44 protein-coding genes and 10 pseudogenes (2 of these 54 only partly in view) are annotated in these 57,671 nt (G+C 38.3%); 9 read left to right on the plus strand and 45 right to left on the minus strand.

Annotation, left to right across the window (positions count from 1 at the left end; all coding sequences use genetic code 11):
• A protein-coding gene (locus ABZ559_RS09485) for a flavodoxin (protein ID WP_277291318.1) crosses the window boundary here: on the minus strand, window positions 1-145 show its 5' portion. 332 nt of this gene lie to the left of the window's left edge; only the first 145 of its 477 coding nucleotides appear in the window; its start codon is at window positions 143-145; its stop codon lies off the left edge, out of view.
• Between the two features lie 1,043 nt (window positions 146-1,188).
• A complete protein-coding gene (uvrA, locus tag ABZ559_RS09490; RefSeq protein ID WP_367006146.1) occupies window positions 1,189-4,014 on the minus strand; it encodes an excinuclease ABC subunit UvrA in 2,826 nt (941 codons plus the stop codon).
• Window positions 4,015-4,488: 474 nt separating this feature from the next.
• Here uvrA and ABZ559_RS09495 point away from each other — a divergent pair, with 474 nt between their 5' ends.
• Both ABZ559_RS09495 and ABZ559_RS09500 read left to right on the plus strand, forming a co-directional pair.
• Window positions 4,489-5,433, plus strand: a complete 945-nt coding sequence (locus ABZ559_RS09495) for a magnesium transporter CorA family protein (protein WP_367006148.1) — start codon at window positions 4,489-4,491, stop codon at window positions 5,431-5,433.
• A 226-nt stretch (window positions 5,434-5,659) separates the two neighbouring features.
• A complete protein-coding gene (locus ABZ559_RS09500; RefSeq protein WP_367006150.1) occupies window positions 5,660-6,322 on the plus strand; it encodes a DUF1129 family protein in 663 nt (220 codons plus the stop codon).
• A 259-nt stretch (window positions 6,323-6,581) separates the two neighbouring features.
• On the opposite strand, the gene ABZ559_RS09505 is transcribed toward ABZ559_RS09500, so the two are convergent.
• Together ABZ559_RS09505 and ABZ559_RS09510 are read right to left on the minus strand one after the other, a co-directional pair.
• Window positions 6,582-6,890: a hypothetical protein gene (locus ABZ559_RS09505; RefSeq protein ID WP_367006151.1), complete on the minus strand. Its 309-nt coding sequence runs from the start codon at window positions 6,888-6,890 to the stop codon at window positions 6,582-6,584.
• A gap of 221 nt (window positions 6,891-7,111) precedes the next feature.
• Window positions 7,112-8,419 (minus strand): annotated as a pseudogene (locus tag ABZ559_RS09510) (glycoside hydrolase family 1 protein); the annotation flags it as partial.
• A gap of 39 nt (window positions 8,420-8,458) precedes the next feature.
• On the opposite strand from ABZ559_RS09510, the pseudogene ABZ559_RS09515 reads away from it, so the two are divergent.
• Window positions 8,459-9,515: pseudogene (locus ABZ559_RS09515) on the plus strand (IS630 family transposase).
• Between the two features lie 93 nt (window positions 9,516-9,608).
• On the opposite strand, the gene ABZ559_RS09520 reads toward ABZ559_RS09515, so the two are convergent.
• The 16 genes and pseudogenes from ABZ559_RS09520 to ABZ559_RS09595 form a co-directional block, all read right to left on the minus strand.
• Window positions 9,609-10,568: an acetylxylan esterase gene (locus tag ABZ559_RS09520; protein ID WP_367006152.1), complete on the minus strand. Its 960-nt coding sequence runs from the start codon at window positions 10,566-10,568 to the stop codon at window positions 9,609-9,611.
• Between the two features lie 2 nt (window positions 10,569-10,570).
• A complete protein-coding gene (locus ABZ559_RS09525; RefSeq protein WP_273403232.1) occupies window positions 10,571-11,230 on the minus strand; it encodes an SGNH/GDSL hydrolase family protein in 660 nt (219 codons plus the stop codon).
• Window positions 11,231-11,612: 382 nt separating this feature from the next.
• Window positions 11,613-12,326, minus strand: coding sequence for a GntR family transcriptional regulator (locus ABZ559_RS09530; protein WP_273403235.1), 714 nt, complete (start codon window positions 12,324-12,326; stop codon window positions 11,613-11,615).
• Window positions 12,327-12,370: 44 nt separating this feature from the next.
• Window positions 12,371-12,622 (minus strand): annotated as a pseudogene (locus tag ABZ559_RS09535) (GH36 C-terminal domain-containing protein); the annotation flags it as partial.
• A gap of 12 nt (window positions 12,623-12,634) precedes the next feature.
• On the minus strand, window positions 12,635-13,165 hold the full coding sequence (locus tag ABZ559_RS09540; RefSeq protein ID WP_367006154.1) for an alpha-galactosidase: 531 nt from the start codon (window positions 13,163-13,165) through the stop codon (window positions 12,635-12,637).
• 126 nt (window positions 13,166-13,291) lie between these two features.
• A pseudogene (locus ABZ559_RS09545) lies at window positions 13,292-14,348 on the minus strand (IS630 family transposase).
• 37 nt (window positions 14,349-14,385) lie between these two features.
• Window positions 14,386-14,499: pseudogene (locus ABZ559_RS09550) on the minus strand (transposase); the annotation flags it as partial.
• Between the two features lie 919 nt (window positions 14,500-15,418).
• Complete coding sequence (locus tag ABZ559_RS09555) at window positions 15,419-17,098, minus strand: recombinase family protein (protein ID WP_367006156.1); 1,680 nt, start codon at window positions 17,096-17,098, stop codon at window positions 15,419-15,421.
• 503 nt (window positions 17,099-17,601) lie between these two features.
• The gene (locus ABZ559_RS09560; RefSeq protein WP_044680342.1) at window positions 17,602-18,006 is read right to left on the minus strand and encodes a hypothetical protein; all 405 of its coding nucleotides are present in this window, start codon (window positions 18,004-18,006) and stop codon (window positions 17,602-17,604) included.
• Between the two features lie 252 nt (window positions 18,007-18,258).
• A complete protein-coding gene (locus tag ABZ559_RS09565) occupies window positions 18,259-20,397 on the minus strand; it encodes a heavy metal translocating P-type ATPase (RefSeq protein WP_029177191.1) in 2,139 nt (712 codons plus the stop codon).
• Between the two features lie 19 nt (window positions 20,398-20,416).
• Window positions 20,417-21,063, minus strand: a pseudogene (locus tag ABZ559_RS09570) (multicopper oxidase domain-containing protein).
• Window positions 21,064-21,087: 24 nt separating this feature from the next.
• Window positions 21,088-22,005 (minus strand): annotated as a pseudogene (locus ABZ559_RS09575) (multicopper oxidase domain-containing protein); the annotation flags it as partial.
• Window positions 22,006-22,022: 17 nt separating this feature from the next.
• Window positions 22,023-22,472 (minus strand): CopY/TcrY family copper transport repressor, encoded by a 450-nt coding sequence (locus tag ABZ559_RS09580; protein WP_024378136.1) that lies wholly within the window; start codon window positions 22,470-22,472, stop codon window positions 22,023-22,025.
• A gap of 181 nt (window positions 22,473-22,653) precedes the next feature.
• A complete protein-coding gene (locus ABZ559_RS09585; protein ID WP_024418029.1) occupies window positions 22,654-22,875 on the minus strand; it encodes a hypothetical protein in 222 nt (73 codons plus the stop codon).
• A gap of 43 nt (window positions 22,876-22,918) precedes the next feature.
• Window positions 22,919-23,257 carry a Cd(II)/Zn(II)-sensing metalloregulatory transcriptional regulator CadX gene (gene cadX, locus ABZ559_RS09590; protein WP_000711078.1) on the minus strand — a complete coding sequence of 113 codons (339 nt, stop codon included), beginning with the start codon at window positions 23,255-23,257 and terminating at the stop codon, window positions 22,919-22,921.
• Between the two features lie 11 nt (window positions 23,258-23,268).
• Entirely contained in the window at window positions 23,269-23,883 is a 615-nt protein-coding gene (locus tag ABZ559_RS09595) for a CadD family cadmium resistance transporter (protein ID WP_024418028.1), read from the minus strand.
• A gap of 119 nt (window positions 23,884-24,002) precedes the next feature.
• Between ABZ559_RS09595 and ABZ559_RS09600 the strand changes: the two are divergent.
• Window positions 24,003-24,107 (plus strand): annotated as a pseudogene (locus ABZ559_RS09600) (IS3 family transposase); the annotation flags it as partial.
• Window positions 24,108-25,347: 1,240 nt separating this feature from the next.
• Entirely contained in the window at window positions 25,348-26,820 is a 1,473-nt protein-coding gene (locus ABZ559_RS09605; protein WP_024378623.1) for a plasmid recombination protein, read from the plus strand.
• A 320-nt stretch (window positions 26,821-27,140) separates the two neighbouring features.
• Here ABZ559_RS09605 and rlmD read toward each other — a convergent pair.
• Together rlmD and ABZ559_RS09615 are read right to left on the minus strand one after the other, a co-directional pair.
• Window positions 27,141-28,490 (minus strand): annotated as a pseudogene (gene rlmD, locus ABZ559_RS09610) (23S rRNA (uracil(1939)-C(5))-methyltransferase RlmD); the annotation flags it as partial.
• Window positions 28,487-29,422, minus strand: coding sequence for a helix-hairpin-helix domain-containing protein (locus ABZ559_RS09615; protein WP_367006159.1), 936 nt, complete (start codon window positions 29,420-29,422; stop codon window positions 28,487-28,489). The pseudogene rlmD and the gene ABZ559_RS09615, both read right to left, overlap by 4 nt.
• A 69-nt stretch (window positions 29,423-29,491) precedes the next feature.
• On the opposite strand from ABZ559_RS09615, the gene ABZ559_RS09620 reads away from it, so the two are divergent.
• From ABZ559_RS09620 to ABZ559_RS09635, 4 genes are all read left to right on the plus strand, one after another.
• A complete protein-coding gene (locus ABZ559_RS09620; protein ID WP_367006160.1) occupies window positions 29,492-30,268 on the plus strand; it encodes an aminoglycoside 3'-phosphotransferase in 777 nt (258 codons plus the stop codon).
• Between the two features lie 11 nt (window positions 30,269-30,279).
• Window positions 30,280-31,056: a recombination regulator RecX gene (recX, locus tag ABZ559_RS09625; protein ID WP_367006161.1), complete on the plus strand. Its 777-nt coding sequence runs from the start codon at window positions 30,280-30,282 to the stop codon at window positions 31,054-31,056.
• 86 nt (window positions 31,057-31,142) lie between these two features.
• Complete coding sequence (locus ABZ559_RS09630; protein WP_018376763.1) at window positions 31,143-31,676, plus strand: DUF402 domain-containing protein; 534 nt, start codon at window positions 31,143-31,145, stop codon at window positions 31,674-31,676.
• 218 nt (window positions 31,677-31,894) lie between these two features.
• Window positions 31,895-32,206 (plus strand): DUF960 domain-containing protein, encoded by a 312-nt coding sequence (locus tag ABZ559_RS09635; RefSeq protein ID WP_018376764.1) that lies wholly within the window; start codon window positions 31,895-31,897, stop codon window positions 32,204-32,206.
• Between the two features lie 317 nt (window positions 32,207-32,523).
• Here ABZ559_RS09635 and recR read toward each other — a convergent pair whose 3' ends face one another.
• The 23 genes and pseudogenes from recR to gltB all read right to left on the minus strand — a co-directional run.
• A complete protein-coding gene (recR, locus tag ABZ559_RS09640) occupies window positions 32,524-33,120 on the minus strand; it encodes a recombination mediator RecR (protein ID WP_018376881.1) in 597 nt (198 codons plus the stop codon).
• 227 nt (window positions 33,121-33,347) lie between these two features.
• Window positions 33,348-35,429 carry a penicillin-binding protein PBP2B gene (pbp2b, locus tag ABZ559_RS09645; protein ID WP_367006163.1) on the minus strand — a complete coding sequence of 694 codons (2,082 nt, stop codon included), beginning with the start codon at window positions 35,427-35,429 and terminating at the stop codon, window positions 33,348-33,350.
• Between the two features lie 122 nt (window positions 35,430-35,551).
• Complete coding sequence (locus tag ABZ559_RS09650) at window positions 35,552-36,316, minus strand: formate/nitrite transporter family protein (protein WP_018376883.1); 765 nt, start codon at window positions 36,314-36,316, stop codon at window positions 35,552-35,554.
• Between the two features lie 135 nt (window positions 36,317-36,451).
• Entirely contained in the window at window positions 36,452-39,550 is a 3,099-nt protein-coding gene (locus ABZ559_RS09655) for a DEAD/DEAH box helicase (protein ID WP_367006164.1), read from the minus strand.
• A 422-nt stretch (window positions 39,551-39,972) separates the two neighbouring features.
• Window positions 39,973-41,142, minus strand: a complete 1,170-nt coding sequence (locus ABZ559_RS09660; RefSeq protein ID WP_367006166.1) for a permease — start codon at window positions 41,140-41,142, stop codon at window positions 39,973-39,975.
• Between the two features lie 214 nt (window positions 41,143-41,356).
• Window positions 41,357-41,965: a response regulator transcription factor gene (locus tag ABZ559_RS09665; RefSeq protein ID WP_018376886.1), complete on the minus strand. Its 609-nt coding sequence runs from the start codon at window positions 41,963-41,965 to the stop codon at window positions 41,357-41,359.
• Window positions 41,962-43,053 (minus strand): sensor histidine kinase, encoded by a 1,092-nt coding sequence (locus ABZ559_RS09670; RefSeq protein ID WP_317334792.1) that lies wholly within the window; start codon window positions 43,051-43,053, stop codon window positions 41,962-41,964. Before ABZ559_RS09670 ends, ABZ559_RS09665 begins: the two co-directional genes overlap by 4 nt.
• The gene (locus ABZ559_RS09675; RefSeq protein ID WP_317334779.1) at window positions 43,053-43,799 is read right to left on the minus strand and encodes an ABC transporter permease; all 747 of its coding nucleotides are present in this window, start codon (window positions 43,797-43,799) and stop codon (window positions 43,053-43,055) included. Before ABZ559_RS09675 ends, ABZ559_RS09670 begins: the two co-directional genes overlap by 1 nt.
• A complete protein-coding gene (locus ABZ559_RS09680) occupies window positions 43,786-44,682 on the minus strand; it encodes an ABC transporter ATP-binding protein (RefSeq protein ID WP_367006167.1) in 897 nt (298 codons plus the stop codon). Before ABZ559_RS09680 ends, ABZ559_RS09675 begins: the two co-directional genes overlap by 14 nt.
• On the minus strand, window positions 44,679-44,864 hold the full coding sequence (locus ABZ559_RS09685; RefSeq protein WP_367006168.1) for a hypothetical protein: 186 nt from the start codon (window positions 44,862-44,864) through the stop codon (window positions 44,679-44,681). Before ABZ559_RS09685 ends, ABZ559_RS09680 begins: the two co-directional genes overlap by 4 nt.
• A gap of 9 nt (window positions 44,865-44,873) precedes the next feature.
• Window positions 44,874-45,070 (minus strand): annotated as a pseudogene (locus tag ABZ559_RS09690) (hypothetical protein).
• A 307-nt stretch (window positions 45,071-45,377) separates the two neighbouring features.
• Complete coding sequence (locus tag ABZ559_RS09695; protein WP_367006170.1) at window positions 45,378-47,123, minus strand: ABC transporter ATP-binding protein; 1,746 nt, start codon at window positions 47,121-47,123, stop codon at window positions 45,378-45,380.
• Window positions 47,113-48,855 carry an ABC transporter transmembrane domain-containing protein gene (locus ABZ559_RS09700; protein ID WP_367006172.1) on the minus strand — a complete coding sequence of 581 codons (1,743 nt, stop codon included), beginning with the start codon at window positions 48,853-48,855 and terminating at the stop codon, window positions 47,113-47,115. Before ABZ559_RS09700 ends, ABZ559_RS09695 begins: the two co-directional genes overlap by 11 nt.
• Before the next feature lie 320 nt (window positions 48,856-49,175).
• Window positions 49,176-49,691, minus strand: coding sequence for a VanZ family protein (locus ABZ559_RS09705; protein ID WP_367006173.1), 516 nt, complete (start codon window positions 49,689-49,691; stop codon window positions 49,176-49,178).
• The gene (gene rlmN, locus ABZ559_RS09710; protein WP_321058682.1) at window positions 49,691-50,839 is read right to left on the minus strand and encodes a 23S rRNA (adenine(2503)-C(2))-methyltransferase RlmN; all 1,149 of its coding nucleotides are present in this window, start codon (window positions 50,837-50,839) and stop codon (window positions 49,691-49,693) included. The genes ABZ559_RS09705 and rlmN overlap by 1 nt, the downstream gene beginning before the upstream one ends.
• 9 nt (window positions 50,840-50,848) lie before the next feature.
• Entirely contained in the window at window positions 50,849-51,433 is a 585-nt protein-coding gene (locus tag ABZ559_RS09715; RefSeq protein WP_273414617.1) for a YutD family protein, read from the minus strand.
• A 486-nt stretch (window positions 51,434-51,919) separates the two neighbouring features.
• Window positions 51,920-52,159 carry a DUF3923 family protein gene (locus ABZ559_RS09720; RefSeq protein ID WP_367006175.1) on the minus strand — a complete coding sequence of 80 codons (240 nt, stop codon included), beginning with the start codon at window positions 52,157-52,159 and terminating at the stop codon, window positions 51,920-51,922.
• Window positions 52,160-52,275: 116 nt separating this feature from the next.
• A complete protein-coding gene (locus ABZ559_RS09725; RefSeq protein ID WP_367006176.1) occupies window positions 52,276-53,361 on the minus strand; it encodes a SepM family pheromone-processing serine protease in 1,086 nt (361 codons plus the stop codon).
• Entirely contained in the window at window positions 53,342-53,833 is a 492-nt protein-coding gene (gene coaD / locus ABZ559_RS09730) for a pantetheine-phosphate adenylyltransferase (protein ID WP_018376904.1), read from the minus strand. Before coaD ends, ABZ559_RS09725 begins: the two co-directional genes overlap by 20 nt.
• The gene (locus ABZ559_RS09735; RefSeq protein WP_367006178.1) at window positions 53,830-54,120 is read right to left on the minus strand and encodes a hypothetical protein; all 291 of its coding nucleotides are present in this window, start codon (window positions 54,118-54,120) and stop codon (window positions 53,830-53,832) included. Before ABZ559_RS09735 ends, coaD begins: the two co-directional genes overlap by 4 nt.
• Window positions 54,110-54,649, minus strand: a complete 540-nt coding sequence (rsmD, locus tag ABZ559_RS09740) for a 16S rRNA (guanine(966)-N(2))-methyltransferase RsmD (RefSeq protein ID WP_273414627.1) — start codon at window positions 54,647-54,649, stop codon at window positions 54,110-54,112. The genes ABZ559_RS09735 and rsmD overlap by 11 nt, the downstream gene beginning before the upstream one ends.
• Window positions 54,650-55,138: 489 nt before the next feature.
• Window positions 55,139-56,578, minus strand: coding sequence for a glutamate synthase subunit beta (locus ABZ559_RS09745; protein WP_367006180.1), 1,440 nt, complete (start codon window positions 56,576-56,578; stop codon window positions 55,139-55,141).
• A 1-nt stretch (window position 56,579) separates the two neighbouring features.
• A protein-coding gene (gltB, locus tag ABZ559_RS09750; RefSeq protein WP_367006182.1) for a glutamate synthase large subunit crosses the window boundary here: on the minus strand, window positions 56,580-57,671 show its end. Its footprint extends 3,426 nt past the window's final position; only the last 1,092 of its 4,518 coding nucleotides appear in the window; the start codon falls outside the window, past its right edge; the stop codon is at window positions 56,580-56,582.

Raw genomic sequence — 57,671 nt, forward strand, 5'->3', positions numbered from 1 at the left:
CTATTGTCCAATCCAAATCTGCCCTCGTATAGGGGTGCTCAGCTTCTATTTGATAAATATCTGCATTGATTAAATCTGAAATTGACTGAGCGACATTACGAGTTGTTCCAGTCATCGAAAAATAAATCATGAGTACTTTTTTCAAACCTGTTTCCTCCTTAAGTTATTCTATGTCTAGTATAAACCTTGGAGTTAACTTTAAGTCAAGCGTTTCATTTTCGAAGAGTATAAATAAAGTCTGAAGTTGAGCTAACCTTTCGTTATTTTCAATATCTGAAAACTCCATTTCCCCTATCAGCCCTAGACAATTAGCAATAAAGCAATAAAATGATGAGTTATTTTATTGCTGAACTTAAAATCTTGTGCTCTGATTCTAAGCGAGTAGAACAAGAAAAGCTTCTGGATAAAGATTCCAAAAGCTTTTTTCTATACTATATGGCCAATAAATCTATTGTTAGCATCCCGAAAACAAGGGCAGCCTTACAGCTGAGATTATAGGCAATGATTTTAATTGTATTTTTCATCAGTCTGTACCGTCCTTTCATTTTGATTAGGCTTAGAACCTGTATTCACAGTTCAGCACTTCTATCTAAGGCTAATTTTTCAGCTACTCATCCTTAGTTTTTTCAAAATACAGTCAGTATTCTCTCAAAAAACTGCCTTGATTAGCGAAAAACTATCTCTTATAGTCTTTTAGTTTGCTTTTAGTACAAGGCAACGAGCTGCAGGTTGCTAGAACAGCCTTTAGGCTGTTCTAGGTTGGAAATAAGACATGCAAAGCAAGTGACTTTCGTAAAGTACGGCAAAGCGAGTTCAAACAATCCAGTGGAGTGTTTGAAGTTGGAAATAAGGAAACAGAGTTTCCTCTTACGTCGAAGTAATCAAAGATAAACTAAATGACTATATCTATAAGCGCTTCGTTTGTGAATACAGGTTTTTAGTTTACCACAAAAAACTAAAACTTTCCTCAATAAAGCTCAATGTCAAGTTTGGCGGTGCTATTAACTAAAACAAATCAAGTTAATAATGTCTGAACTTGATTTTCAAAGAGTAATAAATAAATTTCAACAGTCGTAAAATAAGCGCTGTAAATCTAGCTAGATAAAGTAAAACCCAAAAATCAAATGGTTAGAAAATTAGTAATTCTCCCTCTCCTCTAGATTGTTTTTTACTGATTTCCTTACTAGTTTATTGCAACTTAGCTTTCAAATATTGACCTGTATAGGATTCCTTGACTTGGACGACTTCCTCAGGGCTTCCTGTAGCTACAAGAGTACCTCCACCGACACCACCTTCTGGTCCCAAATCAATGATATGGTCTGCTGTCTTAATCACATCTAAATTGTGCTCGATGACAAGCACAGTGTTGCCTTCATCCACAAAACGATTCAGAACTTGCAACAAACGAGCGATGTCATCGGTATGGAGGCCAGTTGTTGGTTCATCAAGAATATATAAACTCTTACCAGTTGAGCGCTTGTGGAGCTCACTGGCTAATTTCATACGCTGTGCTTCACCGCCAGACAAGGTCGTGGCTGGTTGTCCTAGTGTGACGTAACCCAAACCAACATCCTTGATAGTCTGCAATTTACGGGCAATTTTAGGAATCGCTGCAAAGAAATCAACCGCATCATTAACCGTCATGTCAAGAATTTCAGCAATATTTTTTTCCTTGTAATGCACCTCAAGTGTCTCCGAATTATAGCGAGTTCCGTGACAAACCTCACAAGGCACATAGACATCAGGTAGAAAGTGCATTTCAATCTTGATAATACCATCACCTGAGCAAGCTTCACAACGGCCACCCTTAACGTTGAAGGAGAATCGGCCTTTTTTGTAGCCACGAATCTTGGCTTCGTTTGTTTTGGCAAAGAGATCACGAATATCGTCAAAAACGCCAGTATAGGTGGCAGGGTTAGAACGTGGTGTTCGTCCAATAGGACTTTGGTCAATATCGATTAGGCGATCCACATACTCAATCCCCTCAATGCTCCGATATTTCCCAGGTTTGGCGGAATTGCGGTTAAGTTTTTGCGCTACTGCTTTTTTCAAAATACTGTTAATTAAAGTTGACTTACCAGAGCCAGACACACCAGTTACAGCAATAAATTTTCCTAGTGGGAATTTGACATCCAGATTTTGTAAATTATTTTCAGCAGCTCCTTTGATTTCTAAGAAATGGCCGTTACCCTGACGACGCTCACTTGGCACAGGAATGTATTTTTTCCCTGACAAATATTGACCAGTAATAGATTTTCTATTTTTTGCCACTTGTTTTGGCGTTCCTGAGGCAATGATTTCACCACCAAACTGACCCGCTCCTGGTCCCACATCAATGAGCCAGTCTGCCTGCATCATGGTATCTTCATCATGCTCAACAACAATCAAGGTATTGCCTAAATCCCGCATTTTTTTCAGGCTGTCAATCAAACGATCGTTGTCACGCTGATGCAAACCAATGGAGGGTTCGTCCAAGATATAAAGAACACCAGATAAGTTTGATCCAATCTGAGTAGCCAAACGAATCCGCTGACTTTCCCCACCAGAGAGTGTCCCAGCTGAACGTGACAAAGTTAAGTAATTTAGACCCACATTATTGAGAAAGGTCAAGCGATCCCTGATTTCTTTGATAATTGGTGTTGCAATGGTTTTCTCATTTTCGGACAGATGAATCTGACTAAGAAGTTCCAAATGATCGGCAATAGACAAGTCAGAGAGTTCCCCAATATTGAGTCCCTTTTCTCCTCCAACACGGACACAAAGCGCCTGATCGTTGAGGCGGTAGCCGTGACAGGTAGCACATGGCAACTCATTCATGTATCCACGCATGACATTTCGCGTAAAATCGCTATTGGTTTCATGATAGCGGCGGCTAATATTGGTCACAAGTCCTTCAAAGGGCAGATCAATATTGCGTTCACCACCAAAATCATTGACGTAGTGAAAATGAAACTCACGGTCACCTGACCCATAAAGAATCAAGTTTTGTTCCTCTTCGGTCAGGTTTTCAAAAGGTGTATCCATATCAATGTTGAATGCAGTCATGGCCTGCTCTAGCATGGCAGGGTAATAGTTAGACGAAATGGGATTCCAAGGAACTAAAGCTCCTTCACGTAGGGATTTGGTTCGGTCAGGGATTACCAAATCTAAGTCAACTTCCAATTTCACCCCTAAACCATCGCAAGTTGAACAAGAGCCAAAAGGCGCATTAAAAGAAAAAAGACGAGGTTCCAACTCAGGCACAGTGAAGCCACAGACAGGACAGGAATAATGCTCAGAAAAAAGCAGCTCTTTACCATCCATTGTATCAATAATGACGTAGCCATCCCCTAGTCGCAGAGCAGCTTCAACAGAGTCAAAAAGACGTGAGCGAATGCCTTCTTTATTAACGAGACGATCCACCACTATTTCGATATTATGCATCTTTGTCTTGGAGAGTTCGGGCACTTCCGCCACATCAAAAATATCACCATCCACACGCACACGAACATAGCCATCTTTTTGGATTTTATCGATGATGGTCTTGTGCTGCCCTTTTTTACGGCGAATAACTGGTGCCAAAATTTGCATCCGAGTGCGCTCTGGCAACTCCAAGACCTGATCTACAATTTGCTCAACAGAAGAGGCTGTAATTGCCCCGTGACCATTGATACAATACGGTGTTCCTACGCGAGCATATAACAGACGCAAATAATCATTAATTTCTGTCGTTGTCCCTACGGTTGAACGAGGATTTTTACTGGTGGTCTTTTGGTCAATGGAAATAGCTGGGCTGAGGCCATCAATGGAATCCACGTCTGGCTTTTCCATATTTCCCAAAAACATACGGGCATAAGCCGACAAACTTTCAACGTAACGACGTTGACCTTCTGCGTAAATAGTATCAAAAGCCAGTGAAGACTTGCCTGAACCAGACAAGCCCGTTACCACAACCAATTTATCACGTGGAATTTCCACATCAATATTTTTTAAATTATGGGCTCTCGCTCCATGAATAATTAACTTATCTTGCATAATATCAGATACTAAGGCGTAACATTCGATAGAAAGATAGGAACTATTCCGAAAATCTTGATTTTCAAGACCAGTTATCTTTTTTTCTGAGGGTTTAGCCCGAGTTCAATTCCTTTCTAAGGATACAAAGTCCATCAAAAACAATTTAATTTTAGAAAAGCAGAACTGCATGCATTCACACAGACTGATTTATCTAGATCCCAAGTTTTTAGGGCGTGTTCTAATCCGCTCTATGATACGAAGGGCGTTAAACAGGAAGTTAGCATTCCATTCAAATACAGTTTCCTACTCTACATTATTGATAGTCATAGAGTCATTCATATTTCTTATTATAACAAAATTTCTTCCATTCGTTGTCCCAAAAAACTGAGAAATGTAGTATAATAAAACAGTATGCAAAATTGTCCATGAAAGCGACTGTAAACAGACCGCTCTGCCATTTTGTAAAAAAGTTTTCCAGAAGGAGGGACGCTCATGAAACAAATGTTTCTATCAACAGCACTAGAATTCAAAGAAATCGAAACCTTCGAGCCCGGCGCTTGGATTAATCTGGTCAACCCCTCCCAGGAAGAATCAATCATCATTTCAGAACAGTTTAATATTGACATCACTGACTTACGCGCGCCTTTGGACGTTGAAGAAACCTCTCGTATTACGGTTGAAGATGACTATACCCTTATCATTGTAGATGTCCCAACCTACGAAGAAAGAAATAACAAAAGTTATTATGTCACTATTCCTTTAGGAATTATCGTCACAGAGAATGCGGTCATCACAACTTGTTTGCAAGAATTAACGCTCTTTGATAATTTCTACAAACGCCGTGTAAGGAATTTTTATACCTTTATGAAAACACGCTTTGTTTTTCAATTGCTCTACCGCAATGCTGAACTCTTCTTGACAGCTCTTCGGACTATTGACAGACAGAGTGATAAGATTGAAGCTCAACTTGAAAATGCTACAAAAAATGAGCAACTGATTGACATGATGGAGTTGGAAAAATCTATCGTCTATTTGAAAGCTTCTTTGAAGCTCAACGAACGCATTGTCAAAAAATTGTCTTCTAGCACCAGCTCACTCAAGAAATATATTGAAGATGAGGACTTACTGGAAGATACTCTCATTGAAACGCAACAGGCCATCGAAATGGCTGGTATTTATGAAAATGTCCTTAATGCCATGACTGAAACATCAGCTGCTATCATTGGCAATAACCAGAATACCATTATGAAAACCTTGGCACTTATGACTATGGCTTTAGATATTCCGACCGTTATTTTTTCTGCCTACGGTATGAACTTCAAAGATAACACTATGCCTTTCAATGGTTTGCCAAATGCTTTTTGGCTCATTGTTCTCATTGCAACTTTGGGTTCCTCTTTCGTTGTTATTTACTTCATTAGAAAGAAATGGTTCTAACGTATCAGTACATTCTTTTAAATTGCTTTGAGTACAGACAGCCAGTTGTGGACCGTACGGGAGTTTAGCAATTGAACTGTCCAAGTATAAAAGATAAACCAATGGGTTACAGGACATCCCTACAGAGTTTTTATTAGAACCGCCTAAATACCTTAAGTGTTTTAAACTAGATAATTATTAGTGTCAATGTCACTATCTTCAATAATATAAAACAGGAGAAATCGTTATGGATTTACAAAATCTTACCAAAAAAAATCAGGAATTTATCCACATTGCTACCCATCAATTGATACAAGATGGTAAATCAGATGCTGAAATCAAGATAATCTTGGAAGAAGCTCTTCCTAATATTTTAGAAGCACAGAAAAAAGGAATTCCAGCACGGACATTACTTGGAGCACCAACTGTTTGGGCAGCTTCCTTCACTCCAAAAGAAGGGGAGGCTGTTGATACTACCAATTCGTCAAAAAATACCAACCCTTGGTTGATGTGGCTTGATACTTCACTTCTATTTTTTGGCGTAGTTACTTTACTCAATGCTGTTTTGATTTTCTTTAACTCAAAAACGGTCACAACTGGTATCACTTCTATTTTTGCTCTTAGTTTTGCTGGTGGGGGTGCCATGTATGCCACTTACCATATGGTTTATCGTCACATGGGCAAGGATAAGAGCGAACGCCCTCGCTGGTATAAAGTATTTGGTGTCTTGTTACTAGCTATGTTATCTTGGATTTTAATCTACGTTGCCGCTAGCCTGCTCCCTGCTACTCTCAACCCTCAATTACCAGCTCTGGTTCTCCTCATTATTGGAGCAGCTGCCTTTGGACTACGTTATTACCTACAAAAACGCTATAATATTCTCAGCACTATGGCTCCTCAACCACGTTAACTAACACTCAAAAAAATCAAACTAGGTGAGACCGAGCACATGTTATCCCGAATTACGGCAAGGTAAAGACAGCGACGTATCACTTTGATTTTTCGATACCAAAAAGCACCTTTAAGGTCAATGTCATTAAGTTAAGGCCCCTACTCCAATTTTTATTGGATAGGGGCTTTTTCAATAAAGTGATAGTCTAAAATCAAAAAGGAGTTTTCCCATGGTTCAGTCTATTCAAACAATCTTAGAGTCTTTCATCTCACAACTCTCATCCGACAGTTCTTCTTATGTCGTCCAACCAGATAAAGACTTTACTCGTTCTAGAAAATGTTCCTTCCAATTCAGAAAAAGTGTCTAAACTTTCTTGTTCCGTTATCACCGTCTGTGGTGTGGTATCTGATGCCATTTCTGTTGCTGGTATTGTCGTGAGATTGCTGACTCCCACTTCAGTTGTTGATTGATTAACTGCAATAGTATTAGTAGTTGTTTCCTCTGCATAAACTTTTTGTACTCCGAGAATGCAACCTGCTACTAAAACACTTGCTAGAACACTTGTTTTTGTCAATTTTTTTGCCATAGTTTCCTCGTTATATACATTTTTGAGTAGTAATTATTATGTTATTGTATTAGTATAAATTAAATGAATCTTTTGCTGAAAAATAACGTGGTAGCGTATAAAAATCATTTATCAGCTTCCTTTAGCAGAAGTGTACTTGAAAACAGGAGGTGAAACTCTAGTGGGTTTTATATCAATTTAATTTTCGTAGCGTCTAAAATGCCAACTCTTGAACTCAGTCCCTACGAAAGACCATTTTGTGTTGTAACAGTTTTAAACCATTGTCCTGATTTTTTAATTGTTTTGATTTGTGTGTGGATATCAGTTGAGATGAAGCCGTAACGATTTCGATAAGCATTAGTTCATGACCAGCAATCAATCGGTGTCCAAAGATGATAGCCAAAACAATTTGATCCTTCTTCGATACCTTTGTGTAACCACTCCAGATGCTCTTTAATAAAATCAATGCGGTAATCATCTTGAATTTGCCCCGACTCATCTAAGAAGCGTTCTTCCCTTGAGACACCCATCCCATTTTCAGAAATGTACCATGGAATATTCTTATAATTGTCTCGAATATTGATGGCGATGTCATATACTGCTTTCGGGTAAATCTCCCACCCTTTATCAATATTCATGCGGCGCCCTGGCGTCTGGTAATCATCAAAATACCTGGTCGGCAACCAATCACCTACCGAATTTGGTGCAATATCCGGAGCTTTTACGCGATTTGGGTGGTAAAAATTGACACCAAGAAAATCAACTGTATTGCGTTTGAAAATCTCCTTATCCTCTTCTGCCGTCTGCCAAATGACCTTATCTCTCCTTAGAACATCTTCCAATTCCGCAGGGAAGTGACCATGAATTGCTGGCTCAAGAAACATTTTATTATTCCAAAGTTCCGCAAATCGCGCAGCTTCTTGATCAGCTGCTGATTCAGAAGCTGCATAGGTTGGTGTCAAATTTAAAACGATACCAATTCGACCGCCATCTTTGTCTAAACCAAGTGCACGATATTTGGCAATGGCTTTTGCTGATGCAAGATTGAGGTTGTAGGCGACCTGAACTGCTTTTTTACCATCCACAAGATTTGGATAATGAAACTGGTAGAGATACTCGCCATCAACCACCACCATTGGTTCATTGTGAGTCGTCCAATCCTTAACACGGTTACCAAAAAGTCTAAATGCCTGCTCAGCAAAGCCAACAAATAAATCAACCACATGGCGAGATTCCCAACCACCATACTTGTGATAAAGTTCCACTGGTAAGTCAAAATGGTGTAAGGTAATGATAGGTCGAATACCATTTTCAATAAAACAGTCAATTACTTGATTGTAAAAATCAACAGCTGCTGGATTTACCGTATTGGCCTCCAAATCATCAATCAAACGCGACCATTGAATAGAAGTCCGCAAACTATTGAGACCGACTTTTTTCATAAGTGCGATGTCTTCTCTAAAACTATTATAAAAGTTTGAAGCCGTGTCTGGCCCTACCTGATTATAGAAAGCTTCTGGTTCTATTTCATACCAATAGTCAAACATATTATACTTAACAAAAATCAAAAATAGCGTTATAATAGTATTATGACAAAAGAACTTACCCAAACACAAGTCGAAGAATTAAAGCAAGCCCTTAAAGATAAAAATAATGCTCCGCATCATAGAAAAATTCAAGCCCTTATTCTCTACTCTGAATGCCATAATTTAACATCTGTAGCTAAATCAGTAGGCTTTGTCCATCAGACAGTCCGCAACTTATTAAATCGCTATCTAAGTGGTGGCTTAGAAGCTCTCTTAAAGGAGAATCGTGGTGGTCGCCGCCGCTCCTATATGACGCATGAGGAGGAAGAAGATTTCCTTAAAGAGCAACTCTCTTCCTCTTTGAATGGAGAATTCGTTACCGTTAACACCCTCTTTAAAGCTTATCAAGAGAGAGTTGGGCACAAGACAACCCGAGAAGGTTTCTATGCTCTCCTGAAACGTCATGGTTGGCGTAAAGTTAGCCCACGTCCCCAACATCCGAAAAAAGCAGACGCCGAAACCATTTTAGCGTCTAAAAATAAAATCTTTATTCGAGGAGAGAATGAGTAAGCGCTTTATTGATGGAAAAGAATATCAAAAAATCCGCCTTATGTATCAAGATGAGGCGGGTTTTGGGCGTATCAGTAAACTTGGTTCGTGTTGGTCTCCAAAAGGTTATCGTCCTCACGTAGCAAGTCATCACATTCGTGAATACCGCTATTGTTATGGAGCTGTGGATGCCCATACAGGCGACTCGTTTTTCATCATAGCAGGCGGATGTAATAGTGATTGGATGAATGAATTTTTACGCCAACTATCGGCAGCTTATCCAGAAGATTATATTATTTTAGTCATGGATAATGCCATCTGGCATAAATCTCAGACCTTAAATATTCCTAAGAATATTGAATTTACCTTCATTCCACCCTACACACCTGAAATGAATCCTATTGAGCAAGTCTGGGCTGAGATTCGTAAACTTGGTTTCAAGAATAAAGTATTTAGGACCTTAAATGAGGTAATCGATAAACTTCAAGAGGTTATTCAAACCTTAACCGCTTATCAACTCAAATCAATTGTAGATAGAGACTGGACTTCCGCTATTTTTGATTTTAACTGAGTATTAGCATGCTTTTTGGCGAAACGACCTTCACTTTGGGGACCAGATGTAGCGGCTCCTCACCAAAAATTAGTTGGGAATTTTTTCATTAGATTAAATCCTCTCTCCTTTTAAAATTCTAAAAACGAGGTCATTGTATTTGGGAAGGTACTCATGCCCATACTCTGGATAAAACAGCAACTGTTTTGGGGATTGAATGTTATTATAAACAGCGAATTGTGTCTTTGGATGGCAAATATGATCCTCTAATCCCATTCCCCAAAGTACGTCTGCTTTAATAGCTGGTGCAAAATGCTGAATATCAATGTATTCCAGATTATCAAACGCTTCTTCCTCTTTTTCATGCAAGGGATCTCTAAAATGGAACCAATAAGCCAATTCTTCATAGGCTGACTGAGTTACATCAAGGTTGTAAGCTTCTCTAAAATCACTCAAAAAAGGATACTGCACAAATGCTTTTTTGATGTTAGGACAAAGACTGGCACAAACCAAAGCTAAAGCACCTCCTTGAGAAACACCACTTACATATAAATTTTCATGCTCAACATCCGACATGCTTTGAACAATCTTAATCAACTGATAGATGTCTTGGTAAACTTTACGGTAGAAAAGATTTTCTTTCCCACCTTCAATACCACGAATCAGATGACCTTTCAAGGTCCCACCTGATGTTTGCAAGGTATCTTGAGACTGTCCGCCTTGGCCTCTAACATCCATAGCAACAATTCCAAACCCCTCACCAACAAAAGGTAACTTATCAACTAAGTCTCCAGAATTACAATGGTAACCATGAAATTGAAAAATCAAGGGAAATTTCTCAAGCCGTTTTGGTTTCACAAATTGGCAAACAATTTTTGCGTCATCAACTCCCCTAAAGGTCAACTCATAAGCCTCTCCAATTTGTGAGGGAAAATCAATCAATTGCAGGCAGTAATCTGTTCCTAAAGCCTCCACTTCTGCCTTGGCCTCTTCCCAGTAAACATCAAAATCAGTTGGTTTGACCCCTGATCCTTGATAAGTTCCCCACTCTTGAATCGCTAATTCTTTTTTCACTGTCAGACCTCCTTGCTTAATGGAACATCAGAAATAGTCAGTCGCTTCACCACTTCATTTGCAATGAAGGCTGCGCCTGCTAAAGTTGGATGAACGCCATCATCGCCTGTATAATATTGTGCTGAATGAAGAACAGCCTGTTCATTCATAAGTCCATCAAGGGGGACTATTTCTAAACCAAATTCCATAACTAGACGACGAATAATTTGAATCTTAGCATCCAAATCTACTCGCCAATCTTGCCTATCTAATGGATATGGCAGAACAAAGGGTTCCATAACCAAGATTCGTAGTATCCCTGCTGCTTGCAAGTTCGTTAAAAGTTTGCGGTATTCTGCTTCAAAACGTTTCTGCTCAGTCTGACTTCCAAAGGATTCTCGTCCAATATTATGCCAAACATCGTTAATACCAACCATCAGAATGACCATGTCTGGCTTTAAATTCAAGCACTCCTGTATTCGTTCGTTGAGGTTGGCGACTTTGTCACCACCGATACCTCTATTGCTAAAGGTAAAGGCATATTGTGGGTAGTGGTAGGCCAAGTGTCCTGCTACAAAATTAGCATAGCCATGACCTAAACTCGTTGGGTCGGCCTTATCACGTCCCCATTCTGTAATACTATCTCCAAAGAAAACAATATGATCTTCTCTTATTAATTGCATAACTAATCACCATATTTTTCTTAGAACCTGTATTCACAAGCGAAGTGTTTATAGATAAGAGATCGTTTTTCGCTAATCAAGGCAGTTTTTTGAGAGAATACTGACTGTATTTTGAAAAAAACTAACGATGAGTAGCTCAAAAACTAGCCTTAGATAGAAGTGCTGAACTGTGAATACAGGTTCTTCATGTCAAAGACGGGTTCTAAATACGTGAATTCACAGGCTATCAGAATGACTAATCATAAGCTAAATGAGTGTTTCCATAAGTCTAATCCTATTTTGTAAGTCAGAAAACAATTCATTGAGAGAGTTAGCGACTTGCGTACTGACTACATAAGCGGTCTGGCCTTTTTTAGGACAGGGTATTCGCTTTTCTGAAGGATCAATTGTGAGTCAAAACGACTTCTAAATTGAAAGAATCCTGAGTATGCACAGTAATAGAATATTCAAAGGCTACGCCTGTGGATAAATAACCTATCTGTTCTGTAATTGCAACAGGATCTCCCGAAGGAATGTTCAAATAATTTTCTTCTTCTGATGTTGCTTTGCGTACCGAAATTTTACGATGTGCATTGTGAATTTTGAGTCCCAAATCACCAATAATATAGGCGTAAATTGATTCCTCTACATGTTCCAATCTTAAACCAGGAATCACATCCACCGGCATATAGGTACGTTCAATAACCTTTGGAACCCCGTCTATCTGACGAACCCGATAAATGTTATAGATAAAGGTATCTTGACTAATATTTAACTTTTCTGCGATTGACTGACTAGCTGGCTGAATACTAAACTCCAAAACTTGGCTAGTCACTTTTTTGTCAGGATAATAAGCGGTTGTTCCTATCATCTGACTGCTGATTAAGAGGCTCTTCATATCCTCAACAGATAAATCTTTAACAAATGTTCCAGCTCCACGACGTTTGATAATCAACCCCTCGGAGACTAGAATATCTAGCGCCTTCTTAACAGTCATCTTACTGGTATCATAATGAGTACAAAGGTCTTTTTCAAAGGGAAGTTGGTCGTTTGCTTTATAGACGCCTTCTAAAATTTTCTTACGCATGTCATTGGCAATAATCGTATATTTTTGCATCATAAATTCCTCCGATTCTCCCTTCTACTCTACCATATTTTCAGCTAAATTTGCTGCAAATAATAAAGTTTTGATGAAAAATCGCCTGGCATTTCCCGTGACCAATAATCTTGCTCATGTCCAAGAAAATTTTGACCTAGCAACAAACCAATAGACTGCAAATCCTTGCCATATCGACATGAGATTTGCTTCCCATTAGAGACTTGATACATACTGGATTCATTAAGGCCAGTCAATTTGATGCGTTCATAGATAGGATTTGCCTCTGCCAATATTTTGTAATACCCAACCAAAGCCTCACTTCTATCCTAACTAACCACCATCCAAACCACATGATTATCATCTAATATATCTAGGCGATAAAAATCACCGAAAAGAATCAAGTTTTGGTAAGATTTGTATTCTTTTATCTGCTGACGAATAAGAGTCTTTTCTTCTTCACTTAAAGTGAGAGGGTTTAATTCATAACCAAAAACTCCGAAAGTAGCAACATTTTTACGCATGTCTAGTGATGTCACACGCGCTACTTGATGATTAGGGACAGCCGAGACATGACTTCCCATCGTAGACAACGGATAGATTAGTGAGGTCCCTGATTGAATCGTTAACCGTTCTACTGCATCAGTATCATCGCTGGTCCAAATCTGCGGACTGTAGTAGAGCATACCCGCATCAAAGCGCGCTCCGCCGCCTGCACAAGATTCAATGAGAATTTCAGGATAGGCTCTTGTCAGCATATCGTAAAGGCGATAAACTCCTAGAATATAGCGGTGAGCAACCTCTCCTTGTTGCTTAGCCGTTAAAATCGTAGAATAGGCCTCTGAAATATAGCGGTTCATATCTAGTTTAAGATAATCAATTGGTACGGTTTGTATAGTTAATTGAAACAGGAGCAGGACAAAAGTGCCTCAAGAAAAGTATCGTAATTTGGCAATACTTTTCTGAGGTGTTTTTTGATTTGATACTCAGTTAAAATCAAAAATAGCGGAAGTCCAGTCTCTATCTACAATTGATTTGAGTTGATAAGCGGTTAAGGTTTGAATAACCTCTTGAAGTTTATCGATTACCTCATTTAAGGTCCTAAATACTTTATTCTTGAAACCAAGTTTACGAATCTCAGCCCAGACTTGCTCAATAGGATTCATTTCAGGTGTGTAGGGTGGAATGAAGGTAAATTCAATATTCTTAGGAATATTTAAGGTCTGAGATTTATGCCAGATGGCATTATCCATGACTAAAATAATATAATCTTCTGGATAAGCTGCCGATAGTTGGCGTAAAAATTCATTCATCCAATCACTATTACATCCGCCTGCTATGATGAAAAACGAGTCGCCTGTATGGGCATCCACAGCTCCATAACAATAGCGGTATTCACGAATGTGATGACTTGCTACGTGAGGACGATAACCTTTTGGAGACCAACACGAACCAAGTTTACTGATACGCCCAAAACCCGCCTCATCTTGATACATAAGGCGGATTTTTTGATATTCTTTTCCATCAATAAAGCGCTTACTCATTCTCTCCTCGAATAAAGATTTTATTTTTAGACGCTAAAATGGTTTCGGCGTCTGCTTTTTTCGGATGTTGGGGACGTGGGCTAACTTTACGCCAACCATGACGTTTCAGGAGAGCATAGAAACCTTCTCGGGTTGTCTTGTGCCCAACTCTCTCTTGATAAGCTTTAAAGAGGGTGTTAACGGTAACGAATTCTCCATTCAAAGAGGAAGAGAGTTGCTCTTTAAGGAAATCTTCTTCCTCCTCATGCGTCATATAGGAGCGGCGGCGACCACCACGATTCTCCTTTAAGAGAGCTTCTAAGCCACCACTTAGATAGCGATTTAATAAGTTGCGGACTGTCTGATGGACAAAGCCTACTGATTTAGCTACAGATGTTAAATTATGGCATTCAGAGTAGAGAATAAGGGCTTGAATTTTTCTATGATGCGGAGCATTATTTTTATCTTTAAGGGCTTGCTTTAATTCTTCGACTTGTGTTTGGGTAAGTTCTTTTGTCATAATACTATTATAACGCTATTTTTGATTTTTGTTAAGTATGAGCCCATGTTTTCTCAATGGGATTATACTCAGGTGAGTACGGAGGAAGTGGTAAAAGTCTATGCCCCTGCTCCTTGCATAACTCTTTTAGCTTACTCATCCTATGAAACCTTTTATATAAAATATATACTTTTCTTTAAAAGTTCTAAAATGAAGTTAGCCACTTGAAAGTATAAAAAACATCTCAGAGAGATGATATCGTCACCGCAAGAAACATTAGAAGGATTCTAAGACGAAAAACTGGAAAGACAACGCTTTTTCTGTACAGATTTTATAGTCTTTAGTTTGCTTTTAGTACAAGGCAACGAGTTGCAGGTTGCTAGAACAGCCTAAAGGATGTTCTAGGTTGGAAATAAGACATGCGAAGCAAGTCACTTTCGTAAAGTACGGCAGGAGAGTTCAAATACTCCAGTGGAGTGTTTGAAGTTGGAAATAAGGAAACGGAGTTTCCCCTTACGTCGAAGTAGTCAAAGACAAACTAATTGACTATATAAAGTGTTTATTCGTTTTGTCATTGGTATTGGATAGTGATTAACAGTTATCCATTTCATGATTGTCCCTCCAACACTAAAAGTCCAACATTTCCAAATTCACCAAATCGGATTAGTCCTACCTCTTCCATTTCAGCAACTAGCTGATACTCAATGAAAATCAAAAGTAGCCTAGGAAACGAAGCCGACGATAGAACTTGGGTTCATCAAGGTAAGTTGACAACGGATAATTTTGATTTTCGAAGAGTATGAGTTGCTTCCTCAATATCAATTCCCATGATAGCCCTAAGATGACACATCACCATTTGACGCGATTATTTTTCTTCTTTTTGCATGATTTCCTCCTGAAAATAAAAAAAGCGAGAACACTTATTAAAATGTTCTCATATACTTTGATATATCTAACTTTTGTGCCTTCCACAAACAGGCAAGATAAGGACGTTGACTTCAATCTCTTTTTTTGGGGACTTTTTAAAGTCCTCCCAGATCATCTGGAACAAATGCAAAATGTTTGAAAAAACTGTATAAAATCAAGGTTTTTCAGCATTCCTTCTTTTGTAATTTCACAACCGCCTCAACCGGTGTACTATTGTCCAAACTAATTTCTAAGTCTTCCTCAATGATTGGAAGCTTGAAATGAATGGCTTTCACCCAACATCCTGCTTTATTTTTGTCATCATAAATTTCGACTTTTTCAATCAACATCTGACACAATCGCTTCTTGTCGATATCTTCCATGACATCCATAAATGATGCAAAGTTGACCAATATTTTATAAATATTATCTGCGGTCATTTTATCTTTTAGGATTACCTCTCGTTTAGATTCACTTGTCTCAATTAGCATTTCTACATCTGCTAATTTATCATAAATAGTATTTAATCTTATATCTAAATCAATTGACTTTTGCTGAAAATGAGGATCTTCAAAATTTAAGGAGTCAATTTGTTGGATTAAATTCAATTTGGTTGCATTGAGCTGGCGAAAGAGACTCTTATATTGTTCAATTTCACTGTCTATCCTACTTGTATCAACCTGAATATTTATTTTCTCTTGCAGTTTTCGTGCAAAATCAGGTCTTGAAACTAACTTACTAATGATTGATAATACTTCATGGTCTAAATTTCCTGTTTTAAGCTGTTTATTAAATGTGCACTTATGACCATCTACATGTTTTCTATGTTTACAAGCATAGTAGTAATAGTTTTTATAGTATTCATCTTTCTTATTTTTATTTCGCTTGATACTTTTATTTCCATAAAGCCCAGCATTGCATAATGGACATTTTATCAACCCTGAAAGTACATAAATAGAATCGTTCTTACTTGGGTTCTCACGTTTATACTTATGGGCATTAGCTTCTCGTTTTTTCCTCACTTTTTTCCAAGTCTCATCGTCAATAATTGCTTCATGTATTCCGTCTGTTAGTATATAATTTTCAGACTGTGTGACTTTCGTTTCACCAGAAATTTTATCTCGAGTGCTTTCACGCCGTCCAAAAGCAATTTTTCCATTGTAAACTGGATTATCTAAGATTCTTGCAATGCCACTGGATGAAAAATATGGAAGGGTACTATTGTGTCGAATTGGTTTCTTTATATCTAGGTTGGCTAAATGCTTGGCAATAGCTATAGTGCCCATATCACTGTTGGCAAATAAATCAAAAATCATCTTTACGGATTCAGCTTCTTCATGATTTACTTGTAATTGACCATTAACAAGGGAATATCCTACAGGCGCAAATCCACCATTCCATTGACCAGCTCTCGCTTTTTGTCTGCGACCTTCCATAGCTTGAGAAATAATATTTTCTCTTTCCATTTCAGCAACTGCCGACAAGATAGTAATAACTAACTTTCCTGAATCCTTTGAACTATCCAGTCCATCATCAACACAAATCAGATTTACACCATGAGATTCCATAATAGCTAGAGATTTTAAAGTATCCGCAGCATTCCGACCAAAACGTGATAATTTGAATACAAGTACATAGTCCACCTTATCTTTCTCTGCTTCGATATCTGATATCATGGCCATAAATTCCGTTCTACCTAGCATGGTTTTACCAGATTTTCCAGCGTCTTGATAGGTTTTCACAATCTCAATATCAAAAGCATTGGCATATTGATGAATTCTTGTTTCTTGAGCGTCTAATGAAAATCCTTCAACTTGCATATTTGTAGATACCCTTGTATAGATATAGGCTTTCTTTCGCTTCATTTAATTTCTCCTTGAAAAGTTTGACCAAAAAATACCCTTATAATCTTAAGGGTATTTTAACTCTTTTTAGAAAAGAATACAAGCAACTACTCATCAGTGTACAGGTTTTCTTCCTTGATCGTCAAAGTAGAGAAATCAATATTATCTCCATATTTCAGGAGCATTTCTTCCAAAAATCTCACTAGTTCATCCATAGATGACCACCAAGTGAAATTATTTGACTCTGATTCCTCATTACAAAAGGCAGAAGTAGTTGCTTGTAGAAATGTAAATCATGTAAGTTCATGATAAACTCCTTCTATAACTCAACTATATTCTGCCATTTTTTGGAAATTATAAAAAAACCGTTAATGAATTTGATATTAGTTTTAATTCCATGCAAAAATCTTCTTACAGAAGGTAAGAAGATTTTAGTTTTAAAACATTGTTAGATGTGTACTAGAAGTATATATACAGTACGATTAAACACAACTCTTGTCAACATTTTAAAAATTATTATCCACTTAAAAAATTGCCTCATTCATCAACTTCATTTCATAAGGAATTAGCTTTGAACTTATTTGCGAAATATTATCCTTTAGATATTGGATAATATTAGGATAACCAGTTAACTCCTCTGGTAATTTTACTTTCTTGACTGCTGAACAAGGTACCCCATAATCAATTAAGAATTGTAATCTTTCATCAACTTGTTCATTTTCTAATAAAGAAGCAAACACGCTATAGTCCCCGCACTTCATTTTTGATTGGCTAAAAACATATTTTTGAATAGAATCAACAACAGCAAGAAGCTTGGGAATCTCAAAATTTGCATCAGTTCTCTGAAATTTCAGCATATAATCGATAGCCCGATCCAAAGGATCTTTCTTATTTTTTTTAACATAGTAATCGTATTGTTCATAAATCAATTCTTTGAATGATAGATTTATATATTTCAAGGCTGTTACTGCTTTATTTTGACTATAGCCATACTCATCTCTATGCTTCAGGTACTTATATCCTAAAAATAATCAGTTCTATAATAAATTAAAAATCGTGTTGGTAGAAAAATCGTCTACTTCTACCAACACGATTTTACAAAGAGCCAGTACTTACATCTCTTTTTCTCCTGTAAAACTATTGTATCTTGATACTTTAAGGAGTTTCAATCATTCGATCTGTTAACCGTTATTTTTTGGATCTAAACTTAATAACATAGCATTAATGGCGACGATGACTGTTGACACAGACATTAGGATTCCTCCTAATGCAGGGCTTAATGTGATACCAATAGGAGCCAAAATTCCTGCAGCTAGAGGGATAGCTATAAAGTTATAACCAGCTCCCCAAAATAGGTTTTGTTTCATTTTACGAGTTGTTTTGTGTGCTAATTCAATGAATGATTCAATATCTCCTGGATCGGATTGAGTCAATATGACATCAGCTGAATCCAATGCAACTTGAGTTCCAGCACCTACAGCTATACCAACATCTGCTAAGGCAAGAGAAGGAGCATCATTTACACCATCACCTACCATGATAACTTTCTTTCCTTCATCTTTAAGTGTTTTAACTAACTCATATTTGTCTTGTGGAGATTGATTTGATCTATACTCAATCCCTAAAACTTCTGCCGCGCCTTGAGCCGCTTTTTCATTATCACCTGTTGCCATAATTGGTTGAATATTGTTCTTTTTAAGAGCTTTAATTAACTCTTTACTCGTTGGTTTTAATTCGTCCCCTAAAGCTACAGCACCAATGGCATCATCGTTTTCTACTAAGACACTAAGAGTTGCTCCTTTTGGAATATCCATATCAAGATTACGTCCATAGGCTTTTTGACTGATTAATTGGTAACGGTGCCCACCTGCTTTACCCTCTACTCCAGAACCGGAAATCACATCAATCGAATCAAAAGATGCTGGACGTATATCTTGCTGCTCGGCGAACCTTATAATTGATTGAGCAATTGGGTGGCTAGATCCTCCTTCAATACCTGCCAATAAGGCAATGATTTCCTCTTTTGTATATTTGTCATTAAGAAGTTTTACATCTAATACTTTAAATTCACCAGTTGTTAAAGTACCCGTTTTATCTAAAATTATCACATCTGCATCTTGAGCTATTTCTAAGGCTTGGCGGTCTTTTACTAGTAAGCCACGGCTAGCCCCTAAGCTTGTGCTTCGGGCGGTTACCAATGGAATAGCCAGACCCAATGCGTGCGGACAAGCAATAACTAATGTAGTAATAGTAAATATAACTGCCGTTGGGATATCTCCAATAATCATCCACACTACAAAAGCAATTAGCGCGACAATAACAGCAATATAGAAGAGCCACCCTGCAACCTTTTGCGCAATATTTTCTGCCCTGGAAGGCTGACTTTGAGCTTGGCTAATTAAAGTCTGTACTTGAGAGATAAAGGATTGATCACCTGTCTCATTCACTTTAATATAAAGAACCCCTTCTCCATTTGTTGAGCCTCCGATTACTTCATCGCCAGGACCTTTTTTAACTGCTTTTGATTCTCCAGTCAAAAGAGCTTCATTTACACGTGATTCGCCACGCTCGATAGTTCCGTCTGCTGGCACATTTTCTCCGGCTTGAACACGAATTAAATCGCCTACCTGTAAGTCAGCAACTGGACGTATTTCAATTGAATCATCTTCTAACACAACGTGAGCATCTTTTGGTACCAACTTAGCCAATGCTGCTTGTGCGTCTCCTGCTTCTCCAATAGCTTTCATCTCAATCCAGTGACCTAATAACATGATTAATAATAATGAAGCAAATTCAAAGAAAAAGTCCATCACGTGTCCACCCGTTACGTAGGTAATGATAACAGCATAAATACTGTATAAATATGAAACACTTATACCTAAAGAAACTAGAGCCATCATTCCAGGTTCTTTTTGTTTAAATTCGTCAACTGCGCCTTGATAGAATGGACGTCCACCATAAATAATTAATATAGTAGATAAAATAGCTACTACAATATCAGAATATGGAAAAGTAAACTGGAATGGTAGGTCAAACCCAGCCATAGGGGATAAGAGCATAATAATGATTCCTAGTGGCAATGATTTTAAGAAAAGTTCCTTAAAGTTACCGTGATGATGGTGTTCATGCCCTCCGTGATGCCCACTGTGGTCATGCCCACTGTGCCCGCTGTGCCCGCTGTGATCATGCTCAGCATGATGTTCTTGATGTTGATTCTTATGGTCTCCATGTTCTTCCGTGCTTACGTGCTCATGTTTTGAATGATCCATGTCGCCATGATTATGGTGACAGTGGGATAAATGTTTGTTGTTATTGTTCATTTTAAATTCCTCCTTATTCTTAATGATGATGTAAATGACACTCGCATTGTCTTTCTGGACAATTGCAATCCACTTCTTCTACTGCGAAAGATTTTTTTATCTCTAATATTTTTTCTAGTCGATCTATATCATCGAAGCTTAAGACATGATCTTCAATATTATTTATTATTCTACTTTAATTTGTCCCATCATACCTGCTTCTTCATGTTCAAGAATGTGACAGTGGTACATATAACTACCCTTCTTATTAAACTTAACTATAAGTCTTACTTTTTCGTTAGGCTCAATATATACAGTATCTTTCCATCCGCTCTCCTCTGGAGAAGGCGCATTACCGTTTCTTGATAGAATTTGAACCTGGGTGCCATGAATATGGAATGGGTGTCCCATTTCATGCATCATAGATCCTGGGTTTGTAATTTCCCAAATCTCTGTATCTCCAAGCTTCACTGTTTCATCAATTCTATTCATATCAAACTTTTTACCGTTTATTGATACCATGTGACCCATACCTTGAAGCTCAAAACTTCTTATCTTAGTAGCTTGTGCTTCTGACATTCTTTCTATATTCGTTAAAGTGCTAGGTACTTCAGTATCATCTTTCCCATCGCCTTTAACATTAAAGGTCATAATGGCTTCCTTATTACTCATAAGTGATAGCTGCATTCCCTTTTCATACTTTGAAAAGTCCACTATTATCTCTGCTCTTTCCCCAGGTGATAACATAATATTTCTCTTACTAACCGGTTTTTCTAAAAATCCACCATCAGATGCTATTTGATAAAATCCATCTCTATTATCTAACTTCAAATTAAAGTTACTTGCATTAGCACCATTAACTATTCTAAATCTCATCTTGACTCTATTAACCTCTAAATTAGGTTTAATAGCTCCGTTAACTATGATAGTATCCCCTGTTGCTCCATCCATCATATTTGTATTATAAATAAAACTGCCGTCCTTGCCAAAGCTTCTATCTTGAATTACTAAAGGTATATCATTTACTCCATATTCCTTAGGAATATTTAAGCTTTTTGATACTTCATCATCCACATAGAATAGTCCTGCTAAACCTTTATAAACTTGGGTAGCAGTATTTCCTCCAAAGTGCGGATGATACCACAATGTTGCAGCCTGTTGATTTACTGTAAAACTAGGCTCCCAAGTTGTTCCTGGTTCAATTCCTTGATGAGGGCCCCCATCCTTTTCTCCTTCTACCTCTAGTCCATGCCAGTGAACTGTAGTTGCTTCTTTTAGCTTGTTATTTACGTGCACATTTACTTGCTCACCTTTACTTACTCTGATGACAGGGCCTAAGAAACTTCCGTTGTACCCCATAGTTCGTGTCTTGGTATTTGGTAAAAATGAAGTTTCTCTTTCTTGAGGTTCTAAAGTAAAATCCGCAATATTAGGATCTGGATTTTTATCCTCTAATAGTGGTGGTATAGGAAGTGTACTTTTTGTTTTACTTGTTTGAATATCTATATTAACTGCACTCTGGTTTATTTTAAAATAACTAATCATTGGTTCTAAAAGTGTAATATATCCAACTGCAGTTAATACGACTGTAAGTCCAATACCTAATAACATATGTTTATTCTTACTCATTTTTATTCCTCCTTATGTTAATGATGATGTAAATGACACTCGCATTGTCCTTCTGGACAATTGCAAGCCACTTCTTCTACTGCGAAAGATTTTTTTATCTCTAATATTTTCTCTAGTCGATCTATATCATCGAAGCTTAAGACATGATTTTCAATGATGCTTCCTATTACATTTCCAACTTTCTTATTGCAAATACGGTTAAAAATATCTTCTGCATAATCCCTTACGGCTTCTTTCTCTACAATATTGGCAGTGTAAATAAACTTTCTACCTTCTTGCTCTGTATTTAGTACGCCTTTTTCAACTAATCGACCTAAGATCGTTTTGATAGTGGATTCTGTCCAGTCCATTTTTTCTTTCAATACAGAGATGACTATTTTACTAGTTACTCGATCATTTGCCCAAACTACACGCATTACTTCCCATTCAGCATCTGTGATAGAAGTATTAAGTTCTATTGTGCTCATTTTCCTTTCCTCCTTGTCGTTTACAAACGTAAACGAATATGTTCAAAATAAGTCTACTATTGTAAACGAAATGTGTCAAGTCTTTTTATTAAATTCTCACTTTTTGGGGTCAGTCCCTTAAAACTGAAAGTTTTAAAATGAAATTAGCCATCTACCTATACTGTGAGATGAAGGCTACGACTCATTCTGATAAGTCATCGATTTCATTTGATGACAGGTTTGGAGCTGTTAGGCAATAATCATAGCCTTGCTTTAGCCCAAAAAAGACATCCAAGAGATTTCTCTTGAATGTCTGTAAACGCTGATATAATCGTAGGTCGCTTTGCTTTAAATTATACTTTTTTCTTAAACATTTGATACGAGTAGGTATTTCTTGTGAGTAATTTTCATCAAAAAATTTCATATATAATCTCCCTATAATCATGGAAAAGTAGTAAAAATAGTTGTTATCCTAGTTGATTAAAAAAATCTCTGATTTCCTCATCTTTTATAAAATAATATATAATTTTCCCCTCTCTTCTAGTGTCCAAGATGTTTTGATTGGCTAGTTTACGAAGATGGTGGGAGGCAGATGCCATACTGAGATTTAATAAACAGGCTATATCGCAGACACAGAGTTCTTCGACGGCAAGGAGATAAAAGATGATATTTATCTGTTTATTATCGGTAAATTTTGATAAAATGCGAAGTGATTTTTGGACTTTTTCCTTTTCAAGGTAGTTCGTTGCGGTTGTAACATTTTGTTGATTTATAACATCCACTTGACAGATACTATCTTTTTTCATTATTTTTTCTCCTAGCCTAACACAGCCCATAGCATGTCAAAGCTGTTGTTTTCAATAAGGATATACATCCCCAATCCTAAATAGACAACGGCAATAAACCATCTGCTATATTCTTCCAAAGTTTCTCCAACAGAAGGGACTTGTGCTAATTTTTGGGCAGAAAAAACCAAGAGATAAATCATGACTAGAAAAGTAAGTAAAGTCACTATCAAATTCGCTAAATTTAAGGTAGTAAAATATGGGACAAAGACACCAATATTGTCAGCGCCACAACTTGCAAAAGTAATCATAGCGACTAGAAAAATCAGGTTTTTATTGTCTTTTCGCAAACCATCATTTGCAATAGCTTCTCCATCAGAATCTCCTAAAAGCAAAACTTTGAGGCCTAGGAAAATTGGAATCAAACCGAGTAAACCTAAAATCTCTTTACTAGGAATATAATTTAAGACAAATGCAAAAAGCAAACTTAGGAATATTAGACTAACAGAGCCTAGAAATTGTCCTAAATAGATGTTAATGATGTCCTTTCTACTTTTTCTTTTGGCAAAAAATAACATTAGGATAATAAGTAAGTCTACGGCTGTCCCAGAATACAGGATTATTGAAGTAACAATATTTTGAATCATAAAACACCTCATTCAAATATATTTTTGAATGTATTCTAACATTAAACTTTATAGATGTCAACTTAAAATCCACCAATTTATAATTGCATGTCAATATTTGTATTGTGTAGTTTCAGAAATATATTGTAATTCAAATTGTAGAAAATTACATCAAATATTATAATGAAAAAAGAATCCAACAAAAATTGGACTACCTGTCTCCGGTTGAATACCGGAGACGGTAGCCCTAGGGTGTTTTTATTAAATTCTCACTTTTTTGGGGTCAGTCCCACGACCGTTGATTGAGCTTAAAACTATTTCGATTTATGAGCCATTGGAAATCTCGTATGATGAATATATGTCTAATTGCAAACATTAACTAGAGTAATAGCCTAGTTAATAAGCATGGGAGGGAGTTATAAGCTCTCTCTTTTTTGTCTGCGCTGTTCGCGGACAAATCGCACGTTGATTCGTGCGACGGGCGAAGACCATTTTTTGCTGATAATTTTAGCGCAGCTGAAATTATTTTGTTAGCAAAAGATGGGCAAGCAAAAATTGCGTGAAGCAATTTTTTCGGTGCGTAGTTCGCGCCGATTTTTTCGAGGCCACTTTTGTGGGCCGAAAAAGCAGTGAATTTTTTGAACCGTGAGGGTCAAAAAAGGGGTGCAACCCATAGCCCTCGGCAGAGCGTTTGTAGTTTTGATGAACCGTAGGGTTGTCAAAACTACAAAAACGTTACTTTTTGACAAAAAGTAACAAAAACCTCTGTTACTTGCTTCTCAAATTTTTTAATGAAAATCATTGAGTCTAATTTATTTGGCGAGGAATAGCGGAGCGCCTCGCCGTTGTTCGCTATTCGAGCAATCATAACACAAAATTTTAAGATATTGATAATTTAGAAATTAAGATACCAATCTTAAATAATCACTTTTCTACAAAAATAATGGGGTCATTTATCTATCCATTTTTTAAGTCATAATGGGTAACTTTATAAAACCATTATCTGTTAAAGAATGGATTACTTTATTGGTCCGCTATTTTTGAAAATATGGGCTTCTTTAATTAGTCCATTAATTTAGAGAATATGGACTAGTTTATTCAGCCATATATTATACAATTATGGACTACTTTACTTGGCCTTTTATTTTACAAACATGGATTACTTTATTAGCCAATGTTTTTCAATCATGGAGTAATTTATGAATCCATTATTACAGCCAAAATGGTCAACTATACAAAACCATTAATCGCTTAAATATGGATTACTTAAATAGTCAATACATTTTTCTATAATGGACTCGTTAAGGTGTCAATTTCATTCTAATAGTAAGAGATTGGTCTCCATAGATTTCAGTCCTAAAGAATAAAACATCAGTAATTAATTACTTGGTTCAGGGATAGTTCCCAATAAATTCATTCTCAAATTTTTAAAATGAGTTTTTAAGGCATACTGTATTAAAGAAAAATTTTTAAGGAGTATACGTGATGCCAAAATTAACTATTTCATTTAAAACAAATCCGAGAATGACAAACATTCGACATAATAATAGAGATTTAACAGAAAAAGAATGGAAGAGCCCAGAACATTCACATATTCTTAGAGATAAAAGTCATCAAAATATTGTAGTTAAACAATTAGATATTCGAGAGCTATATGAAAAGGAATTTGGACCTTCTTTGCAGGAATACAATGAAAAGCAGATAAGAAATGATCGAAAAATCAAGGATTATTATAAACATGTTGGTAAACTTGATACCTTAGATCAACAAAGAGAGTTTATCATTGGTATTGGATCAAAAGCGGATTGGGATGAATTACCAGAAGGATATAAACTCAACATAGGGATATATTTAGCTAAATATGCACAAGATTTCGAAAAACGTCATCCACATTTCCGTGTTTATAATGCAGTAGTGCATCTGGATGAAAAAGGTGCTCCGCATTTACATTTAAATGTAGTTCCCATCGCAGACGGTTATAAAAATGGTCTCTCTAAACAGCCCAGCTTTTCAAAAGCATTGAAGCAAGAGGGATTTACAGAAAAAGGAAAATTTCAACTTATGGCTTTTCGCAACAACGAAATTAAAGTCCTTGAGACAATGTTGAAAGAAATGGCAGTCGAACGTAAAAAAGTAGGTACGAACAAGATTAAAGACATGCGTGAATATAAAGAAATGATGGCTGAACTTGAGGAGGAAAAAGGAAAGAAACTGAATGAGATTAAAGCTGAAATCACTTCTGAGGTCTCAAAAGTAGAAAAAGAATTTGCAAAAAAGAAAGAGAAGTTGAATACACTTGAAAAAGAGATTGATAGAAAAACACAATCAATTGAACAATATGATAATGTCATCCATTCAAAGCAAGAGTCTGTTAATAAGTTAGATGAAAAGTTTGAAGCTAAAGCTGATAAACTAGAATTACTATTAGCTCAAGAAAAAGCTATAAATGCTATCAACGAACAATTATTAAAGGATATTGGAATTAAAGAGGATAAGAATTACCTATTTACCAAGGACTTTAAAGTAGAGGAACGTGGACTAATTGGAAAAAAAGAAAAATTTGCAGTTGTACCTTTAAAAATTTTTGAAAAAATGTTATACCAAGTAAATACCAAACCTATGAAACAAATTTTAGACGATTTTATTGATAAAGTCTTTAACAATAGTATTGTCAAAGGATTAAAAAAGAAAATTAGCCAATTGACTGGTGAATTGAAAAGAGCTAGAGTACAACTTCAACATGAGAGGTCAGTACGCATTGCTGAACAAAAAGAAGCGGAGAAAAAAATGGATTCGCTATTGAAGGAAGTGCAGCCTGCAATGAACCTATACGAAGATTTTCAAAACTATCTCACTGAAAATGATAAGAAAAAAGTATTTGAACGCATCGAAAAACACAAAAAATTACACCAAAAACAAATAAGTAAAAATCGCAATACAAATGATTATGAACGTTAAAAAGTGCAGATCAATTCTGCACTTTTTAATTTATTTAATTACTCAATCATTCCAAACCAAGTTAACGCATCGATGATAGCTTGTTCTTTTTTGGGTGGACAATTTGGAACTCTTTGATTTTCTTTCTTAGAGTGATTATAGTTCTCTCGCTCAATTATCCCAAGTTTCCTTTTAACTTGAGCAATGTTAAGAGTAGATACTTTTAATTCGAATTTTCTAAAGACATAATCTTTGATTTCTGAATAAGTGGCTTCCTTCTTGACAGAAATATCTTTGAGGTCGTCTTCATTAATTTCAAGATCAATATGATGGTTGATATCTCGTTTGGACAATTTCACAACCGCCTCGGTCCTTGCAGTGTGAGGAAACATATCTACTGATTGGATATAGACTACCTCATAAATCGTCACAAGTTTCACTAAATCTCTTGCCAGTGTTGACACATTACAAGAAACATAGACCATCTTTTCAGGTTGATATTGCAAAATAGTTTCTAACAACTTTTCATCCAAGCCTGTTCGTGGTGGATCCACAATCAAAGCATCCGCACGATAGCCTTCTTTATACCACTTAGGAATGATTTCCTCGGCTTTTCCGGCTTCATAGTAGGTGTTGCTAAATCCCATCTTTTTAGCATTTTTGCATGCATCTTCGATAGCCTCTGGAATAATGTCCATGCCGCGCACGCTTTTGACTCTATCCGCAAAAGCAAAGCCAATGGTCCCAACACCACAATAAGCATCAATAATATCATCGCTCGCCGTCACATCTAAAGCTGCAACCGCTTGACCATATAATACTTCGGTCTGCTGCGGATTGAGCTGATAGAATGCGCGTGGTGACAATGAAAAATTGTAATCCAAGACATTTTCCGAAATCGTCTCTTGTCCCCACAAAATCTCTGTCTTATCACCATAAATCTCACTTGATTTAGAACGATTGACATTAAGAGCAATGGTTTTAATTTGCGGGAACTCAGCAGTCAACTCCTTGATGAGTGCTGTTAGACGAAGGTCACGGCTGGTCACAAAGATTAACTGAACCTGTTCGGTCGCTTGCGCTTTACGAATCATAACTGTCCGTACGCCAGCAATCTTGCGTTCATTGTATATCGGTACCTTGTACGTGTTCAAAAGTTGGCAGATACGGTTGATGATTCTTTGTGTCAGCACATCCTGAACCAAGCAGTCTTCAACACTGACAAGCCTGTGACTACCTTCAGCATAAAGTCCTGCTTTAATTTGGCCACCAAAAGAACGAATTTGGAATTGCAACTTAGCACGATAATGTTCCGGTTGCTCCATGCCCAGAGTATGACGAATCTCATAGCTTTCATAACCTGCTGGCTTAAACTTATTCAAAGCCTGATGGATAATATCGTCCTTAACTTCCAACTGTTTGTCATAACGCAGGTGCATCAGTTGACAACCACCACATTCTTCGTAGATAGAGCAAGATGGCTCAACTCGAAATTTTGACTTTTTATTAATGGTCAATAGCCGAGCAGTCACAAAGTTACGTTTGACGCTGGTGACTTGGCAAAAAACCTCCTCACCCTTCAGCGCACCGGGCACAAAGACCAATGTTTTCTTATAAAAACCAATCCCTTCACCATTGATGCCCATACGTTTGATTTTCAAAGGAATTCTTTGTTTTACTTGTAAATTCATTTCTCGCTAAATATCACTCCAGCTTCTTTTAGTTTTTCCAAAGTAGCTTTGCCAATTTTAGGAATAGTTAACAACTGAGTTTCTGAATAATTGGCAATATCTGCAACCGTTCTGATGCCATAATCTGTCAAGCTCTGCAATTGTGCAGAAGTCAAAATATCAAAGTCTTCTAAAAACTCATCCTCTTCTGCAAAATCATTGTTAAGCCAAGCCTGCACATAGGTAGAGGCAGTCATCAAAAGAGGCAGAACATTGTAGAGAGCTAGATAGAGGCTATCTTCGCTATTGGGTTGGTAACTTTCCAAAGCCCCCGCATCTAAAACACGTAGCATTGGAAATTCATCTTGCAAACAAAATTCAAGAAAACCATCAACCTGACCACATAGCTGGAGTATCAATTCTTCAGCAGTTTCTTGATGACCGTTCAAAATTGCTGCAATTAGCAAAGGAACTTGCATGAGAACATCTTCCTTGTGTTCTTTATGGCTATTAAAAAATGCACTCGCCATCTCATAATTTGACATTAAAACATAGAGTGACATGATTTCATAACGACATCCCAAGGAATCATTAGGATCAGCTTGATAAATCTCTAAAAAATGGGTTAAAGCCTTTTGGTAAAGTCCATTTTGCTTATAAAGCATGGCCAACTCCACCTTTGATTCAAGATAAGGAGGCTGTCCCTCAGCTATCCAAGCTTTTTTGAGAGACATTGACCACTCTTTTTCCAACTCTTCTAACGCACTGATTTCTTTTACAAGTTCGCTCCCTGAGGCTCTGCTATCATAGAGACCATTACCAAAAGCAAACTCATCATATAAATCGTCTATTTCCTCATCGGTCAGATCAGATAAGCTTTCTAGCAAATCAGCTTCAAATTCCTTATTCTGTCGATATTGTTTCAAACTAATTACCTTATCTTTATCCGTCATAGCTACCTCTTTTCTTGGGACAACGTATTTTCTTAACTCTATTCTACCATTTTTGATATAATTAAAACTATGAAAATCGTTAAATTCGAGAAATTACTTGCTCAACTTCCATCTGAAATCAAACCCTATGTATTAGGAAAAACACTTATCGACACCTCTTCTCATTCGGGTGCTCTGGTGATAAAAGTAGGCTCTGAATACTACCTCAAAATTGATCAAAAAGGTGCTTTGAAAGATGAGGCAAAGAATGTCAGTTGGTTCTACCAAGCAGGACTCGGTATTGCTCTTATTGCCTATGTTAGCAGCGATAAAGACTATTTATTAACCGAAGCCGCCTATGGACAATCAGCTTTGGCATTTATGGACCAACCCAAACTTCTCTGTCAAACACTCGCCAATGCACTCAAAAAATTACATCAATATAGTCCAGTTGACTTTCCTATTACGGATCGCCTAGAGCATTATCAAGCAACTGCTGAGCAAAATTACAAAGCTGGAGCTTTTTATGATAAGGCCTTGCTACCTTATTTTGCCATCACAGATCGCGAAGACGCTCACCGACTCATCATAAGCAAAGGACACCTTTTAAGAAATGACGCCTTCATCCACGGTGATGCTTGCTTGCCAAATATCATTTTGAAGGACACTCAAACCTTCTCCTGCTTTATTGATGTGGGCTTAGCTGGTGTGAGCGATCGGCACATTGACCTATTTTGGGTAATTTGGTCACTTCACTACAATCTCGGTACTGATCAATACACAGACTACTTTCTAGATGCCTATGGACGTGAGATGGTTGATTTTGAACGCCTACAACTTGTGGCTGCCTATGAAACTTTTGGATAAAAACTAGAACTATGAAAATCACTAAAATTGAAAAGAAAAAACGACTTTATCTGGTTGAAATTGATAACTCGGATAAACTTTATGTGACTGAGGACACTATCGTTCGCTTTATGCTGACTAAGGGGCTGACCTTGGATGACAAAATGCTCAAAAACATCCAGACCTTTGCCCAATTTTCACACGGAAAAAATTTAGCACTCTATTATATTTCATTTAAACAGCGCACGACCGCTGAGGTTCGACTTTATTTGATAGACCATGATATCAAGTCTGATATTATTGAGGATGTCTTGAAAAATCTTAAAGAGGATAAATGGCTGGACGATGGTAAATACGTTGAAAATTTTATCTCACAAAATCTGAGTTCAGGTGACAAAGGTCCCTATGTTATAAAACAAAAATTGCTCCAAAAAGGTATTCCAGCGCAGCTTATTGATCAGGAAATAGAAAAACAGGATTTCAGTGAGGTCGCAGAAAACGCTGCTAACAAACTTCTGAAAAAGTACCAAACTAAATTACCTGCTAGAACCCTTAAGGATAAAATTATCCAATCTCTAAGTAACAAAGGCTTTTCTTATGCCGAGGCAAAAACTGCTTTTGAAAGCCTCGAGATTGAATCTGATGACGAAAATGAACAAGATTTGCTCCACAAAGAACTTGATAAAGCCTACCGTAAATACAGCAAAAAATATGAAGGTTACGACCTCAAACAACGACTAATTCAAGCCTTAGCCCGAAAAGGGTTCGGTTTTGATGACATTAATAGTGCTCTAAGGGACTATTTATAAGATTTTCGCTCTTAATCAGTGCATTTTTCAGAAAATTATGATAAACTATCTAAGATAAGTTTTAATTGTAGAAAGTTGGTAAGGGCATGAAATTACCTAAGGAAGGCGACTTTATTACAATTCAAAGTTATAAGCATGATGGTAGTTTGCACCGCACGTGGCGCGATACTATGGTACTGAAAACAACTGAAAACGCCCTGATTGGGGTTAACGATCATACACTCGTAACCGAAAGTGATGGGAGACGTTGGGTAACACGTGAACCAGCAATCGTCTATTTTCATAAAAAATACTGGTTTAACATTATTGCAATGATTCGTGATAACGGCGTTTCTTACTACTGCAATCTGGCGAGTCCTTATGTGATGGATGAAGAAGCACTCAAATACATTGACTATGACTTAGATGTCAAAGTTTTCGCTGATGGTGAAAAGCGGTTGCTTGATGTTGATGAATATGAGACACATAAGCGCAAGATGGCCTATTCTGCTGATTTAGACTTTATTCTAAAAGAAAATGTCAAAATCTTGGTTGACTGGATTAACAATGGCAAGGGACCATTTTCACAATCCTATGTCAATATTTGGTACAAACGTTATCTTGAACTGAAGAATCGTTAAAGTTGTCAGCACCCCATTCGGGGTGCTTTCATACTAAGAACCTGTATTCACAGTTCAGCACTTCTATCTAAGGCTAGTTTTTGAGCTACTCATCGTTAATTTTTTCAAGATACAGTCAGCATTCTCTCAAAAAACTGCCTTGATTAGCAAGAAAACTCTCTCTTATCTATAAGCACTTCGCTTGTGAATACAGGTTCTTAGTAGAAAGGAAAATTGCTATGGCATTTGAACACACTAAAGAACGATATGCTAGTTTTGGTGTTGTAACTAGCCTCCCTCATCCAATTATTGACACCTTTTGGGATATTCTTGACAACTATCTCAAGGGAGTTGTGCCATTAGATCGAACCTTGACTTTCCGGTTGGCAAACAAAAAAGACAAACTATCCCTTGAATATTATGATAGAAAACGTCAAATCCACATCGTTTTTGACTATAATACACCTTTTGACCCATTTTTTCCTGAAATCGTCAACATTACTGACAATGCTGGCATTGAAACGATTGTCCTACCACACGAAACAGATTGATACTCCGTGACATTAAAACAACTCAGCTTGATGAAATTTCTTCTACCTACACTATTGCTGTTAAGTCTAATTTCCCATTACTTCTCAGCATTCATTTCACAAATCATAACAACGTGTTAATCTATGGAATCGGTTTTCATTGGGTGCAAAATTATGCTATGAGCCTTATTCAGTCAGGACATTCAAAAAAGAGCCTGACTGACTTTAACCATAAAAAAATACAAAGAAGAGTGAAAACATACAGAGATTGCTAGTCAATTTATGCATGTTTCCACTCTTTTTGTAACTATTCAGTTTACATAATACAAACTGAAAGACTATAATTCTGTTCGGTTTTCAATGGCACGCAACAGCGTGACCTCATCAGCGTATTCAATGTCAGAACCAACAGCTAAACCGCGCGCTAGGCGGGTAACCTTAATACCTGCTGGTTTAAGGACACGAGAAATGTACATGGAGGTCGCTTCCCCATCAGCGGTTGCATTAGTCGCTACAATGACTTCACTCACTTCGCTATCCATAAGTCTGGTAATCAAAGTTTTAAGATTGATGTCATCTGGGCTAACACCATTCATCGGTGAAATAAGTCCATGAAGAACATGGTAAAGTCCATGATATTCTTGAATTTTTTCCATAGCGGAGACATCCTTAGAATCTTCTACTACTAAGATGACGCTTCGATCACGACTCTCATCAGTACAGATATTGCAGGGGTCATCATCCGTAAGGTTACCGCAAATAGAACAGTAAGTTAATTCACGTTTGGCAGCTAAGAGATTTTTAGCAAAGTCATTAACATCTTCATCAGACATGCCAATAGTATAGAAAGCAAGGCGAGTCGCCGTTTTGATGCCAATACCTGGCAACTTTGTAAAGCTTTCAATCAACTTAGCAATCGGAGTAGGATACAGCAAATAATTCTCCTTTCAAGAAACTAGGTAAAAAGTCCGAACTCACTTTTTATTTTTGAAGTTCGTTTCATTTTCAAACTCAAACTATCGCCCAGACAGTTGAGCCCTACAGGTTGGGAGTAGATAAATCAGCACGCTAAAGCATTTTAGCTCATACTCATAAACACAAAAACGATAAGAACCCTTGTTGTTTGTTGTGTTTGTTGTGCTCTCTCCCGTTCTAAACTGTTTTATTGATTAACATAAGATTGCATATAGAGGTCAATAATATCTTTAGCAATCAATTGGTTTGAGTAGTTTTCATCACTTGTTAAATGTGGAATGATGACCGCTACCGCAATCTTAGAATCGCTACTAGTAGAGTAATCATAGGCCAGCACACTTGAATTGACCGTCGTAACAATGTCTCCATTGCTAGCTTTAGCATAGGTTTCCGCCGTACCAGTTTTACCTGCAATGGTAACTGATGAACCACGCATTTTGGTTCCTGTCGCATAACCACTTGAGCTATTGACTACTTGATAAAAACCTTGTTGGAGCACTGCCATGTCGTCCGAAGAGATATTGATTTGATTTAAAACCTTAGTATCTATGGATTTTGACAAGGTTCCCACTCCACCTGAATCATCTGCATCATAAATTCCTTCAACAAGGTGGGGCGCCACTCGATTTCCGCCATTAGCAACTGTTGCAGCATATTGAGCCAACTGTAGAACAGTGTAAGAATCGTACTGACCAAAGGCTTCAGTCAAGACATTGAACGCAGTGTAATCTGATGAAGTCAAACCAATAGACTCACCACTAACATCTAATCCAGTATCTACACCTAGACCATATTCTGCAAAAGTAGCTCTAAGTTTTTCCATAGCTTCCTGCATACCACTTGTCATTAGTACCATGCCTGAGTAATATTCCTGTCCCATCATTTTAAGAGCGATTTGAACCATATAAGTATTTGATGAATATTCTAAGGCTTGTGCTACTGTGATATTGGTTGAATTGCTTCCCGTAAACCAAGATTTAATGGGAGCAGATCCTGCCAAGTTAATTGACTGGTCAGCCAGAACTTGATTTCCTGAGATAACTCCTGACTCCCAACCAGCCGATATGGTCGCAGCCTTAACAACAGATCCTGGAACAAAGACATCCGTTATCGTCCCTAGAGCATCTGGACTAGCCGTTGTCTCTCCTGTTTCATGGGATAGCCCCGCCATAGCCAAAACACCACCAGTTTTAGGATTAAGGGCAACAACATAAGCACCTTCAGAGTAAGTAGCAAAACCAGCATCAAGGTCAGCCTGATAATATTTACTTAGAATACCTTCAACTGCTGTTTGAAAATTAGAATTAATCGTCAACTTGAGATTCTTACCGGATTTCCCTTCAGTTGTCACCTGATCTGAGACAATCTTTCCTTTTTTATCAGTTGTAATTTTACGTATCGTATGAGTTCCTTGAAGATATTCCTCATAGGACTTTTCCAAATAAGAGGTCCCAACACGATCATTCAAGGCGTAGCCCTTTTTAAGATAATCTTCTGCTTCTTCTTTTGGCAAACCTGCTTCCTCGGATGACACAGTTCCGATAATGGAAGCAATGGAGGTATTGACCTTTTCGCGTTCCCAATTTGTGGATACTGAAATTCCAGATAGCTTGGATTGATTAGCCACGATGTAAGCAATTTGGTCTTCAGTTAGATCTGCTGTTTTTAAATTAACCGAATTAAAAACAGATACCGAATTCATTTGATTAAAGAGATAGACCTGCTTTAATTCTTCATCTGAGTAAGCAATTTGATCTTCTGTAACTGCCTCAACCGCATTGGCATAAATGGTGGCTTCTGTCAGTTTATTGCCGTAATTATCATATTTTTTCTTATCTGGTAAATTTTTAACCACTTGTGCATAGACAGATTGGTCAGCTAAATAATAATCTTTCTTAGCCCTAGTTGTCACTTTTGTTTCGGTTAAAGTGACAAGTGTAGATAACTTTTGTGCCAAATCTTTCATGTCTTCAGCTGTTGTCGTATTGCTGCGCGTGAAAACCAACACTTGCTTTATCTCATTAGCTACCAGCACATTACCTGCAGAATCATAGATTTGACCTCGAGGTTGAGACTGTTTCACCGTATAGGTATTGGTAGCAGATAATTTTTTATCATAGAAACTCTTGTCCGCAAGCTGCATCTGTGCCAAACGTAAAACGAGAAAGGTAAAGAGACAGACAATCACAAAAAAGAGAAGGTTAATTCGGCGAGGAATACTGGCCTCCTTCTTGATAATTTTAAATGATTTTTTTGGTTTTTTTGTCACTTTGCTGTCTCCCGTTTTTGAAAAGCTATGCTTTCTATTTTATCACAAAATAAAAAAAAAGAGCGTGACTGACTAAGAAAAGTTTCACCTTTTTTTCTACGTCATCACGTTCAATCTCAAAATCATTTTTTATGCCCGTAAGCCAAATAGTAGAATAAACTTACAAAACCTGCACCACCAATAATATTTCCAAGATAGACTAGGACAAAATTTTGAATAAAGTCCAACCAAGTTGCCTGTCCTTCAAAAATGGCTGCTGGAATGATGAAAGCATTTGCCACACTATGCTGAAATCCCAAAGCAACAAAAGTCATAACAGGAAACCAAGTCCCAAGTAATTTCCCAGTCGCATCTTCAGCCCCATAGCAAAGCCACAAAGCTAGTCCAACAAACCAGTTACAGCCAATACCGGATACAAAGCTTTGTAAAGGACTCGCTGCTAGTTTGGCATGAGCTACTTCAACTGTTTCATCCAAATAAATCCCTGAACTAGTCAAGCCTAAAAAATGACCAAACACAAAGGCAACAAATAAAGCACCCAAAATGTTAAAAAGGGTAATAACTGCCCAGTTAGCTAACAAGTCTTTACCAGATACTTTTTTTCCAAAAAAGGCTGCTGACACTGCCATCATATTACCAGTGATCAACTCACCACCAGCCATCAAAATGACAATCAACCCAATAGGAAAAACACAAGCACCAATAAAGCTAGAAAGTGGTCCCAAAACCTCCATGCCACTTGCAGCTACACGAACATAAAGCAAATAGCCTAGACTAATCATTGCCCCTCCGATAAAGCCCAAAATGGCTCTTGCGAGAAAGGTTTTTTCAATTTTATGCTCTCCAATATGGATTGTTGTCTCTAAAATAGCTTCAGGTGATTTCATGCTTTCCTCCTATTGTTACATTTGTCACAAACATAACCATTATATCAAGAAATAGCAAAATTACAAGCGTTTTCACAGAAATAATTTAAAACTCTCCAAAATCTTTTCAAATATGACATTGGAGAGTTTTTATGATTAAGACGGAATACCAAGAATTTCTTTAATATCTTGGATAGTCATGCTGGCTCTACTTTCATTACCATCAAGAACTGTAGTCACAAGGTTTTTCTTACTTTCCTGAAGATCTAAAATTTTCTCTTCAATAGTCCCTCTTGTAATCAAGCGATAGACTTCAACATTTTCTTTTTGACCAATTCGATGTGCGCGGCTGATAGCTTGCATTTCCACCGCTGGATTCCACCAGAGATCAATCAAAACAACGGTATCCGCTCCCGTCAGGTTGAGCCCCACACCGCCTGCCTTCAGTGAAATGAGAAAAGTATCCTTAGAGCCATTGTTGAAGGCTCGAGTCATCTCTTGACGTTCACTGGCTGGTGTTGACCCTGTAATTTTATAAGAAGTCAATCCCAAATCCGCCAATTCCCGCTCTGCGATGTCCAACATACCACGAAATTGTGAGAAGATTAGAGCTCTGTGGCCATTTTCCTTTATCTGAGTTAAAAGATTACGCAGACTGGCAACCTTGCCACTTTCTCCATCATAATCCATAAATAAACTTGGGGTATCACAAATCTGGCGTAGACGAGTAATGCCCGATAAGATTTCAATCTTATGACGATTAATATCGTCATCCGAAGACTGACGAATACGATCTTGCATTTGACGAAGTTGAGCTAGGTAGATAGCCTTCTGACTATCTGCCAATTCATTAGAGTAAGTCACTTCAATCAAGTCTGGTAATTCAGGCAGGACATCCTCTTTCTTACGCCTCATAATGAAAGGTTTGATGTAGCGAGCAACTTGCTTGGCATCTAGCTTGAGAAAAGCTTTTTTGGCTGGTAAAAGCCCAGGTAGGACGATCTGGAAGATAGACCAAATTTCCAAAAGTTTATTTTCAATAGGGGTACCTGACAAAGCAAAGCAATTTTTAACCTCAAAAGCACGCAGATATTGTGCAATCTTGGTCTGAGTATTTTTCATGACTTGAGCTTCATCCAAAATGAGATAATCAAATTGAGATTGCTGATAGGTTTCAAAGTCTTGTCGGAAGGAAGCATAACTGGTAATAGTAATTTGATGTTTTTGCGCAATAATCTCATCTCTAACAGGCTTAAGGCCATAGGCCACCGCCACATCTAATTGAGGTGCAAACTTCTTAAACTCGTCTTGCCAATTGTAAATAAGGCTGGATGGGGACAAAATCAGAATGCGACTGTCAACCTCAATTTTACTAGATAGAAAAGCAATGGTTTGCAATGTCTTACCAAGTCCCATGTCATCGGCTAAAATACCACCAAAACCATAATTATCAAGCATAGACAACCAACGAACACCAGTGTATTGATAATCGCGAAGTTCAGCCTTGATAGTCATCTCTTCTAATGGAAAGGACTCTGGATGTCGTAAATCGTAGGCTAGCGCTTCAAATTCTTTTGAAAACTGAACCGATGGACTATCTTTAAAAAGTTCTGACAATTGGAAGGCCGCTAAACCATCCAATTGAAGATGGCCTTTGGTCGTTTTTTTAGCTCTGAGACTTTGTAAAACTGAACTAACTTTTAGGGTTTCCTCATCAAATAAAACGAGCTTTCCACTACGACTGACAAAATAAGGATTATTTTTAAAAAGCGCTGTTAAAGCTTCATCAACGTCAACTTCAAAAATTTCAGAGAAGTCAAAAGAAATATCCAAAAGCCCTGCATTAGAGGAAACCCGAACTTGTGGTCGCTCTGATAAACGTAATTCCTCTAGCTCATCTGACAGATAAACTTGTCCCAAACGTCCAAAACGTTCCAAAGTCTGGGTAAAGAAAGAATAAAGTTCCTGAGGTTCAAGCGGTGGACGTGTACTTGAAAAACTAGCTGCAAAACCCTGTTGAGTAATAAATTTAAAAATACGTTCTTCATGCTTGAAATGACTTGCAAAAGGCAGGTTATCCAACTCCGTTTTATTTCTGACAAGAATACCATTGCCATAATCAAAGGTTATATTGAGAAGAATACCTTGATTGAAAGCCAAATCAAAATTAAAACGCACCGTAAAATCACGAATATCAAAACTTTTTGGTGCTTTGACCTGACCAATTTCCTTAAAATCCAAAAGACTGGCTGCCAGTTTGCCCTGATCATCCAAATCAAATTTGACATGTTTCTTCAAATCTGCCTCAATCGGCAAGGTTTTAATGGCAGAGACAATCTTATTTTGCTTGGCATTCAGATGATAAAAAGTATCTTGATGAAGTAAATAGGCATCATTATAAAAGCGATGGACAGATTTTTCGCTAATAATTAATTCAATGAACTGGCGGTGAACCATAACTTCAAAGTCAAAAAGTGCATCGTCACCCTCTAATTCCTTAAAATAAAGATGATGGTAGTCTTGAATATGACCTTCAAAGGTAAACTCATATAATTCCTCAAACAGACGAACACCTTCCTCAAAAAATCCTACTGGCAAGGAAAGATGACGACCTCTATTCGGTAATAGATAATCTAAATCTAGACGATCGTTGTCCGGGATAAGACGCCAGAGAAAATGAATTACTTCTTGGCTGGCTTGATCAAATTGGAGCAGAGATAAGGGTTCGAAGTAATTTTTTCCGATTTGATAACAAGTTTCCTTCCTCACCGTTGATAAAAAAGCTGAAATATCTCGCACAATGTAACTACGATCATCAGGTAAACGATTAATTTTCAGAGTCCATAAATAATCTGACGAGTACGGATTTCTTCCACCAACAACAGATAGACGGTATTTAGTTGTATCATCTTCATTGACAACCAAACCATCCAAAAAGACACTCCCAAAATAATATTGTGACTTCACACTCTTCTGAGAATCTGTTTGGGGCCGTAAATCTCCCACTAACTCACGCCCTTGTTCGTCGTTTTTCAAAAAGCACTCCAATGCTGCAATGTGTTCACAGTAAGGCTTTTTCTTGAAAAAGTCACAGCTACAAAAGACATTATTATCATCATCTAGTGAGTAATCCACTTCATAAGTACCTACACGCGCATGAAGCAGACCTGCATCATCGTTTTCAATCTTTACTTGCCCTTGTTCATAAAGAGCGACACCTTGACTTCGAATACGTCCGGGAATCATTCTTGTCATTGTATTACCACCTTTATCTTATCTCACTATTATAACAAAAATAGCAGAGCTTGGCTGAATAAAATCGTTGAATCACTTACTTCTTGTCAAAATTGTTAAACTTGACATCGTCAAGAAAAATTGAAACACACTATCAATTTCCATGAATAAAGTATTTTTATCTAGCAATATGCCCGGTAACAAAAAGGGTCCTAGCAATATCAATGCTGAACCCTTTTTTATTATTTACAAGCAACTGCATTCGGTCCGCCAATGTTTAAGCTTTACTTTTAACCAGCTACTTAGAACTTGTCCACGCAGAATTAGTAAGAAAGTAGCTAGCTGTAACATGTCTTAAACGAATCATCAGATCCATAATAAGTAAAAGTAATACATTTTACCCACAGTACTAAAACCTTTAGAAGCTACTGTACTTAAAAGGCTTAATTTGAACATTTCAAAAGTTTAAGGGTGATTTGCCGTTTTTCTGGGCTAATGAGATTTTCTAAATGTTTAAAAAGCGCCATGAGCCAGCTAAAAGCGAGAAGAAAGGCAGACATTTCAAAAGCTGTTAAGGAAAGATAGTGAATCCCCTGAAAAGCGAACTCCAATACCACAAGTACCCCACCAATAACGTAAGATGTTAAGATAAAATCCCTACTAACTTTTGGTAATAGCCATCTAATCCCTATAATCAGAGCTAACAAAATGTAGACTAGATAGCCTGCCAGACGTGTATGAATAAGGTGAGACGCGGCATCATTTGAAAAATAACCAACAGCCCCCAAATCTAACCCCAATAATGTTAAAAGAACTCTCAAAATCATCAACCTCTTATTATGACCAAATTTTTGGCTGAGAGCCACAAAAAGATAATCAACCAAAGCAATCAAGATAAGTGCAGATAACATCAGAGTTAGATTAAACTGCCAACTATTCTGAGCCTCTTTAGTTCCCAGAAAACTCAGATTTACTTGCCACCATTGCTTTGAACTATTGGTCGCCATAGATAAGAGTACTCCTGACAACATAATCAGAGTAAAAAGACTGGTCAGCCAGCTTGCTCTTAGCAGCTCTGCTATTCTACTCCAAAAACTACTTACCGTGTAAATCATGATAGCAAATAGCAAAGCAGAAGTATTCAGGTCAAAAGAAGCGCCACGGAAGAGCTGATTCACCAACCAAGAAAATCCCAATAATAAGACCGCTAAAATAATGCTAAAGGCCATGGTGATAACGGGAGACATGCGCCAAAAAAGCCGTGATTTGAGGCCATCTAGAAAAATTCGCCGATTAAGGATAAAGTTGATTGTGAAAAATCCCATACCGAAGAGGACGCCGAAAAGAACTAAAAAGCCCGTAATCGAATAATCTCCCGCTAATAAGACTTGTCTAGTTTGCTGCCAAAGATGAAAACCATAAAAAAAGGCAGTTGCTATCAAAGTTCCCACTAAATAACCCCAGTTAGGAATAGCTCGTACTTGTCGCTCTTCCTCCTTGAGTAAAGTTAATCTTTCTGCATCTAGGGTAACTGTCACACTACCCTTTCCATCCAAATCAAGCTGCTCAATAATTTCAGGACTAAGTTCTAGAGATAACATTTTATTTGTCATTCTTCCTCCTTTTCCAGTTCTTTAATTATAATATGGCAAGACAAAAATGTAAAATCAAGTCATCATCATAGCAACTCCATAAACACGTATTGGTAATCTGGACAAATTGATAATATTTTAGCATTTTCCAACTCTCTTTTACAATTCCAATTTTTCCTTTTTCTACAATCGATGACACCTCCGACTAGTAATCCAAAAAACGAAGCTAGATTTCCTAACTTCGTTTTGTCAACCAACCGTTTTTCTGAGCAATATTGACAGCATCCAGACGATTTTTAGCATTGAGTTTGGTCAGAATAGCAGACATATAGTTGCGGATGGTCCCGTTAGACAAGAAAAGCTGGTTTGCGATTTCTTGATTGGTGAGACCTTGTGACACATGTTCCAGCACCGCCATTTCCTGCTTGCTCAGTGGATTGCTTTGCCCAACCAAGGTCTCCATGAGTTCAGGTGAGTATTCTTTTTTGCCCGAAAGCACTGCATGGATGGTGACCATTAACTCGTCTATTGAGCGATCCTTAAGCACATAGGCATCCACTCCAGCCTTGACAGCCCTTTGAAAATAGCCTGCACGCTTAAAAGTAGTCACAATGATAACTTTGATGTCCTGATGTGCACGAATCCACTCCAACACATCAAGACCTGACTGCTTAGGCATTTCCACATCCAAGATAGCCACGTCCACTTTCTCTATCTGCAAAATGCCGATAGCTTCGGCTCCATCCTTGGCCTGTAAAATCTCGTCAACGTCATCTTCCATGAGTAAGAGCTGGCAGAGTGCATCACGCAGCATAGACTGGTCTTCTGCAATCAATAATTTCATGCTTTCCCTCCTTCTTCCAAGGTCACTTCAATGACTGTAGGGTGCTGGCTGGATAGGATAACTACCTCTCCCTTGACCAGATGTAACCTTTCTCTAACAGAATGCAGCTCATGCCCAGTCAGCTTGGCAAAACCGATACCATCATCCTCTACCCTAACCTTAAGCCCTTCCGAATGCGTTAAACTAATCTGACAGTGATTGGCTTGGGCATGTTTGACGATATTGGTGGTTAATTCCTGTAAAATCATGGTCAGGCTAGATTGGATGACTGGCGATAGGGCATTCAATTCCAGCTGATTGTCCACAGTTAGTTCAATATCCGACAAAGCAAACATATCGGTGATATTATCCAGCTCCTCAGTAACTGTACGGAATTTGAGGTTATTGATAAGCTCACGGACTTCTTTCATGGAATCCTTACTAATCTGATTGAGTTCTTCTAGCTGCTGCTGCACAGCCTCATACTGGCCTTTTTTCATTTGTTTGAGTGCCAACTCTGTCTTCAAACTCATCATGGCAAAGGTATGCCCTAACGTATCGTGCAAATCACGGCCAATCCGATTGCGTTCATTTTCTGCAGTGAGGAGATTAATCTCCTTATTCTTCTGGTAAATTTCCTTTTGAATTTTATCTTCCATGTAATTTTGCCGCTGAAAATAATGCATAGCCACGACAAAAATTGGAATTAGAATAGACATAATCCGACTAGCTAGGTTATCTGCAAATAGCAATCCCATGAACGTTACCGATAATAAGCCAATCATGTAAGATAGCATACGGTAAGACCATAGGTCATCCCCAAATCGCCAGACCAAAAGGTTGCTGAGAAAGAAGAAAAACCATACCATGCTTCCTTCAAGAAAACACATGCCGACAATGTAAGCTAGCATATAGAACCACAAACAAGCAATCGTTTTGGAATACTGGTTGCGAATATGAATAATTAAAATATAAGCTATCATAAAGCAGATAGATGGTCCCAATGTCCACATGGGATAACCAAACCAAATTGTACCCGCTAAGGGAAACACCATGAAGACCATTCCTACATAATAGAGCCCATCCGTCCTTTGAAAAGGTCGAAACATCATTTTACCTCAAGTTTTTTTCCGACTGCCAAAGCAATTGTTAAAACTATGATAGCATATCCCATTAAAATTAGCAGGGACTTTATGGAAAAATCACCCTTGAAGTAAGAAATTAAGAGATTGTTGAGATGATAAGTTGGCGTAAGCTTGGCTAGCTTTTGCATAAAGTCAGGGAAGCTTGACACTGGCATCCAAAGTCCGCCCAAAACTGCCAAACCCATGTAGAAGATATTGGCAACAAGGGAGAGACTTTGGGCTGACTTGATATGAGCAAAAAGAGCGCCAAAAGGCATAAAACAGATTGCTCCTACAAATAAAAGACTTGCGCTGGTAAGCCATTCTCCGGCAGACATATCAACTCCTTTGACAAAGTGTCCTACCGCAAAAACAACCAAAATCGCCAATATAAAATGAACAAGAATAGCCAAAATTTTACTAAGGTAGTACTGCCAAATAGGAATAGGACTGTGTTGGATATTTCTAAGACGGTTGCCATTTCGGTCTTCTTGAAAAGCATAGGGTAAGGAAAAGAAGGCAAAGCTAAGACTAGAAAAAGCTGTCATTTGTATCATATATTGTCGTACCCAATAACTCACTTGTTCCTTGGGCATGCTATCTTCATTAGCCCAAATGCTAGTAAATAACAGAAAAAACGCAAGAGGCATCCCTATTCCCATAATTAAGTTAGATAGGGAACGTTTATTGATGAGGTATTCTTGATGTAAAATAGCTTTAAACGTTTTCATGGTCTTTCTCCTTTGCCATATCAAAGATAGTATTTAGCAGTGTGCGGTTGGTCATTTCAATGTCTTCAATAGGACATTGAGCTGCGGCAAGTGCATTCCAAACTACTTGAGGCTGTTTGGTCGTAAAGGTGAGCGTATCTGTCTTAACAACCAAGTCACCAATTACTTGTTCTTTAACCACTGACAAATAGTCCGCAGGCAGAGTGAAGACTTTTTCCTTTTCTTCAGAACGTAGGAGATAAGGTGTCGTGTCGCGCAGCAATTTTCCTTCATGCAAGACTAAAATTCTGTCCGCTGTATGTTCTACTTCTTCAATATAATGACTAGAATAAATAATGGTCTTGCCTGCTTTTTTCAGCTCAGCAATAATTTCCCAAAAACGCTTTCGTGTACTGGTATCCATACCCGCCGTTGGCTCGTCCAAGATAAGAATATCAGGTTGACCCACCAAGACTTGAACAAAAGCCAAAAGCCGTCTTTGACCGCCAGATAATTTTTCAGCAAATTGATTTTTCTGCTGTTCTGTAAATTGTAGCAAATCATCAATTTCCTTATCAGACAGAGGAGTGGGATAGATTTCCTTTTGAAAGTCTAAAAGCTCTGAAACTTTCATCTTCTGCTCGGTCTGATTTTCCTGAAAAAGAATGCCAACCTTTTCTTTCAGACTTGGATGAGACGCTAACTTCTCGAACACTTCTACTGTCCCTGAAGTTGGGACATAATCCCCCAACAAGCAGTTCATTAAGGTTGTCTTACCAGCACCATTTGGACCAATTAGAGCGAGGCAGTCGCCCTCCTTAACCTCAAATGAAATGTCTTGCAAGATTTGTTTCGATTTAAACTGCTTTGAGAGATTCACAACCTTGATAACTGTGTGTGTCATTTGTCTTGCTCCTTTCTGCCTTGAAAATAGGGAAATGTAACATAAAATACCATCATGTCAATGCCCATAAGTGTGTACACATGCCAAAGCGATACGCCTGCAAAATAATCTGTAGTCAGTGCTAATACTCCAATAAAAAAGGAGATACAGATAAAAGTAACCAATAATGTCAATGATTTCATCTTGTCCTCCTAATCCAACAACTCTTTTAGAAGAGATTTTACCATTCCAATAAGGACAGATAGAGAAATCAATCCCCTATCAAATAGCCCATCGATGAAAAGAAAACTTCCACATTGAATGTTTCAAAAATATCTGTAAAGAGACTCAGACCAGCAAAGACAGAAGCGATAATTCCGTATATCATCACAGAGGTTTTATGTTTCATCAGTTAGAACTCCTTTTCTTTATATTGTAATTCTACCGAAAAAGAGTTACACTTTTTAGCCCAAAATGTCATGACATGATATGACTTTTGTCATGGATTCAAAACCGATAGGTTTTTACACTCACTTTTTCGTGTTTTAGTATTACCTACAGATCTCTCCCCTACATTAAAATGAACTTAAAAACCTGTAAAGAGCGAGGTTTTTGATTTTCATAAAATATAAAATGAAAACACACTTTAAGAATTAAACTTGGCGTTTAATCTTAAAGTGTGTCTTTTTTATTATCAGAGTTTAAGATAAACCTTGCTAATTCTCCATCATGCCCGCTTGGAGTTGGTACATCTTGTAGTATGTACCCTGTTTGGCAAGTAAGTCCTCGTGACTCCCTGACTCGATAATCTTACCCTTGTCCAGAACATAGATACAGTTGGCATCTTGGATGGTTGACAGGCGGTGGGCAATGGCAATGGTCGTTCGCCCTTGACGCATTTTGGCTAGAGAGTTTTGCACGATTTGCTCGGTTTCGGAGTCAATATTAGCTGTCGCTTCATCTAAAATCAGGATTTTAGGCTGAGTAGCAATGGTTCTAGCAAAAGCCAAAAGTTGCCGTTGACCAGTTGAAAAACTTGATCCACGCTCTGATACGGGTGTCTGATATTTCTCAGGCAATTTCTGGATAAACTGATCAGCATCAACAAATTCAGCCGCTGCCTGAACCTCCTCATCTGAGAGTTTTTGATACATGCGAATATTTGAAGCAATAGTCCCGTGATAGAGGAACGGATCTTGCAAAACAAGTCCGATGTTTTGACGCAATTCGTCTTGAGCATACTGACGAATATCTCGACCGTCTAAAAGCACTTGACCAGACTGAAATTCATAGAAGCGCATCAACACATTGATAATGGAAGATTTCCCAGAACCCGTCGCCCCAACAAATGCAATGGTTTCTCCCTTTTTAACCTTGAAAGAAATCTTATCCAAAATCTGCTTTTTGCCATCGTAAGAAAAACTAACGTCTCTAAACTCAATGGTTCCCTCTTGAACTTTCGCACTGCTATTCCCTTGAGAAGGCTCATAGGTCAGCTCATCAATCAGGTCAAAGACACGACCTGCAGAAACCATAGAAGTTTGCAAGGTTGAGAAATTCTGGGTGACCTCAATCAGTGGGTCAAAAAGTCGATTCACATACTGAATAAAGGCATACATAAGACCGGCCGAAATACCAAGCTTCATCCCACGAAAACCAAAGTAAGCCATCAAAATAGCATAAGCCAACAGCTTCAGCAAAGACATGGCTGGACGCAAGAACAGAGAATCAAGCGCCATAGAACGATTAGCATACTGGTAGTGCTCTTGATTGATGATCTCAAATTCATTTTTTAGCCTTTCTTCCTGCCTAAAGGCCTGAACAATACGAATGCCTTCAATACTCTCAGCCAGCTTGGCATTGATATCTGATAATAAAGAGCGTGTTTTGGCAATGACCTGAACAGACTTTTTACGATAGATATTCACCAAAATAAAAATGAAAGGCAGAAAAAGAGCAATCCATCCGGTCAAGCCAGCATTTAGGCGCAGCATGGTTAACAGTGTCACTGAAAAAATGAAAATCGCTGAAATAAAGCTAGATAAAATACCTGAAAACATTTCACTGATAGCTTCAGTATCATTAGTGATGCGGGAAACAATAGAGCCCGCAGGCGTCTTATCAAAATAAGACATACCAAGTTTTTCCATATTAGCAAAGGCATCGCGGCGAATATCTCGAACGATACTGTAGGAAACGCGAGCAAAAAAGAGATTTCCCAGATATTGGATAATTGTTTGAAGGACATACATAAGGTAATAACCTACCAAAATCAGCATAGCTGTCTGATTCATCTGTGTTAAAAAGTGGTCAATAAAATAAGAAGCTACCAGCGGAATCAGGCTCTTGACAATAGTGGTCAGCAGTAAAAGCCCCAGAGCCAGCGCTGTCAGCCATTTATAGGATTTTAGGTAGGACATGAGCCGTTTGAAGACACGCCATTGATTACTGTTATTCTTCATCCTCGTCCTCCATTTCTAACTGCTGTGATTCATAAGTCTCTGCATACCAGCCATTCTGAGTCAGTAAGTCTTCGTGGCGCCCACGTTCAATAATCTGTCCATCCTGCAAAACCAAAATGAGATCTGCATGCACCACTGCCGACAACCGATGTGCCGTGATGATGGTGGTCTTGTCTTGACGCGTTTTCTTGAGATTTTCAATAATGGCATACTCGGTCTTGGCATCCACCGCTGACAGACTATCATCTAAAATCAAAATTTCAGGATCAAGGATCATAGCACGACTCATGGCAAGACGTTGCTTTTGGCCTCCAGATAAACTAACCCCTTTTTCACCAATCAAGGTGTCAAAACCCTCTGGCATAGCCATGATATCATCATAAACTTGTGATAGTTTTGTTGCCTCTACTACTTCGTCCAAGGGCAGTTCGGGATTGCCAAAACGGACATTTTCTAAAATACTAGTGGCAAAGAGAAATTGATCCTGCGGTACATAGCCAATTAGGCTGCGCAGATCAGATAGTTTATAATCCTTAATATCATGACCATTAATCTTAATGGAACCATGATTTAAATCATACTCACGCAACAAGAGTTTCAGCAAAGTTGTTTTTCCAGATCCTGTCTGACCGACCACCCCCAGAGTTTGTCCCTTTTCGAGTCCAAAATGAATTTGAGACAAAGTTGGTTCGTTTTCATACTGAAATGACTTGATGTCATAATCCAAACGACCATTTGTAATACTAGACAGGGGATTCTTAGCTTCCTGTACATCTGATTCCTGCTCCAAAAGCGCATTGATTCGCTCGTAAGATACCGTACCACGCTGCATCATGTTGACAAGAAAACCAACAGCCATCAATGGCCAGACTAGCATATCCAAATAAGTGATGAAGGTAACCAAACTCCCCACAGTAACACTTTCAATCGAAACCATGAATGCCCCCACCAAAAGAGTTAATAGATAGGAAGCACCAACAAAAAGCAAGACTAAGGGATCCCACAAGGTGTCGTATTTCATGGTGACCATGTTTTTTGAAAATGTCATATCATTGGTTTCTTGGAAAGAGTGAAGCTCATCAGCCTGATAGCCAAAAGACTTGGTAACTTTAATCCCTGACACCGATTCCTGAACCTTATTATTCAATTCTGAAAAGGCTGCTTGAGAATCATTAAAAGCCTTGTGCGTCTTTCTACCTAAACGGCTAGTCGCAAGAGCCATAAAGGGCAGAGGTATGATGGCAATCAAAGTCATTTGCCAAGAGATAGTAAAAAACATGGTTGCTAAGGTAACTAAGGCTGTGATAGAAGCATCAACAGCTGACATTACCCCTCCTCCAGCCAGTCGTGTCAAGGCATTGATATCATTGGTAGCATGTGCCATAAGGTCACCTGTCCGATATTTTTGATAAAATGAAGGAGACATTTTTGTAAAATGCTCAAAGAGGCGATAACGAATCAGTTGTCCTAAATGATAAGAAGTTCCCAGAATATACATGCGCCAAATGTAGCGCAGGAGATACATCCCAATAGCTGACAAAACCAACCAGAGTAGGCTCCACAACAAATCAACTTGGCTGAGAGTGCCACTCGTAATGCCATCGATTACATTTCCCATGATTTTTGGTGGAATAAGATTGAGCACAGCAACCAAACTCAGTGCTATAATCCCAATCAAGTAACGACGTTTTTCCAGTTTGAAAAACCACCATAAATTTTTGATAATGGACATAACTATCCCTTTCTGTGATAACATGAGAAAAACCACTCTTGAAAAGAAAGAGGGGTTTCCATTCTACTACTAGTATACTCCTTGAAGCAGACTCCAAGTCAAGCCATCAGCTCACATATTGACAAGTAAAATTTACTCAACTTTAAGAACCTGTATTCACAAGTGAAACGCTTTTATATAAGAGAGCGTTTTTTGCTAATCAAGGCAGTTTTTTGAAAGACTACTGACTATATATTGAAAAAACTAAGGATGAGTAGCTCAAAAACTAGTCTTAGATAGAAGTGCTGAACTGTAAATACAGGTTCTAACTATTTTGACACTTACTTCTGCAAGTATTTTGTCAATACTTTTTTCAACCAATTGTAACAAAGGAAAGCCACAGCTCCACCCAATGTATTGGTCCAGAGATCGTCAATTTCAAAGACGCGGTTAGCATTAAAGAGAAGATCAAGGACAACCTGTGTGCACTCAATGAAGAGACTAAGACAAAAAGCTAGGATTAAAATGCTTTTCCAAGAACGCAGTTTAGGTAAAAGCGCCAACATTCCCAAAAGTAAAGGAAAAAGGAGGAAGATATTCACCAAATTTTGTCCGATAACGACAATCAATTCCAGAGGGGTCCTCAATTCACTCAGACTGACTAGAGTATTAAAAGGTACTAGCAAGACAACCAATCGTCCGAAATATTGGATATTTGGAGTATCAACACCATCTACAGTATGCTGGGGACCAAAGCACATGTAGCAAATGGCTAACACATAAAGCCCTACCAGAGTCCAAGTAACCTTACGCCCAAGCTCTGTTAATTCTGCTTTTTCATTTAGAAAAAGTTGCATTATTTGTTCTCTCCACTGAGCGTTTTTTGTCGGTCACGTTTCATGGTATTTGAACGCAACTGTCCACAAGCCGCATCAATGTCTGTTCCGTGTTCTTGGCGCACTACACAGTTAACACCATTTTTCTTTAGCACATCGTAAAAAGCTGCTACACGCTCTTTCGTGGAACGACTGTATTGGTCATGTTCAGACACAGGGTTGTAAGGAATAAGATTGATGTAAGATAATTTGCGGATATTTTTGGTCAAATCGGCCAGTTCTTGAGCATTCTCTGGATTGTCATTGACACCGTTAAGCATAATATACTCAAAAGTCACACGACGATTGGTCGTTTCAATGTAGTACTCAATAGCTGCAAAGAGTTTTTCTAACGGGAAGGAACGGTTGATTTTCATGATACTTGAACGTAGTTCGTTGTTTGGTGCATGGAGAGAAACTGCCAAGTTAACTTGAACCCCTTCATTAGCGAAGTCACGGATTTTGTGAGCCAAACCTGAGGTTGACACGGTAATATGGCGGGCACCGATAGCAAGACCGTTGTCATCGTTGATAGTGCGTAGGAATTTGAGCACATTCGTGTAGTTGTCAAAAGGCTCACCAATGCCCATCACAACCACATGACTGACGCGTTCACTATCACCACGATCATCAAGGTATTTTTGTACCAACATAATTTGGGCAGTGATTTCCCCATTATTAAGGTCACGTTGTTTTTTTATCAAGCCGCTAGCGCAGAAGGTACAACCAATGTTACAACCTACCTGAGTTGTCACACAGACAGATAATCCATAGTGCTGGCGCATGAGAACAGTCTCAATCAGCATACCATCTGGTAATTCAAATAAATATTTGATAGTCCCGTCCTTAGACTCCTGCACAATGCGCTGTTTTAAGGGATTGACACAAAAATTCTCATTCAGAACATCAATGAAATCCTTTGAAATGTTAGTCATTTCTTCAAAAGATTGAACACGTTTGCGGTAAAGCCAGTCCCAGATTTGCGTCGCGCGGAATTTTTTTTGGCCATGTGCTATAGCCCAATCAATCAATTCATCACGAGTCAAGCTATAAATAGATGGCTTATAGTTTGGCGTATCTTCAACTTTTTGACGGCTTTCCTTTTTTACTTCTGTACTAGTTTTTGACATGATTTTTCCTTACTTTTTTTCTTTTTTACGAATGACGAAATGCTGTTTAGCAGCTTGAATTTCTCTTTGTTGCTGACGTCTCATCTCGCGTTCATCTCGCGCTTTGTTATCTTTTCGCTTCTGGGTACTGAAATGCTTCTTCGTTTTGCTCGTACTCGTCTTTGTTTCTTCTTTGGCTGGCTTAGCAGAATGTTTGCGTGACGACTTCCGACGTTTCGGCAAACGCTCCTCATCAAAGCTAATTTCCCTAGGCTCTGGATTTTCCAAAATAAAATAAGCACAACCAAAATTACAATACTCTTTGATGTAATCATCAAGGCGAGAAATACGGTTGGATTTTTTAACATCCCTGTTATCTTTGTAAAAACCTTTCAACCTCAATTGTTCATTGCCCCAATCCCCGACGATATAATCATATTTGAGTAGAATTTCAGAATAACGCTGACTAAAGACAGTTGCATTGAAGGCATCTTTGACATTTTCTAAAATCACAAACTCAATTCCATCACTCTTGACATAATTATCAAAAGAAATGAATTGTGGACCTGGAAACTTATTGTAATTATACATTTCAGGAGAGATTTCTTTTCTCATCTGGCTCCTCACTTTAGGTTAATTTTCATCTGTAATATCGCCTCATTGGCGAAATCTACAATTTCTTCTGTAACCTTTTTATTATACACTATTTTTTGATTTTTGTAAGCAATCAAGTCAGGAGAAACAGGACAGACTTTAGGTTATTTTTGTACACGAAGTGAATTAAGAGCCTGTATTCGCAGCTCAGCATTTCTATCTAATACTCTTCGAAAATCAAAATTATCCGTTGTCAACTTGCCTTGATGAACTCAAGTTCTATCGTCGGCTTCGTTTCCTAGGCTACTTTTGATTTTCATTGAGTATAAGACTAGTTTTTCAGCTACTCATCGTTAATTTTTTTCAAAATACAGTCCGTATTTCCTCAAAAAACTGCCTTTATTAGCGAAAAACTATCCTTGATAAAAGCACTTTACTTGTAACTACAGCTTCTAACAACATCACAAAAAAATATAAAAGACTTCAAGCTGTTCCCTGAAGTCTTCATTACGAGCTTTTCCCTCGCTTATAGGTTCTCATTTTCAAAATAAAACTGATAATTTCCTGTACTAACCAAAGCAAAATACAACAGAGTGACCAGAGCAATAACGATAACCATTTCATTTTTGTGGTCTGATAGATACCATTGCCATCAACCGATCGAATGTAGATTAAAAAAGCACCATCTAAATAAATCATGAGCAAGGCGAGTCGCAATCCTATAAGTAAACGTTTTTTCCAAGTCATTCTAACCACCTTTTAGATTACTTCATTTTCACTATATAGATTAACAAGGAAAGCTTAAGAAAAAATTAACCAGAAAGTTATAAAACTTGCCAAAGAAGTTTCTCTGGCAAGTTTTCTTAATTTCCTGTTTTCTTTAAGTAGTCAATAGCCTCTTGAGCAGTCGTGACAGGAACAATTTTCATTTTTGTCCCAATTTTTTTAGCAGCAGCCAGTGCTTCTTGATAGTTTGTTTGAGCATCAGGATTTGCTTTTAGTGTTGCTTCATCCACTGGATTATTTGGAACAAAGAAAATTTCCGCACCAGATTCTGCCGCCGAAACCACTTTGAGTCCTGCACCACCGATATCTCCAACAGAACCATCTGCCTCAATCGTCCCTGTCCCAGCAATAATGCGACCCTTACGCAAATCAGTACCTACCAACTGGTCATAAATATCAAGGGTAAACATCAATCCTGCACTTGGACCACCCACGCCTTCTGTTGAAAAATCAATATTGACATCCGAATCAACCTCAGTATGATCTACTAGACCAATTCCGATACCATTTTTACCATTTTCTAGCTTGATGATTTTACCTTGAGCTTCTTTTTTCTTATCATCAGAGGTATATTGAACAGTCACTTTAGAGCCTAATTTCAAACTAGACACATATGCTATCAGTTCTTTTGAACTGCTGAAAGTCTTATCATTAACTCCAGTTACCGTATCAGCAATGTGTAAACTATCCTTAAAAGTAGAATCCTCGCTGATACTTAGGACATACACACCCTTGTAATCTAATTTTGCTTTTTCTCCAGCCAATTGCAAAGCTTGATAGGTTGCCGTATTTTGAGAACTTTGCATATAATAATCATTAATGCGTAGATAGTCTTCGTCACTAGTTCCACCGGTCATCTCTTCAGCACTAATAATTTCAGTAAAAGGCGTAGCCCAAGCATAAATAATCTGAGCAAGGGTAGCACGGCTGACAGTCACTGCTACAAAATTATAAGAACCTTTTTCCTTATCCTCATCTTTGCCAACGGTTAACACACTGCGAATATCATAAGCTCCCCCAGGCGATTCCATATAATATGGTAAAGGGACAAAAAGGCTAAAAATGATAAAAACAACCAAGAGCGACAAGAGCCACCATTTAAAGCGATTTAAAAAGTGACCGATTTTTTTTAAAGGATGTTTTTTAATTGTCTTTGTTTCCAAATGTTTCCTCCACTTCTTTGACGACACTTTCAGGAACATACTTACTGATATCAGTCTTAAAATAAATAAGTTCGCGAACATGTGTTGAACTAACATACTTCCATTCTAACATGGTCATTAGGTAAACCGTCTCTAACTCGGGTGCTAATTCATGATTGTAAAAATCAAGACGAGCTTCCAAGTCAATATCCTCTGAACCGCGTAAGCCTCGAACCAGATGCGTCGCCCCAACTTGCTTAGCGACAGTAACCGCTAAAACATCATGCGCTGTTATAATCTGGACATTTTCCAAATCTGCCAAAGCCTCAGTCAACATCCGCTGACGCTGCTCAATGCTAAAAAGACCTTTTTTATCCTTATTGTAAAAAATTCCAACATATAGCATATCGAAAAGGCAACTAGCACGCTTGATGATATCCACATGCCCATTGGTCACCGGATCAAAGGATCCCGCAAAAAGTCCAATTGTCATACTTTGACCTTCTCTCTAGCCAGTCCAAGATAAACTAGCGCAGCAAATAGCGGAACCAGAGGTGTTCCAGAACTCCCCTTACCAAGCCAATTGAGCACAGCTAATATTGCGAAAAGACCCGATACCACCAAATAACCCTTGTTCCAAGTTACTGTCATAGCTGGTACATCTTCACCAGACTCCACTTTGAGACGACGCTTGCTAGCAACAACACGAGCCGCACCTAGTTTAACGATGGCCGTTAGTAACACTAAAATCAACAAAAACCAATCACTATTACTTAACATAAACTGTCACCTTGCTAATTCCATAGACCTTCTGTTTCCAGATTCCAACGCTGGCAATCTCTTCAGGTAAGTCCACCGACTTATCTGTTTCACAGACAATCATCACATGATCCGAGAGGAGCCCACGCGCATCTAGCATCTCAATAGTTTTAACGATTTCTTCCTTGGCATAGGGTGGGTCTAACAGCACCAAGTCAAACTGACCCAAAAGCTGATCTAGCGCACGGTTGGCCTCCATCTTAAGAAGCTTAAACTGTCTCTCGCTTTTGGTCATCTTGATATTTTCTTGGATAATAGCTTGCGCACGCCGGTCACGCTCGACCAATACAGCTTCATCCATACCTCGTGAAATAGCCTCAATAGCTAGGCTACCGCTGCCAGAATACAAATCTAACACACGTCCCCCATCAAAGAATGGACCAATCATATTATAAATGGCCCCCTTAACCTTATCAGTTGTCGGACGCGTCGTCCTTCCCTCTAGCGTCTTCAGAGGACGCCCACCAAATTTACCTGCTACAACTCTCATAAAGACTATTATAGCAGAAATTAGAGAAGCTGGAAATGAAACATCATTTTTTCCGAAACAAACTCATGAAAAAAGTACCCAATCATAAACGGATGAGAGACAATGAAAATGATGAAAAGGCAACACTTTTCTGTTCAAACTCATCAAAGACATTAAACGAAGGACTTTTGACCACTAATACTCTTCGAAAATCAAAATTATCCGTTGTCAACTTGCCTTGATGAACTCAAGTTCTATCGTCGGCTTCGTTTCCTAGGCTACTTTTGATTTTCATTGAGTATAAAACTTAAAAAAAGATTTCCCCCGCTTTAAACATAACAAAAGAGAAGACAAAATTCGTCTTCCCTCGCACTTAGTTATAAGTCACCCACTACAGTTGACAACGAGCCTAATTACTTCGCTATTTTTTGGAATACAGTTCAAATCCGAGCAAGGACTTTTTTGAACTCTAGAAAACTATAAAAATAGTCCAGAAATCTCTGATTTCTTCTATTGTGCTACCATCACTCGTAGCTCTTGATCAATTTTCTCAGCTGTCTTACGCCCCTCACGGATCCCCCAAATAACAAGACTTGGTCCACGGCGTGCATCTCCAGCTACAAAAACTTGATTATTATTAGTTGAGTAATCATCATAAACACTTTGAACTCCAAATTGTTCAAATAATGATGTTTCAGCTCCAGTGAAGCCCATAGCAAGAAGAACAAGATCAGCCTTGATAACTTCTTCTGTTCCTTCAATCGGCTTAAACCCTGGACCAACTTTAACAGTTTTAGCAGCAATAACTTGCCCTCGATCAGCACCAATAAACTCAGTTGTTGAGGTTGCATAAGCTGTCAGTTCTGTATCTTGAACATAGTCGGCTTCTTCTTGACCATAACCTGTACGCTTAACCATAGGATATTGTGGCCAAGGGTTAGTTGGCAATCGTTTTGCTGGTGGTTCTGGAGTGATTTCCAATTGCTTGACACTAGCCGCTCCCAAACGGACAGCAGTTCCGATACAGTCATTACCAGTATCTCCGCCACCGATAACAAGAACGTGCTTACCTTCCAAGGTGCGACCAAGTTTTTTATTGCCTGAAGCAAGAACATTTTTTGTTGTCTCTGTTAAGAAATCAACAGCGAAACGAACACCACTAAGGTGACGACCCGGAACTTCCAAATCACGAGGCACACTAGCACCAGTTGCTAAAATCACACGATCATATTGCTCCAAAAGTTCGTCAGCAGTAATATCGCGACCAATTTCAGTATTTGCAACAAAGTTAACTCCCAACTTAGACATGACATCAATACGACGTTGAACAATCTCCTTATCCAATTTCATATTTGGGATACCGTACATGAGAAGACCACCAAATCGGTCACTACGCTCATAAACAGTCACACTATGACCAAGTTTATTAAGTCTCCATGCTGCCGATAAGCCAGCCGGACCTGAACCAACCACAGCAATTTTAAAGCCTGTACGCTGAGAAGGACGACCCGATTCTTCGACCCAACCATTTTCAAAAGCAGTATCAATGATAAAACGTTCATTGTCATGAATGGTAACACCTGAGCCATTTAATCCTTCTGTACACCCTTTTTCACATGGTGCAGGACAGACACGACCTGTCATCTCAGGAAGTGGGTTGGTACGGCTCAATCGCTCAAAGGCACGCTTGAAGTCTCCTTTGTAAACCAAATCATTCCACTCAGGAATCAGGTTGTCGTTAGGACATCCTGATACTGCTCGGCCTCCACCATAAAAGGCACCTGAATGGCAGAAAGGAATTCCACAAGCCATACAACGTGCAGCTTGCTTTTGACGTTCCTCTTCTGATAGTGGTGTTTGTAATTCTTCAAAGTCCAAAATGCGCTCGGCAACAGGACGGTAAGGATTGTCCTTACGTTCATATTTCAAAAATCCAAATGGGTCTGCCATCTTATTTTCCTCCTGTTACTGTTGCGAGAAGCTCTTCTTTCTCGGCAGCTGTTTCCGCACCACCTGTAGCAATCTCAAAGGTACGTAGTTCAAGTTCATCACCTTCAAGACCACGATTGGCGAGAGCATGTTCAATATTGTTGATTTCATGGAATTCAGTTGGGTAAACCTTGATAAACTTACCAACTTCATTAGCCCAATTATCCAAAAGACGCTTAGCCTTGGCACTGCCTGTATATTCGTAATGTTTTTGAATCATATCAACAAGAACATCATCACCACGTGTCTCACCGACTTTGTAAAGGTCAACCATTTCAGTGTTAACTTTTTCAGCAAAATCACCATTAACATCATAGACGTAGGCAACACCACCAGACATACCAGCCGCAAAGTTTCGTCCTGTTGTTCCAAGGATAACCGCAACACCACCAGTCATGTATTCACAACCATGTGCACCAACACCTTCAACCACAACCTTGGCACCAGAGTTACGTACACAGAAACGCTCGCCCGCACGGCCAGCAAAATAAGCTTCACCATTGACGGCACCAAATAGTGATACGTTTCCAACAATTGGAGAATTTTCAATATCATAACCAGCATCATGTGGTGGTTTTACGATGAGACGGCCACCAGACATGGACTTGGCAATATAGTCATTAGCTTCTCCAATGAGAGTTAATTCCATCCCTTGTGTAATAAAGCTTGCAAATGATTGACCAGCAATACCAGTGTATTCATACTTGATGAGTCCTGGTTCAACAGTGTCATTACCATAACGTTCTGCCATCCAGCCAGCCATACGGGCACCAACAGCACGTTGCACATTATTGATACTTTCCTTGATAGTCACGCTAGTTTCACTGTCAATAGCTGCCGCTGAAAAACCATCTAATTCCTTCCACTGACGTGGGTCAGCAAACGGATCCTCTGTCTTGCGTTCAATTGGATAGGCTGTACCCAAAATACGAGAGAAATCTAGTGACTTCGCCTTTCCTTTTGGAATGAATTTAGCCTTGAGGATTTCAGAATGTCCAACCATTTCATCTACAGAGCGGAAACCAAGTTTTGCCATATATTCGCGCAGTTCTTC

Origin of the sequence: Streptococcus sp. ZY19097 (genome assembly GCF_040731245.1) — a bacterium.
Lineage (GTDB): Bacteria > Bacillota > Bacilli > Lactobacillales > Streptococcaceae > Streptococcus > Streptococcus orisratti.

Coding starts and splice junctions, on each gene's coding strand:
- uvrA (WP_367006146.1), bottom strand. CDS start 4,014: ATGCAAGATAAGTTAATTATTCATGGAGCGAGAGCCCATAATTTAAAA.
- ABZ559_RS09495 (WP_367006148.1), top strand. CDS start 4,489: ATGAAACAAATGTTTCTATCAACAGCACTAGAATTCAAAGAAATCGAA.
- ABZ559_RS09500 (WP_367006150.1), top strand. CDS start 5,660: ATGGATTTACAAAATCTTACCAAAAAAAATCAGGAATTTATCCACATT.
- ABZ559_RS09505 (WP_367006151.1), bottom strand. CDS start 6,890: ATGGCAAAAAAATTGACAAAAACAAGTGTTCTAGCAAGTGTTTTAGTA.
- ABZ559_RS09525 (WP_273403232.1), bottom strand. CDS start 11,230: ATGCAATTAATAAGAGAAGATCATATTGTTTTCTTTGGAGATAGTATT.
- ABZ559_RS09530 (WP_273403235.1), bottom strand. CDS start 12,326: ATGCAAAAATATACGATTATTGCCAATGACATGCGTAAGAAAATTTTA.
- ABZ559_RS09540 (WP_367006154.1), bottom strand. CDS start 13,165: ATGAACCGCTATATTTCAGAGGCCTATTCTACGATTTTAACGGCTAAG.
- ABZ559_RS09555 (WP_367006156.1), bottom strand. CDS start 17,098: ATGAAGCGAAAGAAAGCCTATATCTATACAAGGGTATCTACAAATATG.
- ABZ559_RS09565 (WP_029177191.1), bottom strand. CDS start 20,397: ATGAACAATAACAACAAACATTTATCCCACTGTCACCATAATCATGGC.
- ABZ559_RS09580 (WP_024378136.1), bottom strand. CDS start 22,472: ATGAGCACAATAGAACTTAATACTTCTATCACAGATGCTGAATGGGAA.
- ABZ559_RS09585 (WP_024418029.1), bottom strand. CDS start 22,875: ATGAAATTTTTTGATGAAAATTACTCACAAGAAATACCTACTCGTATC.
- cadX (WP_000711078.1), bottom strand. CDS start 23,257: ATGAAAAAAGATAGTATCTGTCAAGTGGATGTTATAAATCAACAAAAT.
- ABZ559_RS09595 (WP_024418028.1), bottom strand. CDS start 23,883: ATGATTCAAAATATTGTTACTTCAATAATCCTGTATTCTGGGACAGCC.
- ABZ559_RS09605 (WP_024378623.1), top strand. CDS start 25,348: ATGCCAAAATTAACTATTTCATTTAAAACAAATCCGAGAATGACAAAC.
- ABZ559_RS09615 (WP_367006159.1), bottom strand. CDS start 29,422: ATGACGGATAAAGATAAGGTAATTAGTTTGAAACAATATCGACAGAAT.
- ABZ559_RS09620 (WP_367006160.1), top strand. CDS start 29,492: ATGAAAATCGTTAAATTCGAGAAATTACTTGCTCAACTTCCATCTGAA.
- recX (WP_367006161.1), top strand. CDS start 30,280: ATGAAAATCACTAAAATTGAAAAGAAAAAACGACTTTATCTGGTTGAA.
- ABZ559_RS09630 (WP_018376763.1), top strand. CDS start 31,143: ATGAAATTACCTAAGGAAGGCGACTTTATTACAATTCAAAGTTATAAG.
- ABZ559_RS09635 (WP_018376764.1), top strand. CDS start 31,895: ATGGCATTTGAACACACTAAAGAACGATATGCTAGTTTTGGTGTTGTA.
- ABZ559_RS09650 (WP_018376883.1), bottom strand. CDS start 36,316: ATGAAATCACCTGAAGCTATTTTAGAGACAACAATCCATATTGGAGAG.
- ABZ559_RS09655 (WP_367006164.1), bottom strand. CDS start 39,550: ATGACAAGAATGATTCCCGGACGTATTCGAAGTCAAGGTGTCGCTCTT.
- ABZ559_RS09660 (WP_367006166.1), bottom strand. CDS start 41,142: ATGACAAATAAAATGTTATCTCTAGAACTTAGTCCTGAAATTATTGAG.
- ABZ559_RS09665 (WP_018376886.1), bottom strand. CDS start 41,965: ATGAAATTATTGATTGCAGAAGACCAGTCTATGCTGCGTGATGCACTC.
- ABZ559_RS09670 (WP_317334792.1), bottom strand. CDS start 43,053: ATGTTTCGACCTTTTCAAAGGACGGATGGGCTCTATTATGTAGGAATG.
- ABZ559_RS09675 (WP_317334779.1), bottom strand. CDS start 43,799: ATGAAAACGTTTAAAGCTATTTTACATCAAGAATACCTCATCAATAAA.
- ABZ559_RS09680 (WP_367006167.1), bottom strand. CDS start 44,682: ATGACACACACAGTTATCAAGGTTGTGAATCTCTCAAAGCAGTTTAAA.
- ABZ559_RS09685 (WP_367006168.1), bottom strand. CDS start 44,864: ATGAAATCATTGACATTATTGGTTACTTTTATCTGTATCTCCTTTTTT.
- ABZ559_RS09695 (WP_367006170.1), bottom strand. CDS start 47,123: ATGAAGAATAACAGTAATCAATGGCGTGTCTTCAAACGGCTCATGTCC.
- ABZ559_RS09700 (WP_367006172.1), bottom strand. CDS start 48,855: ATGTCCATTATCAAAAATTTATGGTGGTTTTTCAAACTGGAAAAACGT.
- ABZ559_RS09705 (WP_367006173.1), bottom strand. CDS start 49,691: ATGCAACTTTTTCTAAATGAAAAAGCAGAATTAACAGAGCTTGGGCGT.
- rlmN (WP_321058682.1), bottom strand. CDS start 50,839: ATGTCAAAAACTAGTACAGAAGTAAAAAAGGAAAGCCGTCAAAAAGTT.
- ABZ559_RS09715 (WP_273414617.1), bottom strand. CDS start 51,433: ATGAGAAAAGAAATCTCTCCTGAAATGTATAATTACAATAAGTTTCCA.
- ABZ559_RS09720 (WP_367006175.1), bottom strand. CDS start 52,159: ATGACTTGGAAAAAACGTTTACTTATAGGATTGCGACTCGCCTTGCTC.
- coaD (WP_018376904.1), bottom strand. CDS start 53,833: ATGACAATTGGACTTTTTGCGGGATCCTTTGATCCGGTGACCAATGGG.
- ABZ559_RS09735 (WP_367006178.1), bottom strand. CDS start 54,120: ATGTTAAGTAATAGTGATTGGTTTTTGTTGATTTTAGTGTTACTAACG.
- rsmD (WP_273414627.1), bottom strand. CDS start 54,649: ATGAGAGTTGTAGCAGGTAAATTTGGTGGGCGTCCTCTGAAGACGCTA.
- ABZ559_RS09745 (WP_367006180.1), bottom strand. CDS start 56,578: ATGGCAGACCCATTTGGATTTTTGAAATATGAACGTAAGGACAATCCT.